This is a genomic window from Vreelandella sp. F11 (assembly GCF_042466685.1).
GTDB lineage: Bacteria > Pseudomonadota > Gammaproteobacteria > Pseudomonadales > Halomonadaceae > Vreelandella.
Window position 1 is genome coordinate 2,734,492 of sequence record NZ_CP170448.1, and the last position, 55,917, is coordinate 2,790,408.

60 protein-coding genes (1 of these 60 only partly in view) are annotated in these 55,917 nt (G+C 53.6%); 30 read left to right on the forward strand and 30 right to left on the reverse strand.

Annotation, left to right across the window (positions count from 1 at the left end; genetic code table 11):
- The 7 genes from ACFIOZ_RS12520 to pepQ all read left to right on the forward strand — a co-directional run.
- Window positions 1-1,450 carry the 3' portion of an ABC transporter substrate-binding protein gene (locus ACFIOZ_RS12520; RefSeq protein ID WP_386078116.1) on the forward strand. 131 nt of this gene lie to the left of the window's left edge, so only the last 1,450 of its 1,581 coding nucleotides appear in the window; its start codon lies off the left edge, out of view; the stop codon is at window positions 1,448-1,450.
- A gap of 204 nt (window positions 1,451-1,654) precedes the next feature.
- Window positions 1,655-2,704, forward strand: coding sequence for an ABC transporter permease (locus tag ACFIOZ_RS12525; RefSeq protein WP_386078118.1), 1,050 nt, complete (start codon window positions 1,655-1,657; stop codon window positions 2,702-2,704).
- Window positions 2,701-3,657 carry an ABC transporter permease gene (locus ACFIOZ_RS12530; protein WP_386078119.1) on the forward strand — a complete coding sequence of 319 codons (957 nt, stop codon included), beginning with the start codon at window positions 2,701-2,703 and terminating at the stop codon, window positions 3,655-3,657. The genes ACFIOZ_RS12525 and ACFIOZ_RS12530 overlap by 4 nt, the downstream gene beginning before the upstream one ends.
- 7 nt (window positions 3,658-3,664) lie before the next feature.
- Entirely contained in the window at window positions 3,665-4,681 is a 1,017-nt protein-coding gene (locus ACFIOZ_RS12535; protein ID WP_386078121.1) for an ABC transporter ATP-binding protein, read from the forward strand.
- Window positions 4,678-5,751, forward strand: a complete 1,074-nt coding sequence (locus tag ACFIOZ_RS12540; protein WP_386078123.1) for an ABC transporter ATP-binding protein — start codon at window positions 4,678-4,680, stop codon at window positions 5,749-5,751. Before ACFIOZ_RS12535 ends, ACFIOZ_RS12540 begins: the two co-directional genes overlap by 4 nt.
- A 49-nt stretch (window positions 5,752-5,800) precedes the next feature.
- Window positions 5,801-6,712, forward strand: coding sequence for a LysR family transcriptional regulator (locus ACFIOZ_RS12545; protein ID WP_386078126.1), 912 nt, complete (start codon window positions 5,801-5,803; stop codon window positions 6,710-6,712).
- Between the two features lie 44 nt (window positions 6,713-6,756).
- On the forward strand, window positions 6,757-8,085 hold the full coding sequence (pepQ, locus tag ACFIOZ_RS12550; RefSeq protein ID WP_386078128.1) for a Xaa-Pro dipeptidase: 1,329 nt from the start codon (window positions 6,757-6,759) through the stop codon (window positions 8,083-8,085).
- A 140-nt stretch (window positions 8,086-8,225) separates the two neighbouring features.
- Here the strand turns inward: pepQ and ACFIOZ_RS12555 are convergent, their stop codons facing one another.
- The 3 genes from ACFIOZ_RS12555 to ACFIOZ_RS12565 form a co-directional block, all read right to left on the reverse strand.
- Window positions 8,226-8,822 (reverse strand): OmpW/AlkL family protein, encoded by a 597-nt coding sequence (locus ACFIOZ_RS12555; protein ID WP_386078131.1) that lies wholly within the window; start codon window positions 8,820-8,822, stop codon window positions 8,226-8,228.
- A 519-nt stretch (window positions 8,823-9,341) separates the two neighbouring features.
- Window positions 9,342-10,406, reverse strand: coding sequence for a 2,3-butanediol dehydrogenase (locus tag ACFIOZ_RS12560; RefSeq protein ID WP_386078134.1), 1,065 nt, complete (start codon window positions 10,404-10,406; stop codon window positions 9,342-9,344).
- 16 nt (window positions 10,407-10,422) lie between these two features.
- On the reverse strand, window positions 10,423-12,237 hold the full coding sequence (locus tag ACFIOZ_RS12565; protein ID WP_386078137.1) for an NAD(P)/FAD-dependent oxidoreductase: 1,815 nt from the start codon (window positions 12,235-12,237) through the stop codon (window positions 10,423-10,425).
- Window positions 12,238-12,532: 295 nt separating this feature from the next.
- Here ACFIOZ_RS12565 and ACFIOZ_RS12570 point away from each other — a divergent pair, with 295 nt between their 5' ends.
- The 3 genes from ACFIOZ_RS12570 (at window position 12,533) to ACFIOZ_RS12580 (ending at window position 16,656) form a co-directional block, all read left to right on the forward strand.
- Window positions 12,533-14,515, forward strand: a complete 1,983-nt coding sequence (locus tag ACFIOZ_RS12570; RefSeq protein WP_386078140.1) for a sigma-54-dependent Fis family transcriptional regulator — start codon at window positions 12,533-12,535, stop codon at window positions 14,513-14,515.
- A 101-nt stretch (window positions 14,516-14,616) separates the two neighbouring features.
- Window positions 14,617-15,471 carry an AAA family ATPase gene (locus tag ACFIOZ_RS12575; RefSeq protein ID WP_386078142.1) on the forward strand — a complete coding sequence of 285 codons (855 nt, stop codon included), beginning with the start codon at window positions 14,617-14,619 and terminating at the stop codon, window positions 15,469-15,471.
- Window positions 15,472-15,474: 3 nt separating this feature from the next.
- On the forward strand, window positions 15,475-16,656 hold the full coding sequence (locus tag ACFIOZ_RS12580; RefSeq protein WP_386078145.1) for a vWA domain-containing protein: 1,182 nt from the start codon (window positions 15,475-15,477) through the stop codon (window positions 16,654-16,656).
- Window positions 16,657-16,661: 5 nt separating this feature from the next.
- On the opposite strand, the gene ACFIOZ_RS12585 is transcribed toward ACFIOZ_RS12580, so the two are convergent.
- Both ACFIOZ_RS12585 and ACFIOZ_RS12590 read right to left on the reverse strand, forming a co-directional pair.
- Complete coding sequence (locus tag ACFIOZ_RS12585) at window positions 16,662-17,195, reverse strand: cytochrome b (RefSeq protein ID WP_386078148.1); 534 nt, start codon at window positions 17,193-17,195, stop codon at window positions 16,662-16,664.
- A 124-nt stretch (window positions 17,196-17,319) separates the two neighbouring features.
- On the reverse strand, window positions 17,320-17,883 hold the full coding sequence (locus ACFIOZ_RS12590; protein WP_386078151.1) for a hypothetical protein: 564 nt from the start codon (window positions 17,881-17,883) through the stop codon (window positions 17,320-17,322).
- A 170-nt stretch (window positions 17,884-18,053) separates the two neighbouring features.
- On the opposite strand from ACFIOZ_RS12590, the gene ACFIOZ_RS12595 reads away from it, so the two are divergent.
- Entirely contained in the window at window positions 18,054-18,443 is a 390-nt protein-coding gene (locus tag ACFIOZ_RS12595) for a RidA family protein (protein ID WP_386078154.1), read from the forward strand.
- Between the two features lie 60 nt (window positions 18,444-18,503).
- Here the strand turns inward: ACFIOZ_RS12595 and ACFIOZ_RS12600 are convergent, their stop codons facing one another.
- The 3 genes from ACFIOZ_RS12600 to ACFIOZ_RS12610 form a co-directional block, all read right to left on the reverse strand.
- Window positions 18,504-20,447, reverse strand: coding sequence for a tripartite tricarboxylate transporter permease (locus ACFIOZ_RS12600; RefSeq protein WP_386078157.1), 1,944 nt, complete (start codon window positions 20,445-20,447; stop codon window positions 18,504-18,506).
- An 80-nt stretch (window positions 20,448-20,527) separates the two neighbouring features.
- Window positions 20,528-21,634, reverse strand: coding sequence for a tricarboxylate transporter (locus ACFIOZ_RS12605; RefSeq protein WP_386078160.1), 1,107 nt, complete (start codon window positions 21,632-21,634; stop codon window positions 20,528-20,530).
- A gap of 52 nt (window positions 21,635-21,686) precedes the next feature.
- The gene (locus ACFIOZ_RS12610) at window positions 21,687-22,811 is read right to left on the reverse strand and encodes a 4-oxalomesaconate tautomerase (RefSeq protein ID WP_386078162.1); all 1,125 of its coding nucleotides are present in this window, start codon (window positions 22,809-22,811) and stop codon (window positions 21,687-21,689) included.
- 148 nt (window positions 22,812-22,959) lie between these two features.
- On the opposite strand from ACFIOZ_RS12610, the gene ACFIOZ_RS12615 reads away from it, so the two are divergent.
- A complete protein-coding gene (locus ACFIOZ_RS12615) occupies window positions 22,960-23,865 on the forward strand; it encodes a LysR family transcriptional regulator (protein WP_215093757.1) in 906 nt (301 codons plus the stop codon).
- Here ACFIOZ_RS12615 and ACFIOZ_RS12620 read toward each other — a convergent pair.
- Window positions 23,858-25,327 (reverse strand): cobyric acid synthase, encoded by a 1,470-nt coding sequence (locus ACFIOZ_RS12620; protein WP_386078166.1) that lies wholly within the window; start codon window positions 25,325-25,327, stop codon window positions 23,858-23,860. The genes ACFIOZ_RS12615 and ACFIOZ_RS12620 overlap by 8 nt on opposite strands.
- A 240-nt stretch (window positions 25,328-25,567) precedes the next feature.
- Here ACFIOZ_RS12620 and ACFIOZ_RS12625 point away from each other — a divergent pair, with 240 nt between their 5' ends.
- The 6 genes from ACFIOZ_RS12625 to ACFIOZ_RS12650 are packed head-to-tail and all read left to right on the forward strand — an operon-like array spanning window position 25,568 to window position 31,267.
- Complete coding sequence (locus ACFIOZ_RS12625; RefSeq protein ID WP_386078168.1) at window positions 25,568-26,569, forward strand: LacI family DNA-binding transcriptional regulator; 1,002 nt, start codon at window positions 25,568-25,570, stop codon at window positions 26,567-26,569.
- Window positions 26,570-26,601: 32 nt separating this feature from the next.
- Window positions 26,602-27,618, forward strand: coding sequence for an ABC transporter substrate-binding protein (locus ACFIOZ_RS12630; protein WP_386078171.1), 1,017 nt, complete (start codon window positions 26,602-26,604; stop codon window positions 27,616-27,618).
- A 2-nt stretch (window positions 27,619-27,620) separates the two neighbouring features.
- A complete protein-coding gene (locus ACFIOZ_RS12635; RefSeq protein ID WP_386078173.1) occupies window positions 27,621-28,517 on the forward strand; it encodes an ABC transporter permease in 897 nt (298 codons plus the stop codon).
- Window positions 28,514-29,302, forward strand: coding sequence for an ABC transporter permease (locus tag ACFIOZ_RS12640; RefSeq protein ID WP_386078175.1), 789 nt, complete (start codon window positions 28,514-28,516; stop codon window positions 29,300-29,302). Before ACFIOZ_RS12635 ends, ACFIOZ_RS12640 begins: the two co-directional genes overlap by 4 nt.
- Window positions 29,303-29,325: 23 nt before the next feature.
- Window positions 29,326-30,408 (forward strand): ABC transporter ATP-binding protein, encoded by a 1,083-nt coding sequence (locus ACFIOZ_RS12645; protein ID WP_386078177.1) that lies wholly within the window; start codon window positions 29,326-29,328, stop codon window positions 30,406-30,408.
- The gene (locus tag ACFIOZ_RS12650; protein WP_386078180.1) at window positions 30,401-31,267 is read left to right on the forward strand and encodes a phosphodiesterase; all 867 of its coding nucleotides are present in this window, start codon (window positions 30,401-30,403) and stop codon (window positions 31,265-31,267) included. Before ACFIOZ_RS12645 ends, ACFIOZ_RS12650 begins: the two co-directional genes overlap by 8 nt.
- Here the strand turns inward: ACFIOZ_RS12650 and ACFIOZ_RS12655 are convergent.
- Entirely contained in the window at window positions 31,264-32,121 is an 858-nt protein-coding gene (locus ACFIOZ_RS12655) for a bifunctional transcriptional activator/DNA repair enzyme AdaA (RefSeq protein ID WP_386078183.1), read from the reverse strand. The genes ACFIOZ_RS12650 and ACFIOZ_RS12655 overlap by 4 nt on opposite strands.
- A 155-nt stretch (window positions 32,122-32,276) precedes the next feature.
- On the opposite strand from ACFIOZ_RS12655, the gene ACFIOZ_RS12660 reads away from it, so the two are divergent.
- Together ACFIOZ_RS12660 and ACFIOZ_RS12665 are read left to right on the forward strand one after the other, a co-directional pair.
- The gene (locus ACFIOZ_RS12660; RefSeq protein WP_386078186.1) at window positions 32,277-33,197 is read left to right on the forward strand and encodes a glutaminase; all 921 of its coding nucleotides are present in this window, start codon (window positions 32,277-32,279) and stop codon (window positions 33,195-33,197) included.
- A gap of 97 nt (window positions 33,198-33,294) precedes the next feature.
- A complete protein-coding gene (locus ACFIOZ_RS12665) occupies window positions 33,295-33,903 on the forward strand; it encodes a LysE family translocator (protein ID WP_386078189.1) in 609 nt (202 codons plus the stop codon).
- 27 nt (window positions 33,904-33,930) lie between these two features.
- Here the strand turns inward: ACFIOZ_RS12665 and ACFIOZ_RS12670 are convergent, their stop codons facing one another.
- Entirely contained in the window at window positions 33,931-34,725 is a 795-nt protein-coding gene (locus tag ACFIOZ_RS12670; protein ID WP_386078192.1) for a helix-turn-helix domain-containing protein, read from the reverse strand.
- 256 nt (window positions 34,726-34,981) lie between these two features.
- Here ACFIOZ_RS12670 and ACFIOZ_RS12675 point away from each other — a divergent pair, with 256 nt between their 5' ends.
- Together ACFIOZ_RS12675 and ACFIOZ_RS12680 are read left to right on the forward strand one after the other, a co-directional pair.
- Entirely contained in the window at window positions 34,982-35,800 is an 819-nt protein-coding gene (locus tag ACFIOZ_RS12675; RefSeq protein ID WP_386078195.1) for a DUF1206 domain-containing protein, read from the forward strand.
- Between the two features lie 8 nt (window positions 35,801-35,808).
- Window positions 35,809-36,411 (forward strand): YqaA family protein, encoded by a 603-nt coding sequence (locus tag ACFIOZ_RS12680; RefSeq protein ID WP_386078198.1) that lies wholly within the window; start codon window positions 35,809-35,811, stop codon window positions 36,409-36,411.
- A 24-nt stretch (window positions 36,412-36,435) separates the two neighbouring features.
- Here the strand turns inward: ACFIOZ_RS12680 and ACFIOZ_RS12685 are convergent, their stop codons facing one another.
- The 4 genes from ACFIOZ_RS12685 to ACFIOZ_RS12700 all read right to left on the reverse strand — a co-directional run bounded on the left by ACFIOZ_RS12685 (window position 36,436) and on the right by ACFIOZ_RS12700 (window position 39,603).
- A complete protein-coding gene (locus ACFIOZ_RS12685) occupies window positions 36,436-36,753 on the reverse strand; it encodes an antibiotic biosynthesis monooxygenase family protein (protein WP_386078201.1) in 318 nt (105 codons plus the stop codon).
- 35 nt (window positions 36,754-36,788) lie between these two features.
- Window positions 36,789-37,577: a slipin family protein gene (locus ACFIOZ_RS12690; RefSeq protein ID WP_386078203.1), complete on the reverse strand. Its 789-nt coding sequence runs from the start codon at window positions 37,575-37,577 to the stop codon at window positions 36,789-36,791.
- A 53-nt stretch (window positions 37,578-37,630) separates the two neighbouring features.
- A complete protein-coding gene (locus ACFIOZ_RS12695; RefSeq protein ID WP_386078206.1) occupies window positions 37,631-38,989 on the reverse strand; it encodes an NfeD family protein in 1,359 nt (452 codons plus the stop codon).
- Between the two features lie 206 nt (window positions 38,990-39,195).
- The gene (locus ACFIOZ_RS12700; protein WP_386078208.1) at window positions 39,196-39,603 is read right to left on the reverse strand and encodes a DUF4019 domain-containing protein; all 408 of its coding nucleotides are present in this window, start codon (window positions 39,601-39,603) and stop codon (window positions 39,196-39,198) included.
- Window positions 39,604-39,752: 149 nt separating this feature from the next.
- Between ACFIOZ_RS12700 and ACFIOZ_RS12705 the strand changes: the two genes are divergently transcribed.
- The 6 genes from ACFIOZ_RS12705 (at window position 39,753) to ACFIOZ_RS12730 (ending at window position 43,844) form a co-directional block, all read left to right on the forward strand.
- Window positions 39,753-40,496 carry a class I SAM-dependent DNA methyltransferase gene (locus ACFIOZ_RS12705; protein ID WP_386078211.1) on the forward strand — a complete coding sequence of 248 codons (744 nt, stop codon included), beginning with the start codon at window positions 39,753-39,755 and terminating at the stop codon, window positions 40,494-40,496.
- A gap of 157 nt (window positions 40,497-40,653) precedes the next feature.
- Window positions 40,654-41,220: an isochorismatase family protein gene (locus ACFIOZ_RS12710; protein WP_386078213.1), complete on the forward strand. Its 567-nt coding sequence runs from the start codon at window positions 40,654-40,656 to the stop codon at window positions 41,218-41,220.
- A complete protein-coding gene (locus tag ACFIOZ_RS12715; RefSeq protein ID WP_386078216.1) occupies window positions 41,213-42,220 on the forward strand; it encodes a GlxA family transcriptional regulator in 1,008 nt (335 codons plus the stop codon). Before ACFIOZ_RS12710 ends, ACFIOZ_RS12715 begins: the two co-directional genes overlap by 8 nt.
- A 45-nt stretch (window positions 42,221-42,265) precedes the next feature.
- On the forward strand, window positions 42,266-43,084 hold the full coding sequence (locus tag ACFIOZ_RS12720) for a helix-turn-helix domain-containing protein (protein WP_386078219.1): 819 nt from the start codon (window positions 42,266-42,268) through the stop codon (window positions 43,082-43,084).
- Between the two features lie 52 nt (window positions 43,085-43,136).
- The gene (locus tag ACFIOZ_RS12725) at window positions 43,137-43,592 is read left to right on the forward strand and encodes a carboxymuconolactone decarboxylase family protein (RefSeq protein WP_386078222.1); all 456 of its coding nucleotides are present in this window, start codon (window positions 43,137-43,139) and stop codon (window positions 43,590-43,592) included.
- A gap of 45 nt (window positions 43,593-43,637) precedes the next feature.
- Complete coding sequence (locus ACFIOZ_RS12730) at window positions 43,638-43,844, forward strand: YrhK family protein (RefSeq protein WP_386078224.1); 207 nt, start codon at window positions 43,638-43,640, stop codon at window positions 43,842-43,844.
- Between the two features lie 195 nt (window positions 43,845-44,039).
- Here the strand turns inward: ACFIOZ_RS12730 and ACFIOZ_RS12735 are convergent, their stop codons facing one another.
- The 12 genes from ACFIOZ_RS12735 to ACFIOZ_RS12790 form a co-directional block, all read right to left on the reverse strand.
- Window positions 44,040-44,585, reverse strand: coding sequence for a nucleotidyltransferase family protein (locus ACFIOZ_RS12735; RefSeq protein WP_386078227.1), 546 nt, complete (start codon window positions 44,583-44,585; stop codon window positions 44,040-44,042).
- An 86-nt stretch (window positions 44,586-44,671) separates the two neighbouring features.
- Complete coding sequence (locus ACFIOZ_RS12740; RefSeq protein ID WP_386078229.1) at window positions 44,672-45,067, reverse strand: GFA family protein; 396 nt, start codon at window positions 45,065-45,067, stop codon at window positions 44,672-44,674.
- A gap of 171 nt (window positions 45,068-45,238) precedes the next feature.
- The gene (locus ACFIOZ_RS12745; protein WP_386078232.1) at window positions 45,239-45,730 is read right to left on the reverse strand and encodes a DUF1456 family protein; all 492 of its coding nucleotides are present in this window, start codon (window positions 45,728-45,730) and stop codon (window positions 45,239-45,241) included.
- 96 nt (window positions 45,731-45,826) lie between these two features.
- Complete coding sequence (locus tag ACFIOZ_RS12750) at window positions 45,827-46,249, reverse strand: tetratricopeptide repeat protein (RefSeq protein ID WP_386084072.1); 423 nt, start codon at window positions 46,247-46,249, stop codon at window positions 45,827-45,829.
- 214 nt (window positions 46,250-46,463) lie between these two features.
- A complete protein-coding gene (locus tag ACFIOZ_RS12755; protein WP_386078235.1) occupies window positions 46,464-47,435 on the reverse strand; it encodes a LysR family transcriptional regulator in 972 nt (323 codons plus the stop codon).
- A gap of 127 nt (window positions 47,436-47,562) precedes the next feature.
- Complete coding sequence (locus tag ACFIOZ_RS12760) at window positions 47,563-47,790, reverse strand: hypothetical protein (RefSeq protein WP_386078238.1); 228 nt, start codon at window positions 47,788-47,790, stop codon at window positions 47,563-47,565.
- A 135-nt stretch (window positions 47,791-47,925) separates the two neighbouring features.
- On the reverse strand, window positions 47,926-48,354 hold the full coding sequence (locus ACFIOZ_RS12765; protein WP_386078241.1) for a GFA family protein: 429 nt from the start codon (window positions 48,352-48,354) through the stop codon (window positions 47,926-47,928).
- Between the two features lie 51 nt (window positions 48,355-48,405).
- A complete protein-coding gene (locus ACFIOZ_RS12770) occupies window positions 48,406-48,831 on the reverse strand; it encodes an N-acetyltransferase (protein ID WP_386078244.1) in 426 nt (141 codons plus the stop codon).
- A gap of 39 nt (window positions 48,832-48,870) precedes the next feature.
- Complete coding sequence (locus ACFIOZ_RS12775; protein WP_386078246.1) at window positions 48,871-49,407, reverse strand: NUDIX hydrolase; 537 nt, start codon at window positions 49,405-49,407, stop codon at window positions 48,871-48,873.
- A gap of 36 nt (window positions 49,408-49,443) precedes the next feature.
- Window positions 49,444-49,944: a GNAT family N-acetyltransferase gene (locus ACFIOZ_RS12780; protein WP_386078249.1), complete on the reverse strand. Its 501-nt coding sequence runs from the start codon at window positions 49,942-49,944 to the stop codon at window positions 49,444-49,446.
- 339 nt (window positions 49,945-50,283) lie between these two features.
- Window positions 50,284-50,706: a VOC family protein gene (locus ACFIOZ_RS12785; RefSeq protein WP_386078252.1), complete on the reverse strand. Its 423-nt coding sequence runs from the start codon at window positions 50,704-50,706 to the stop codon at window positions 50,284-50,286.
- Window positions 50,707-50,830: 124 nt separating this feature from the next.
- On the reverse strand, window positions 50,831-51,268 hold the full coding sequence (locus ACFIOZ_RS12790) for a VOC family protein (RefSeq protein WP_386078254.1): 438 nt from the start codon (window positions 51,266-51,268) through the stop codon (window positions 50,831-50,833).
- Window positions 51,269-51,372: 104 nt separating this feature from the next.
- Here ACFIOZ_RS12790 and soxR point away from each other — a divergent pair, with 104 nt between their 5' ends.
- Entirely contained in the window at window positions 51,373-51,855 is a 483-nt protein-coding gene (gene soxR / locus ACFIOZ_RS12795) for a redox-sensitive transcriptional activator SoxR (RefSeq protein WP_386078257.1), read from the forward strand.
- 36 nt (window positions 51,856-51,891) lie between these two features.
- Here the strand turns inward: soxR and ACFIOZ_RS12800 are convergent, their stop codons facing one another.
- Together ACFIOZ_RS12800 and ACFIOZ_RS12805 are read right to left on the reverse strand one after the other, a co-directional pair.
- The gene (locus ACFIOZ_RS12800; RefSeq protein ID WP_386078260.1) at window positions 51,892-52,299 is read right to left on the reverse strand and encodes a hypothetical protein; all 408 of its coding nucleotides are present in this window, start codon (window positions 52,297-52,299) and stop codon (window positions 51,892-51,894) included.
- 135 nt (window positions 52,300-52,434) lie between these two features.
- Window positions 52,435-52,962, reverse strand: a complete 528-nt coding sequence (locus tag ACFIOZ_RS12805; protein ID WP_386078263.1) for a L,D-transpeptidase family protein — start codon at window positions 52,960-52,962, stop codon at window positions 52,435-52,437.
- Between the two features lie 421 nt (window positions 52,963-53,383).
- On the opposite strand from ACFIOZ_RS12805, the gene ACFIOZ_RS12810 reads away from it, so the two are divergent.
- Complete coding sequence (locus ACFIOZ_RS12810; protein ID WP_386084074.1) at window positions 53,384-54,574, forward strand: DEAD/DEAH box helicase; 1,191 nt, start codon at window positions 53,384-53,386, stop codon at window positions 54,572-54,574.
- Window positions 54,575-54,641: 67 nt separating this feature from the next.
- Here the strand turns inward: ACFIOZ_RS12810 and rho are convergent, their stop codons facing one another.
- Window positions 54,642-55,598 carry a transcription termination factor Rho gene (rho, locus tag ACFIOZ_RS12815; protein ID WP_386078266.1) on the reverse strand — a complete coding sequence of 319 codons (957 nt, stop codon included), beginning with the start codon at window positions 55,596-55,598 and terminating at the stop codon, window positions 54,642-54,644.
- Between the last annotated feature and the right edge of the window lie 319 nt (window positions 55,599-55,917).

Genomic DNA, 55,917 nt, shown 5'->3' on the forward strand with positions numbered 1-55,917 from the left:
TCACGAGCAGCTCTCGGGTGGCATGTTGCGCTTCTCTCACCTTGCGTTTGATCCGCTGGTACGCTGGACAAAAGATTTCCAGTTTGAGCCGCGCTTAGCCACCGAGTGGGAGCAGGTTGACGAAACCACCATGCGCATGACCTTGCGCGAAGGCGTTACCTTCCACTCAGGCAACGAGTTCACCGCCAAAGACGTGGTATGGACCATTGAGCGCCTAAAAGAGAGCCCTGACTATCGCGCTATTTTTGAGCCGGTTGCCAGCGCCGAAGCCGTTGACGACTACACCGTTGAGATTGTCACCACCGAACCTTACCCGCTGCTTCTCAACCTGGCTACCTACATCTTCCCGATGGATAGCGAGTTCTATAGCGGTGAAACCGATGGTGGCAACGACAAAGCTGAGATCGTTAAAGCAGGCAACTCCTATGCTTCGCGTAATGTATCCGGCACCGGCCCCTTCATGGTCACTGACCGCCGCCAGGGTGTACGGGTAGATTTTGAACGCTTTGAAGATTACTGGGATACCGAAAGCGAAGGCAATGTCACTAATATCGTACTGACACCTATCGCTGAGAACGCCTCACGGGTTGCTGCCCTGCTCTCTGGCGGTGTCGACTTTATTGATGCCGTGCCACCCAATGACCTGGATCGCGTACGCGAGGCCGACGGCGTCAATCTGGTAGAGGTTGACGGTACCCGCATCATTGGCTTCCAAATGAACGAAGAGCGCGTCGAAGCCTTCCAGGATGCCCGCGTTCGTCAAGCAGTGGATTTGGCCATTAATCAGGAAGGCATTGCCGACCGTCTCATGCGTGGCTTTGCTAACCCGGCGGGACAGTTCTCACCTGAGGGTTACTCAGGCCATAACCCGGATTTAACGCCACGTTACGATATTGAACGCGCCAAGGAGCTGATGGCCGAAGCGGGCTACGAAGAGGGCTTCAGCGTTGAGATGATCGCCCCCAACAACCGTTACGTAAACGATGCCCAGATTGCCCAGGCAGTGGCCAACATGCTGGCCCAGATCAACATTGACGTTGACCTGCGCACCATGCCCTTGGCGCAGTACTGGCCTGAGTACGATACCCGCCAATCCGATATGGCGATGATCGGCTGGCACGCAGATACTGAAGACACCGCGAACTTCTTCCAGTACCTCTCTTTCTGCTTCGATGAAGAGACCGGTGCCGGCCAGTACAACTACGGCGGCTACTGCAACGAAGAGATCGACGCACTCGTCACAGAGGCCGATAGCGAAACCGACCTGGAAAAACGCAACGAAATGCTGCGCGAAGCCGAAGCCATGCTTTATGAAGACGTTGGTTATATCCCCCTGCACTGGCAGAACCTTGCCTACGCAGCCGCTGATGGGGTTGAGATTGAGCCTGTGGTCAACGCCCTTGACTTCCCTTACCTGGGTGATCTGGTGATTAATCGCAGCGACGACTAAGCATTAACATCACTGATTAAATGCTTAGCATTGACTCAAAAGAGTGATTGCAGCCTTAACAGCCAGCAAGTAAACCGCAAGGATGCTTCGCTCCCTAAGCGTTTAGGGGGCGAAGTATTTTGGCTGGCACTCCAAGGCTGAACAAACTCTGCATAACATGCCCCTACTTCCTTTGATGAACCCCTCACATAGGTGGCGTACGCCATGATTGCCTTTTTAATCAAGCGGCTGATGCACGCGGTTTTGGTGATGTTTGTCATCAGCGTGCTGGCCTTCGCCATTCAGGATAACCTGGGTGACCCCGTACAGCAGATGGTTGGCCAATCTGTGCCAGAGAGTGAACGTGCAGAAATTCGCGAGCGTTTAGGCCTCAACGACCCCTTCCTGGTGCAATATGCTCGTTTTGCTAAAAACGCCGTTCAAGGTGATTTTGGCTACTCGTACTTTTACCGCGAACCGGCGTTAGAAGTGATTGCGCGCCACTTACCCGCCACTCTGGAGCTGGTATTTGCCGCAACGCTGATTATTGTGATTTTTTCTGTCCCCATAGGGGTGTACAGCGCCATCAAACCGCGCTCACCGATTTCACGACTGTTTATGGGTATATCGATTATCGGCATCTCGATTCCGGTTTTTTTGACCGCGATCGTACTGATTCAAATCTTCGCCATCGGCGTTACCGTTACGCTGTTCCCCGAGAGCACGGGTTGGGGCGCATGGCTGAATGACTTCTTCTCCACCGAAGGCAATATGCCCTCCTTTGGCCGTGGCTATGACCTCGTTAACATAGTGGGCAACTGGGACACCAACTTGGCCACCTGGAACGGCGTACAGCACCTAGTGTTACCGGCAGTTTCTTTAGCCTCCATTATGCTACCGCTGTTTATCCGCCTGATTCGTGCCGAAATGATGGAAGTCCTGCAGTCGGAGTACGTTAAGTACGCCCGCGCTAAGGGAATCTCCATGCGCCGGGTCTATTTCGTTCACGCCCTCAAAAACACCATGCTGCCGGTAATAACCGTAGGCGGCGTACAGATCGGCACCATGGTCGCCTACACCATTTTGACCGAGACCGTTTTCCAATGGCCCGGTATGGGCTTGATGTTTTTGGATGCGATTAACCGCGCCGATATTCCGCTGATTGTGACCTACCTGATGATCGTCGGCGTGATCTTTGTCGTCACCAACACCATCGTGGATCTCATCTACGGCATGGTGAACCCCACCGTTAAACTGACTGGGAAGCCCGCATGAGTACCACAACTAATTCCACACCAGCGAGCGCCTCACCCAGCCGCTGGGAACGCCTGCGCGACTCCTATATGTGGTACAGCTTCAAGCGTGACCGCACCGCCCAGCTCTGCTTGGCAGTGTTTATCTGCATGGTCATCGCCGCCTTTGCTTCACCGCTACTGGCCCCCACGAACCCTTACGACCTCTCGCAGATCGACATTATGTCATCTGAACTGCCGCCCTTCTGGATCGACGGCGCCGATGAGCGTTACACCTTGGGCAGCGACGCCCAAGGGCGTGATCTGTGGTCGATCGTGCTGTATGGCACCCGTGTTTCGCTGCTAATCGGTTTCGGCGCAGTTATTTTGCAGGCATTGTTAGGGGTCACCTTCGGCCTAATGGCAGGCTACCTGGGCGGACGCGTTGACTCTATCTTAATGCGTCTGGCGGATATTCAACTGTCATTCTCTACGCTAATGGTCGCTATCGTGGTGGGCGCCTTGGTCAAAGCGACCATGGGCAGCGCCTTCTACAGCCAGTATGCAGTGATGATGCTGATCCTGATCATCGGCCTGGCCGAATGGCCCCAGTATGCACGTACCGTGCGCGCCTCAGTGCTGGCAGAGAAAAACAAAGAGTATGTTGACGCCGCCCGCGTAATGGGGCTGCGCAGCAAGCGAATTATGTTCCGCCACGTGCTACCTAACACCATGTCACCCATCTTCGTTATCTCTACTGTGCAGATCGCCAACGCGATTATCTCTGAAGCGGCACTATCGTTTCTAGGACTGGGAATGCCAGAGACGCACCCGTCGCTAGGTTCACTGATCAAATCGGGCTTTGACTATATTCAGTCGGGCTCCTGGTGGATCACCTTGATTCCAGGTGCCGTACTGGTGGTGCTGGTGCTGTCGATCAATCTACTCGGCGATTGGCTGCGTGATGTCATGAACCCACGACTCTACAAAGGCTGAGGACACCATGGCACTACTTGAAGTCAACAACCTTGATGTACGCTTTGCACTGCGCCAGGGTGAAGTGCACGCCCTGCGCGATATCTGTTTCAGCCTTGAGCGCGGTGAGCGTCTGGGCATTGTCGGTGAGTCCGGCGCAGGTAAATCCGTCGCGGCATTCTCGCTGCTCAACCTGATTGCCAAACCGGGCTTTATCGCCGGCGGCACGGTGACCTTTGACGGCCAGGTGCTTAACCGCATGTCTGAGCGTGGCCTGCGCAAGGTGCGCGGCAATCGCGTTTCGATGATTTTCCAAGACCCGATGATGACGCTCAACCCGGTGCTCTCCATTGGTGAACAGATGGTCGAGTGCTTAAAAGCGCACCGGCGCATCTCCTCCAAAGAGGCCCGCAGGATTGCCCTGGACAAACTCCAGCAGGTGCAAATCCCTTCACCAGAGACACGTTTGGATCAGTATCCCCACGAGCTTTCCGGCGGTATGCGCCAGCGCATTATTATCGCCATCGCCCTTCTGCTCGACCCGGACATTATCATTGCCGACGAGCCCACCACGGCGCTCGACGTGACCATTCAAGCCGAGATTATGGCGCTGCTGCTTGATCTCTGCGAGCAGCACAATGTGGGGCTTATCCTGATCACCCACGACCTGGGCGTGGTCAGCCAGGTTACGCAGCGCATGCTGGTTATGTACGCGGGACGTGTCATTGAGCAGGGCCCAACACGGGAGATTATTAACGACCCGCAGCACCCTTACACTCAGGGGTTAATCAACGCCCTGCCGCAGATGGCGACCCCCGGCGAAAAGCTCAATCAGATTCGTGGCAGCATGCCGTCGCTCTCTAACCTGCCTAGCGGCTGCGCATTTCACCCGCGCTGCGATTTTATCAATCGTGCCGATGGCCAGCCCCGCCCCGCCTGCACGCAGCAGGTGCCTGAATTTGTCGAATCCGGCAACTGCCGAGTAGCGTGTCATATGGTGGCTGAAATGCTCGAAGATCGCCGTTTGAAGGAGGAAACCTCATGAGTGCGCACGCTGAGGCTATAACGGATAGCTATCATCCTACCCCCCGACAGAACGAAGAGAGTGCAGATTCACTGCTGCAGATTCGCGATCTGAAAAAGCGCTTCTCCCTCTCTGGGGATTTCCTCGATCAGTTGCGCTTTAAAGGCGGCAAGCTGGTTCGCCACCAAGAGCATGTCCATGCCATTAATGGTGTGAATCTGGATATCAAGCGCGGTGAAGCGCTGTGCGTGGTCGGTGAGTCGGGCTGCGGAAAGTCCACGGTGGCGCGAACCGTCATGGGGCTGTTGACGCCAACAGAGGGTGAGATTCGCTACGACGGCAACCGCATCGACAACTTAAGCTCGCGCCAACTGCTGCCGTATCGCAAGCGGATGCAGATGATTTTCCAGAACCCTTATGCGTCGCTCAACCCGCGCATGACCATTCAGCAAACCCTGGAAGAGCCGCTGCGCCTGCACCACCCTGATTGGAAACGGCCGCAGATTCTCGACAAGGTAGAAGAAGTGATGCGCTCGGTGGGCATCGACCCGGATTGGGGCAAGCGCTTTGGCCACGAGTTCTCCGGTGGCCAGCGTCAGCGTATTGCCATTGCCCGCGCCCTGGCCGTTGACCCTGAGTTCATCGTTGCCGATGAGCCTATTTCCGCGCTCGACGTTTCGATTCAAGCCCAGGTGCTCAACCTGCTGATGGAAGCGCAGCAAGAGCGCAACCTGACCTATCTGTTCATTACCCACGACTTGGCAGTGGTGGAGCATTTTGGCACCCGCGTTGCGGTGATGTACTTAGGCACGGTATGTGAAATTGCCACCACGGCGACGCTGTTCGATAAGCCGCGGCATCCCTACACCCAGGCGCTGCTCTCGGCGATTCCACGCTTGAAGGATGACCGTCCGCAGCATATTCGTCTCACCGGCGAGGTACCGACCCCGGTTAACCTGCCTAGCGGCTGCGTATTTCATGGCCGCTGCCCCCATGCCAATGCGCGCTGTAAGCAAGAGATCCCCATGCTGCAAACACAGGATGACGGAACCCGTGTGGCGTGCCACGCTGTTGAGGAGGGGCGCCTATGAAGCGGGTGTCATATTCGACACAGCGAACCCAGGCGCTGAGAGGTAGAGCATGGAAATTCGCTGGCTAGAAGACTTTATCGCCCTGGCCAGGACGCGGCACTTCTCACGCGCAGCAGATGATCAAAACGTTACGCAACCCACCTTCTCCCGGCGGATTAAACTGCTTGAGGAGGAGATGGGTGTAACGCTGATTAATCGTCAAACGCTGCCGCTTTCGCTCACCCCGGCCGGGGAGGAGTTTCTGACCCTGTGCGAACAGGTGACCGAGCGCGTGCGGCTGACCCGAGATCGTGTACGCGAAATTAACGCTGGCCAGCAGCGGCGTATCATGGTGGCAGCACCACAGAGCCTGTTGCCACACTTTTTACCAGAATGGTTAACGGCGACAGGTTGGCAAGATCGTGTACAGCCCTATTTGCGTGCGACCGGCTGGGTAGCCAATGACTACTTTCAAGCCTTGGCCCGGGCCGAGTGTGACCTGGCTATCTGTTACTGGCCGATTGGGCGCTGCGATCTGGAGATCGACACCAGCGCTTGCAATTATCGTGTCATTGGCCATGAACGGCTGATTCCAGTCACTGGGTTAAATCCAGAAGGAGAACCGCGTGCTCTGTTGCCTGGGTCGCGCCACCAGCCACTGCCGTGGCTGGCCTATCCAAAACGCGGTTTGTTGGGGTCTGCAGTTAAAGCACATTTGGCCAGGCTGCCACACACTACCTATTTAACCGCGCAGAGTGAAAACCTCTACGCGGCGGGCATTAAGGAGCTGGTACTACTGGGCTACGGCATGAGTTGGCTGCCTGAACGCAACGTCGCTGCTGAGCTTGCTCAGGGCACACTGGTCAGAGCGGGCGATAGTCGCTGGGATGTACCTATGGAACTACGGCTATACCGTCATCAAAATCATCGCCACGCGGAGCTGGATAGCCTGTGGAGCGAACTGGCGCCGCCACGTGGATGAATCCGTATTTGCGAAAGCTTATTTAACAGAGGGCACAGCTTTGTATGTCAACCACCCTATTTAATTTACAAAATGAACATATAGCGCACCTACAGCGTGCCTACTCAGGCATTTTGACTGACCACGGGTTCGACAGCCTAGCCATTTACAGTGGTCATGCCAGTGAACACTTTGCCGATGACCACGCGCCCCCTTTTCAGGCTTACGGGCACTTCATGCACTGGGTAGGTTTAGCCGATGTGCAGCATAGCTGGTTGGTTATTCAGCCGGGAGAGCGTCCTCAGCTCTACCTGCATGCGCCTGCCGACTTTTGGCACCTTCCCACTCAGCTACCCGATGAGCCCTGGGTAGAGGCGTTCGATGTTCATCTTTGTAGTAGCAAAATTGGCAGTAGCAAAATCGGCAGTGACAAAACCGCCCTGCCACTTTCGGGAAATGCCGCCATCATTGGCGATATTGAGCGTCTTCCCACCAACACACTGCAGGCATTAAAAGCCGAGTACCAACCTGAACGGCTAGTACAGGCTCTTGATGAATTACGGCTGTATAAGACGCCCTATGAGATTGCCTGTATCCGTGAGGCCAACCGCTTAGCAATAGCAGGACACCAAGCCACCCAGGCCGCCTTTATTGGCGCCGCCGGTGAACTGGATATTCAGTTGGCTTACTTAGCTGCCAGCCGGCAGCGCGAGTCAAACGTCCCCTATCAGAATATTATTGGCCTAAATGAGCATGCAGGCGTTTTGCATTATCAACACTACGATCTTCAGCCGCCTAAACAGCGCTACAGCCTGCTGGTTGATGCAGGTCGACGCTTTCGCGGTTACTGCGCTGATATTACCCGCACCTATGCCGGCCCAGATGCTCCCGCTGCATTTGGCGAACTGGTCAACGCCCTGCATGGAGTGAAGGATGGATTAGTCAAAGGCGTAGCCCCTGGCGTTAACTTTTTAGCACTGCACGAGCAGATGCATCACCACCTGGGTGAAATATTGGTGGCTAACGATCTGTTTAAAGGTACCCCCGAACAGGCAGTTGTCGAAGGTGTTACGCGGGCATTCTGTCCTCATGGGCTGGGGCACTCGCTGGGCCTCCAAGTGCACGATGTGGCCGGGTTACGCCATCCAGATGGCACTCCCGCCCCTGCGCCAGAGCAGCATCCAGCGCTTCGGCTAACACGCACGCTGCGCCCTGGAATGGTCGTCACCATCGAGCCTGGGCTCTATTTTATCAATATGCTGCTCGCCCCACTGCGCAACACCGCTTTACCCATAAACTGGCGGCTTGTCGACCAACTCTCCGTCTGCGGAGGCATACGTATTGAAGATAACGTGGCGGTGACGGAAAGCGGTTTTGCTAATTTAACGCCCTAAGTACTCGCGAAACTCTGTTGCATTGCGTGCGTGCTGTTGGGTCTGCCCACAACGCACTGCGCCCGGCTCAGGGCCGGGCGCAGTGATAATTCTGAATACCTAGCCAGGCTAGGATTTATAGAGCCAGAATTTAGTAGAGCTTAGAAGCGGTAGGTGATACCGCCGCCAACGGTGACAGGCTCAATATCGACTTCACCACCAACGTTGATATCGGCATTTACGTCAGCATAGCTGGCGTAACCGTTAAGCATAATATTGTCAGTCACGGCCAGATCAACGCCCACTTGTCCGATCGCGCCGTAGCTTTCGTCAACGTTCACACCACTCGGCTCGCCAGAGAAGCGTGTGTAGTTAAGGCCAGCACCCACGTAAGGCTGAACTTTAGAATCCAGGCCGCCCATCGGGTAGTAGTTCACCAAAAGGTTTATCGGCAGGCGGTCTACGCTACCCACATCGCCTAGAGCAGATGTATTCAGATCGTGCTCAAATTTCTCAGAGCTGTTGAGCTCAACGCCAACCTTATCAGTAAACAGGTAACCAGCACCGAAGGTGAAGCCGCGAGCGCTCTGCACGTTCAGTGAATCACCATTCAGATCACCATTACCTGAACCCGTATCCGTTTGGGCAACACCGCCACGAACAAATACGTCACCAGCGTTATAAGCCAGTGCTGCCTGGCTTGCCAGAGCAAAACTAGCAGTGATAACAGCGGCAGAAATCAGTTTCATATTACTCATCAGGGTCATCCTCTATGCAGCGCGCAGTTCCATGCGCTTGGGGATTGCGGTACTTGCTATCCAACTTTCCTATACAGTGTATATTATACGAACACTGTTTCCAAATTGCTTGTAAAATATTGTTATAAGAAACCGCCCTCTGATAGTTTTTCTATTTTGTAAAGCGTGTATATGAAATTCAGGCATAAAAAAAGTCCCCCGAAGGGGACCAGGTGGAGCACGCCAGCTCACTCGGTTTACCGCTACTATGTGGTAGCGATGTAGGTGAAGAAGGGAGAGAAGCAAACTATCTAAGCCGTTGTTTCTCGATTCACTCACCCTTTGCCATATATATTGCGATCTGCGTGCCACTTTTTAAAAAAAATATATAAAACAATTATTTAATTAAATACAGTTTGATTTTTATTGACCTCTCCCGCACTGCAGCAAATAAACTGCACCAGCACTGCGCAATTTGCCGCCTTTTTGCATCATAAAGCATCATGTAAGTTCGTTGGCGCCTAGAAATCCTCAAGGTCGCTAGGGTGTCACGATGATTTTCACTTGAGCCTTATCGTTTAACAGCGCCTCAAAGCCCTCCTCCACAATGTCTGCCAATGGAATGCGCTGGGTGACCATATCTTCGGCGCGGAAGTAGCCCCGTTGCATTAGCGCCATTACCGCTGGATACACATGGCGATAGGCGATAATGCCCTTCATGGTGCGCTCTTTGATGACCAGGTCGTTGGGCTGAAAGCTGGCCTCGCCTTCCCAGATGCTCACCACTACCACTTCGCCGCCTTCGTGGGTGCTGTGCAGCGCCTGGTTGAGCACGGCGGGAATTCCGGTCACTTCAAACGCCACGTCCACGCCGCCACCGCTCAGTGATTGAATCTTTGCCACCGCATCCTCTTGCTGAGGATCAACCACAGTGGCACCTAGCGCTTCGGCTTTGGCCTTGCGAGAGGGCGCCACTTCCACTGCATAAATCTGCGCCGCCCCTGCGGCCTTAAGCGCTTCGATGGTCATCAGACCAATCGGCCCCGCGCCGAATACCGCCGCACTGTCGCCGGCTTTCAGGCAGCTTTGGCGCACCGCATGCAGCGCTACCGCCGCGGGCTCTACCAAAGCCCCTTGCTCGTAGCTAAGCTCATCAGGCAGCTTATGCACCATATGTTCACCCATCACGGTGAACTCCGAGAAGCCGCCGCCACCGCCGGATAGGCCATGGAAGCCCAGCAGCGGTGTAAGGTTATAGCGCTCCATTTGGTAGGCGCCGTCTTTATTGGGCGAGAGAATCGGTTCAATGGCCACACGGTCACCCACTTTCACTCGCGTTACCTTATCGCCGACCTCGACCACTTCCCCGGCAAATTCGTGGCCCATTATGATCGGCGCCTGTTCGCCGCTAATGGGGTGGGGCTTGCCCACCGGTATAAAAATGGGCCCGGCGGCATACTCGTGCAGATCACTGCCGCAGATGCCACAGGCGGCGACTTTTACCTTCACCGCATGGGGGTCGTTGATAGTGGGCGCCGGCACCTGCTCGATGCGGAGATCCTTCGCTGCGTACCAGACCGCTGCTTGCATGCTTGATTGATTCATGGGTTGCCCTTCCTTGTTACGACGTATGGTGAACTGGCTGCAGACCGTAGACAGGCGTTTCCAGCCCCTCCATGCGTGCTTTTAACTGGAGCGCCAAATAGTGCGAGTAGTGCCGCGACTGGTGCAGGTTGCCGCCGTGGAACCACAGCGCCTCTTGCTGGGTGGGTTTCCACATATTGCGCAGCTCGCCCTCCCAAGGGCCGGGGTCTTTGGTGGTGTCGGAGCCCAAGCCCCAGCACTTACCAACTTTATCGGCCACTTCTTGAGAGATAAGCCGCGCCGCCCAACCGTTCATCGAACCATAGCCAGTGGCGTAGACGATCAAGTCAGCTTCAAGCTCGCTGCCATCGGTAAGCGTGATGGAGTGGGGATTGATGCGCTCAATGCCTACGCCGCTGCGCAGCTTGATATCGCCACTGGCGACCAGATCACAGGCGCCCACATCGATGTAGTACCCCGAGCCCCGGCGCAGGTACTTTAAGAACAACCCTGAGTCATCGTCACCGAAGTCGAGCAGAAAACCTGCATCTTCAAGCTTCTGATAGAACTTGGCGTCGCGCTGTTTGATCGCCTCAAACGCCGGGCGCTGAAAATCCGGCAGCACCTTGTAGGGGATCGAAGCAAAAATCAGATCAGCCTTGTCGTGGGTTAAGCCATTGGCCACCGCCTCTTCGGAGTAGAGCGGCCCCAGCACCTCCTCCATCAGCGAATCCGACTTAACGATATGGGTAGATGAACGCTGCAGCATGGTCACATCGGCATCGTGCTCCCATAGCGCGGCGGCAATATCGTGGGCGGAATTATTCGAACCTACAATCACACACTTCTTGCCAGCATAAGCATCCGGCCCTGGGTGCTGGCTAGAATGCTGCTGCTCGCCTGCAAAGCTTTCCGCCCCAGGAAATGTCGGCACATTGGGCATACCCGACATCCCGGTGGCCATCACCAGTTGCTTGGGCCTCAAAGTGATCGCTTCGCCGTTACGCTTGACGTTCACCACCCACTCGCCTGCAGCTTCGTCATAGCGTGCATTCTGACACTCAGTGGAACTCCAATAATTGAGCTCCATCACTTTTGTGTACATCTCCAGCCAATCACCCACTTTGTCTTTGGGGGCAAACACCGGCCAGTTTTCAGGGAAAGGAATATAGGGTAGGTGGTCGTACCACACCGGGTCGTGCAGGCAGAGCGACTTATAGCGATTGCGCCAGGAGTCCCCTGCACGCTCATTGCGCTCGATAATAATGGTCGGCACGCCCATCTGCTTTAGCCGCGCGCCCAAACCAATACCGCCCTGGCCGCCGCCTATAACAACGCAATACGGCTGCTGCGTGTAGCCAAGCTCCGCTTCTTCGCGCTCCCGTGACTCTAACCAGGTTTCACGCTGCTTATTGGCGCCGTGCTCAGCGCCTTTAGGACGGTGATGATTACGCGGCTCCGGGAAGTCGTGCAGTGACTGCATCGTGGTTAGCAGCGTCCAGCATTTACCCTCTTTAAGGCGTAAATAGCCTTTGCCGCTGGCGACCGCTGTCTCAAAGGTGAACCACGCCTCAGCAACATCGCCATTCTGGGTCGCTTCACCTTCTAGCTGCCAGTTCGAAGGACGTACGTTCTCCAAAGTGGCATTGAGCATGGCTTGAATAGCGTCTTTGCCCTCGCAGGTCTTTAAATTCCAGGTGAAGGTAAGGAAGTCGCGCCAGTAGCACTCTTCATTAAACAGCGCGAGCACACCCTGAATATCCTGGGTTTGCAGCGCATGATCAAAATTACTCAGCCAGCCTTGAACAGTAGCTGTGGCGGTTTGCTGGGCTTGTGTATGTGTCTCTGACATAGCGAGTACTCCATGCAGGTTTGGTTTGTTATTGTTGATTGCCTTGTGACACACAACCCTAAGCACCCGCTATGCCAATCACTTAAAATCAAACTCAAGATTTTGAAAAATATAGATAAAAAATAAAAAAACCGTTAGCAATTGGGCGTTATGTAGAGCGTACACCTGTCACACCGTTTACACTCTGGCGTTACAGGTGTAACACACGACTAACGGCGTAATGGCACGTCGTTGACACCCACGCCAGAGCGCATAGGCTGGAAGGACAATAACAAGCCCCAGGGTGAACCACGCCATGCCCACTCAATCGCCTCTACCTGCACGGCTGCAATCCGTTCAGCGCCAGCATATCGAACATGTTTTCCAGCTCGGCGAAGGCTTGGATGTTCCGCAGCTACCGGCACAAGCGACCATTCGGCGCTCCTGGCTGCGCTGCCTAAACGAGTACCAGCTCGACCCCACCCGGCCTCGCCCTGCCCGCGTAGTACCCCAGCAGACCCTGATTGAGCACCGGGAATCTGTCGATGAACTTTTGCACGTAGCACGCGCAGGGGTTGACCAGCTCTATCAGCAAATCGCCCAGCTAGGCTATGTGCTGCTACTCACCGACCACCGCGGCATTACCGTCGAGTTTCGCGGCGACCCTAACCAAGACCAGCAGTTGCGCAGAGCGGGCCTCTACCTAGGGGCCGATTGGGACGAACGCTTTGCGGGTACCTGTGCCGTAGGCACTTGCCTGTACGACCGCCAGGCGATTATCTGCCACCGCCAGGAGCACTTCGACGCCTCGCATATTTCGCTCACCTGCACCGCCGCGCCCATCACCGACCCGCAAGGCAATGTGATGGCCGTGCTGGACATCTCCGCACTGCAATCGCCTACCCAGCATGAGAGCCAAAATTTTAGTCTCTCGCTGGTGACGCTCTACGCGCGCATGATTGAGGATGCCTATTTTCTGCAGCGCTACCGCGACTGCCTGATAGTGCGCCTGGATACCTCGCGAGAGTTTGTGCATGTGAACGGGCGTGGCCTGATTGCCATTGAAGAGAACGGGCAAGTGATTGCCGCTAACGCAGTAGGCCGTGACTTAATCGCCGAGCACCAGCGCCGCTGGCCGCCCTGGTCGCTAAACCCTACGCCCATGTTAGGAGAATTATTCGAGTGTGATATCGCCGATGTGCTTAGCATCAACAGCGCCACCGACGACCAACTACGCGCTTTTCGTGCCAGAGTCGACAACACCATTTACTTTATTAGCCTACTGGAACCGCGCCGCCCTCGACCTGCTCAGCAAACGCATTCGCTTCCCTCCAGCCTGCCGGAGCCATTGGCACGTTTGGGCGCTGACGACCCCGCCATGCGTAAAGTCCAGAAGCTGGCCGAACGGCTGCGCAACGAAGCCGGCGTTAATGTGCTGATAAGCGGTGAAACCGGCACCGGCAAAGAAGTGGTTGCCCGAGCACTGCATGACAGCGGCCACCGCACCAAAGGACCGTTTATCGCGGTTAACTGTGCCGCCATTCCCGAAGCGCTGATCGAAAGCGAGCTGTTTGGCTACGAGCCAGGCGCCTTTACAGGAGGCCGCGCCAAAGGCATGCGTGGGCTAATTCCCCAGGCCCACGGCGGCACGCTGTTTCTGGATGAAATCGGCGATATGCCACTGGCGCTGCAAACCCGCTTGCTGCGCGTGCTAGCAGAACGGGAAGTTATGCCGCTAGGGGCCAATAGGCCTGTGAAGGTCGATATTTGGGTAATCACCGCCACCCATCGTGATATCGATACGATGATCGAGCAGGGGGCGTTCCGCGAAGATCTCTACTACCGCCTTAACGGGGCCCAACTGCGCCTGCCTGCGCTGCGTGAACGGGCCGATAAGCTCTACGTGATTCGTCAGGTGTTTAACGACGTGGTCAGCGAACGCGGCGGTCGCCATTCGTCCAGGCTAAGGGCCGATGCCATCAGCGCCCTGCTCGCCTACGCCTGGCCCGGCAATATTCGCCAGCTTAAAAATGCGCTGGCGTTTGCCCTGGCTACCTCGGAAAGCGACGAAATTACCGTTCACGATCTGCCCGAACAGTGCCTTAGCCAACGCATTACCCAGCAGAGCCCCCACAAGCCTGTGGATGCTCATGGCGACACCGACCACACATTGCTGGAAATGCTTAAGGCACAGCACTGGAATATAAGCGCCGTGGCTCGCGCGCTGGGGGTTTCTCGACCCACGATCTACCGGCAAATGCAGCGCCAGGGCATTGTGCCGCCGAATTGGCAGGGGTAAAAAAGATGCGATAGAGAAGGCTGTTGGCCTTGAAGGCGACCCTCACGTACACTTGTTTGAATCCTTTTATACACACGCTTTCGACAAGCCGAGGCTCTCCCATGGCGTTTGAATCCACTTCTTCCTATATCGCAACCGATGCGCTCAAGCAGGCGGTGAACGCTGCAGTAGTGCTTGAGCGGCCGCTGTTGATCAAGGGCGAGCCGGGCACCGGCAAGACTCTGCTGGCTGAAGAGTTAGCCGAGTCTCTCGATACCCAACTGATTACCTGGCATATCAAATCCAGCACCAAGGCAGCCCAGGGTCTATACGAGTACGATGCTGTCAGCCGTCTGCGTGACTCCCAATTGGGCGTTGAAGGGGTCGAGAACGTCGCCAACTACATCAAGCCCGGCAAGCTGTGGGAAGCGTTTACCGCCAATCAGCGCGTGGTGCTGCTCATTGACGAGATCGACAAAGCCGATATCGAATTTCCCAACGACCTGCTCCAAGAACTGGATCGCATGGAGTTCCACGTTTACGAAACCGGCGAGACCATCCGCGCCGAGCAGCGTCCGATCATCGTCATCACCTCGAACAACGAAAAAGAGCTACCGGATGCGTTCCTGCGCCGCTGCTTCTTCCATTACATCGAATTCCCTGACCGCGAGACCATGCAGGCGATTGTCGATGTGCATTTCCCGGATATCGCCCCCAAGCTGGTCAGCGAAGCTTTAGAGGTATTTTTCGAGCTACGTAAAGCGCCAGGCCTGAAGAAAAAACCGTCTACGTCTGAACTAGTCGACTGGCTCAAGCTACTGATGGCTGACAATATTGCTCAAGAAGCGCTCTACAACCGCGACCCGGCCAAAGCGTTGCCGCCCATGGCAGGTGCACTGGTTAAAAACGAGCAGGATACCCAACTGCTGGAACGCCTGGCGTTTATGATCCGCCGCCAGAAAGGCACAGGCCGCTAAGCCATGTTTATCGGTCTGTTTGAGACGTTAAAGCGCGCCGGCGTACCGGTGTCACTTCGCGAGCTGCTGGATCTTCACGCCGTGGTAGAGCGCGGCGTTGTATTCGCCGATATGGAAGCCTTCTACCAAGTGGCCCGCACGGTGATGGTCAAAGATGAGCGCCACTTTGACCGTTTTGACCGTGCCTTCGCCGCTTGGTTTAAAGGCCTTGAGGATATGGATGCCGCCATTGAGGCGCTAATCCCTGACGACTGGCTGCGCCGGGAATTTGAAAAGCAGCTCACAGACGAAGAGAAAGCCAAAATCGAATCCCTTGGCGGCCTCGAAGAGCTCATTGAGACGTTTAAAAAACGTCTGGAAGAGCAGAAAGAGCGCCACGCAGGCGGCAATAAATGGATTGGTACCGGCGGCACCAGCCCCTTTGGCGCCTATGGCTACAACCCGGAAGGTATTCGTATCGGCCAGGATGGCTCCCGCCACCGCCGGGCCACCAAGGTATGGGACGAGCGGCGTTTTCGTGACTACGACGACTCGCTGGAGCTGGGCACGCGTAATATCAAAATGGCGCTGCGCCGCCTGCGCAAGTTTGCCCGCCAGGGGGCGTTAGATGAGTTTGACGTGGATAGCACCATCCGCGAAACCGCCAAGGACGCCGGGCTACTCAATGTGCAGATGCGCCCAGAGCGCCATAACGCGGTGAAGGTGCTGCTGTTTTTGGATGTGGGCGGCTCTATGGATGACCATATTCGCGTCTGCGAAGAGCTCTTCTCGGCGGCCCGCTCCGAGTTCAAGCACCTGGAGCATTACTACTTTCACAACTGTCTTTACGAAGGCGTTTGGCGGAATAACATGCGCCGGGGTAACGAGCGGATACCGACCATGGACGTGCTGCACACCTATGGCGCGGATTACCAGGTGGTGATTGTCGGCGATGCGGCTATGTCGCCTTATGAAGTAAGCCACCCAGGGGGCAGCGTAGAGCACTTCAACGACGAAGCGGGCGGCGTCTGGCTTAAGCGTTTATGCGAAACGTTTCCCCGCCTGGCGTGGCTTAACCCGATGCCGCCCCGAGCATGGGAGTACACCTACTCGACAACGCTGATTCGCGAGATCATTGAAGATCGCATGTATCCCATGACCATGGAGGGCCTGGAAACCGCCATGCGTGAGCTAGCGAAGAAGTAGGCGACTTATCTAGCCATACGCGTTAGCACATCATGATGCGTTAGCTTTCGATGCAAAATGGCCATCAAGATGTGCCCTGCGATCAGCGCCAGCAGCGTCCAACCCAGCTCACCGTGGAGCAAACCGCCGAGATCTGTCATCCAGGTGATTTCTTCGCCTTCAAAACCTGACATCAGCGTAATACCCAAGACCTCAAGCGAGCGGCCAGAACCAAACTGACGAATCAGTGCAATGGTCGGTACGGCGATCATCAAGCCGTAGAGCGCAAGATGGCCAAGCGTTGCCATTACGCTGACTGAGGGTGGGCGGCGTGACACGTTGACCAACGCCCACAACGCTCTCAATACTACGAGCGTTAGCAGCAGCACCCCCATCGTGTAATGGGTACCCCAGAAGAACTCTTCGAAGGGCGTGTCTGGAAACAGCCAATGCGCCGTGGCACTGGTGAACTGCCAAACAAACAGTAACGCCATCCCCCAGTGCAAAAAGCGGCTAATTGCACCGTATCGCTGGCTATTATCCATTATCGGTAGCGCCATGGGTTTCCCCCTTCTTTTGATAAGCTAGTGATGACGCTTATTTTATCGGGAAAACACGTCAATAACATGGCAACAACGTGCAACTTAGTTGCACAAACCGCAACGCAGCGTTTTCTTAGGACACTTAAAGAGACTGCGGAAAATCGTTTAAGCCCTTCAAAAATGCCTGTTTAGCCTCTTCAAAGGTTTTCGGATCGTGTTTAAAGCGACGTAGGATCAGTGCTTCATCCAACACCAGGGTGGGCGTCAGCTCGCCAACGCTTTTGGCGGGGTGGCGTGCGCCTAGGCCTATGCGCTTTCCACCCGCCCCACCAAACCAGCGCTTGATGCCACTTTTTTGATAGAACGCTTCTTGTTCGGCGGTATCCACTTCGACACGTAGCGGTGCCTTTAAGCTAAGCTCACTGATCAAACGCTGCTGGGCATCCGCCTGATCAAAGGCGCAGGCGTGAGTCACCGTCATGCCCTCGCCCTCCTCGTCCAGCACTAGCAGCGCCAGCGCTTGAGGTTTACCCTGTCCATCAACAGCAGCAAACAGCCGCGCTGCTTCTTGCGGAAAAAACACACTGCAGGTGCCAGTGAACACAACCAGCGGCGTAAGGCCAGCCTCTTGCCCGTAAACCTCAGCGCATAATCGCGCCAGACAGGCGTTGCGCTGGGCTTCTGCGTTAACGTGTACGACCTTCATTTGAATCATCCTCACCGTCTAAAAACCCGCAAGCCTAGAGCAAACATCACCGTTTTGACAGTGGCTTGTGCCTAGCAACGCCTCCATTCATTTTTACTGATACTGAACACTACGGTGAACAACCTGTCGAAGTGAAGTGTAAGCGTGAACATCACCTAGAAGGAGCTAGCATGCCCACCTTTATGAACGACCCTACCATGCCCACACCCAGCTTCCCCGGTAGTCACATGGTAGTTGATGATCACTACATCTTTATCTCTGGGCTAACCGTTGCAGATCTCTCTAACGGTCATGCTGCCCGAGGCGACGTTATAGAAGAAACCCGCCTTGTGATGCGCGCCTTAGCACGCATGCTTGAAATGGAAGGCGGCAGTCTGGCAGATATCGTCCGGGTGGATATCCACCTCACGGATCTACACGCCATTCAAGATATGGACAGTGTTTACGCGGAGTACTTTGAACCTGGAAGCTACCCTGCCCGCACCTGTACCGAGTCGCCTAATATTTGCGGCGGCTGTAGTGTTGAAATTACCGTAATGGCGAAACGCACAAATCATTAATTTCTTTAAACACAAAAAGCCATCAACGTGGCTTTTTGTGTTTTTTTGGAGGCCGTCAATTTATAACCCAGTTAACATCCCTGTGGGATAGGTAAGCGTTAACAGGTTAGCCATCCCCATTAAGAAGAGTGTCACGCCAGCCGCTAACCCCACGGCACCAACGGGCTTCATACGCGCCACCACCAGTAAGAACCCAAGACAAAATACGGCGGCGGTAAACAGGAAGCCAAACACCATCACACCACCAATCAAGGCGAAGAATCCAGCCACCCAAAAGAACTGCTGGCTTAATGTCTGAATTTGCCACTTCATCGGCTTGATGACCGTTCTGATAATTTCCAGTACGCACGCCGCCACGATAATGGCAATCGCCAGCCTCGGCATGATGCCCCCTAGCATGGAAAGATCAGCAAACGCCCACCACATATATCCAGCCACCGCTACCAGGCTGCTCAGCAATGCCACATCGATCACACCCAGCGAAAGCGGCGCCACCTCTTCTTGAAGCGCATGTTTAGCAGAGTTTTCGGTTGGGCGGCGCTTTTGCAGGTAGCTGTGTAAAGGGGGGACAATCAGTGATGCCGCAATCAGTGCACCAATGATCAGTACCCCTGGCCGCATAAAGGCTTCTGCACCTTGAAACTGAGCGGCTTGATAGAAGTAGGCTTCTGCACCGGGAGCTAGCACAAAGCCAATCAAAAAGGCGGGGCGAGACCAGTTTGCCTGCTTAAACAGCACGCCAATCGCGCCAATAATGCCGAGTGCAAACAGATCACCCAGTGAACGTGACGCTTGATAGGCTGCGAAGAGGATCAAGATGGTAATCAGCGGCGCTAAAATCACGAATTGCACCCGGGTCAAGCTGGCCACGGGCCTAGCGAGTCCCAAACAAAGAGCAGCGCCCAAAATATTCGCCAGCGCTAATGACCAAATAATGGTGTACGTCAGATCGAGATTCGTCTCTAACATACTGACACCGGGCTGAAGACCAAGCAGAAGCAAACCACCTAAAAACACCGCCGCCGTGCCCGAACCGGGAATACCAAACAGTAAAGTAGGCACCATCGCCCCGCAGGCACAGGCGTTGTTAGCAGACTCCGGCGCAATCACGCCGCGAATATCGCCTTTGCCAAACTGCGATTTATCCTTGGCGCTCTGTACCGCGTGGCCGTAGGTGAGCCAATCCACCACTGAGCCCGCCAAGCCAGGAATAGTCCCCATCAAGCTGCCAATCCCAGCGCAGCGGGCCACTAATCCAGGCCTCCTGGCCACATCCTTTACCCCCTCTTTCCAGCCTTTGCCCAATTGGCAGGGCTGCTCAGCAATCGCGCCGCGCTTCACCAATAGATCAATGATTTCAGGCAGTGCGAAAATACCTAAACCGACCACCACTAACGGCAAACCGTCATAGAGGTAGTCAAGTTCAAACGGCAGCCGAAACTCTCCAGTAGCTGGCGCCATGCCGATGGTGCCGACCAGTAATCCAATGCCGCAGGCAGCAATGCCTTTAAAAACATCCTTGCCAGAAAGCACCGCCACCATGGATAGCCCCAGCAGTGTCAACATAAATAGCTCTGACGATGAAAATGACAGCACAACAGGCCGGGCGATGAGAATAAAGGCCGTGAGCACCACCGCACCAATCAGGCCGCCTATCATTGACGACAGAAATGCGCTAGAAAGCGCTCGTGCAGCCTGCCCTTTCTTAGCCAGTGCAAATCCATCCACCACGGTGGCCTGGGAAGCACTAGAGCCTGGGATGCCAAGCAGTACAGAGGCAAACGTATCGCCAGTGGGGATCACCGCCACTAACCCCATCAGCATACCCAGGGCGACGGAAGGCTCCATACCATAGAGGAAAGGCAGCAGAAGCGACATACCGGCAATGCCGCCAAGCCCAGGGATGATGCCCACAATCAGCCCAATCAGGACACCGATAACCATGTACAGCATATGGGGAACAGTAAACAACTGCCCCAAACTGGAAAATAAGACTTCTATCATTGTCATGGCTCTTATGTTATTTAGTGTAAGGGAGCCCAAAAGCACCGCTTAAGCAGTGCTTTTTTGTGTTAACTGGCGTGTTAAATACGGGCACCGTGCTGCTCTAGCAGCCACTCGACCAGCCACTGCCGCGTGGCATCATCAAGTGACATGGCCTCCTGGAGATGCTGCTCGACGACCTCACCCACCACTGGCGTGTAGGGGCCAAGCTGTGCCATTGCTGCATCTTTAAACGCTTCTGTATCCACAAAACGCTGTGCCGCTTCGCGATACTCCTGAATAAGATCAGTTGGCGCGTCGCTAGGCAGCAGGATCAATTTTTGCAGTGTGAACCCTGAGGCAAAGAATTTACGATACGCCTCGGCGGCGGGGCCGCTAGGCGATTCGCCATGCAAGGTTTCGTAAACTTCATTGAAGGTTGGCAAATCAGGGAAGGCAGGGTCACGCACGATCTCGCCGCTGTCATTGAGCACGCCCAGAGAAAATAGCGGCACCGCTCGACCACTCTTCACCAGAGGCTCCACGCTGCTGAAATAGGCAGAGGTGGTTTGGAAGTCGATATCTGCCTCGCCGCGCTCAAAGGCTAACCGCCCTTCTCCACGGCTACGCATGCCAGAGACGGCCTGTACATCAGCACCCAGCAGATCAAGCGCAATCAATACCGGCAGTTCTAACCCCGTATGGCTTTGCACGGCAAATTTAACGCGCTGGTTGGTCACCGCGTTCAGCACCTCCTCTGCGCTATCACCCAGACTAGGCTGGGCATACACCACGCCGCCGGTGGGGGTCGCTAAAATCGGTGTCCAATCGTCGTAGCTATAACGTACACGCCGATCTTGCAGCATGGCGGGGTACTGGGTGGAAGCAGAAGTGCCTATCCATTGGCTGCCATCTGAGTCCGCACGCATAGCGAATAGGTTACTGCCATTAATGGAGCCACCGCCGGGCACGTTATCGATGACCAACGTAGGATTACCTTGAATATGGTCACTCATCCAGGTAGAGAAGAAGCGTGCCCACACATCGGTTCCACCGCCTACACCAAACGGAATAGTCCAGTGGATAGTGTCGGGCACGCTCACATCGTTAGCTTGGGCATTCACGCTGATAGCGCCCAGCGTGGAACAAGCAACGACAAGTAACGCTTTTTTGAAAGTGTTAAGCGGTGTGTACTTCGAGGTAGTCATGGCGATACTCCTGTTATTGATTATTGTCGGTTGTTAATAGTGGCCGCGTGATTCAATCAATGGTTTCGACGGCGTGATTACCTACTTCCTTTGAAGGGCTCGCATAAAAAATTTGCCCGCTCATAATTTTGCGAGCAGTTCGAATAAGCGATACGCGCGCCAGGTCAAACGCATTCTGCTGGCGATACTCTGCCGTCAGCTCAATAGAGCCAGAAGGATGTTCCAGGACAATCTGAGATAGCAGCTGACCAGCGGAAAGCTTCTGAGTGCTCGTGGCCATTTGATTGGCAACGGAACCGGGTAAATTAATCGCGGCGGCAACGGCCATCGCCCCGGTGACGGCAATGGCTTTGTGGCAGCGATGGGGCACAAAATAGCGAACATTGAGCGTATGCGATGCTGCCTCAGCTGCTGAAATCAGCACGACTTTGGGCAGAACGCTCTGACTAACATCACCCATTCCCATCCGTAGCCCCGCTCCGCGGCGCAGGGTTTCTAAGCGGGTTAACAACGGCGCATTACCATCCAATTCGGCAGGCGACTCATAGCCCGTTAGCCCGACCGATTCGGCACGCAGTAGCATAATGGGGGTGGCCGCATCGATACAGCTCACCTCGACGTCTTCAATCTCTTCACATACTTGTCCGGTGGGTAACAGCTGGCCTGTTTTACTGCCCATGATGTTTAAAAAACTGAGCTGGATGCCCGCAGCACTTCCCGGAACGCCGCTAATGGTGACACTCCCTTCGTACTGCACCTGCTTACCCGGTGTAGGGACATGGCATTCGATCAGCCGCTGGGTGTTTAAGTTATGGACGTTCACCACGGTGGTACCGTCTAGCGGTTCTACCAGCCCCGTCTCTATGGCATATGGCCCGACGGCAGAGAGCATATTGCCGCAGTTGGGGTTAAAGTCGACACGCTTATTCACTACATCCACTTGAGCAAACAGATAGTCAACATCGGCGCCAGGGTGCGATGAGCGCTCGACAATAGCCACTTTACTGGTGAGCGGGTCGCCGCCCCCGATACCATCAATCTGTAGCGCGTGCCCAGAGCCCATCAAGCTAAGCAGGATGTCGGCCTGCTGTGATTGGTCACTGGGCAGGTCTTTCATGCGAATAAAGGGGCCTCGAGAGGTGCCGCCCCGCATAATCACACATGGAATACTGTTCATATTGTTCCGCCATAGTTCGCGATGACTGTATGGACGGAGAATGTCAGCCAATCTTTAATGTCTCAAATGCAAATATAGATTGCTATAAATACGATTTTTGCATTAATGTGTTTTGGTTATTAATCCACTTTTTTTGCGCAACAATCCCATGCTGCATAGACTCGAATTTCTTGACCTTCATGCGTTCATTTTAGTCGCTGAATTAGGCACCTTTCATGAGGCGGCACAGCGCCTGCATTTGTCGCAGCCAGCTCTCACTCGGCGCATACAAAAACTCGAAGAACTTCTTGAAGTTGAACTACTTGAGAGAACCACTAGGCGTACCCGACTGACACCTATTGGGGCAGATTTTTTGCCCCGGGCCAGGCGCATGCTTGAGGAGTACGAGTCGTCTATTTTGGGAATTCGGGAGCTGGTCACGCACCAAAAAGGCACCGTGACCATTGCTTGCTTGCCGACGGCGGCATTCTACTTTTTGCCTAGTGTCATTCGTGTGTTCAGCGAAGCTTGGCCGGGTATTCGCATCCGAATTCTGGATGTCAGTGCTAACGAAGGGCTGGAAAAAGTTATCAATGGCGAGGCTGACTTCGGTATCAACATGATCAGCGCGCAAAGCTCGGAGGTGCGATTTACCCCACTGCTGCGAGACCCCTTTGTATTGGCACTGCGCTCGGATCATCCGCTTGCCAGCAAAAAGCAGATTGAGTGGAGCGATCTAGAAGATGTGCGACTCATCACTGTAAGCCGCGATAGTGGAAACCGTACTTTGTTAGATAATGCGCTTTCTGCTGAGGGCATCCACTTAAACAGTTTTTACGAGGTTCAACACTTGTCGACCTCTTTGGGTTTAGTGGAGTCAGGCTTAGGGGTGGCTATTTTGCCGCGCATGACCATGCCTGGGCCTGATCACGACACACTGTGCTCAAGAGATCTGCCTGAGCCGCGCATTCAGCGCTCCATTGGTCTTGTACGCAGCAATACACACAGCCTCTCCAGTACCGCACAGTTATTTATTGATTTATTGCTTGAGCACTGGGTCAAAGAAACTATTTAACGGCTTTCATCACGCCAGCATCAATCAGCGCAATAACCGCTTCAATATCAATGTGCTCTTCCAGCATATCGGCCAAACGATCGAGCTCACGCTCGCGGTGAGCTTGATAATCACTCTGCTCCCCATTTACGAGGCCCAGCTGTTTTAATAGCGATTGACAGGCCTCGGGGTGGTCAAATAAGCCATGCAGGTAAGTGCCCAAGATATGGCCATCATCACTGACGGCGCCTTCTAATCGACCCTCTAAATCAAATAGCGGCGAACTAAGTGCTACCCCATCGCTTACGCCGTTATGGATCTCATAGCCGGTCACGGTTGCCCCATCCGCTACTGTTACGCCACGCACATTACGCAGTTGCTTGCCTGCTACCATACGTGTGGTCAGTGGTAATAGCCCCAAGCCCGCCACTTTTCCGGGTTTCCCCTCCAACCCCTCAGCGTCATCTACCCATTCGCCCAGCATTTGAAAACCGCCGCAAATACCCAATACCTTGCCGCCGTAGCGTAGGTGGCGCTGAATGGCGTTATCCCAGCCCTGGCGTTTTAGCCACTCAAGGTCGCTGGCAGTACTTTTACTACCGGGCAGAATGATCACATCGGCGGCGGGTATTGGCTGATCTGGCCCCACAAAGGTCAAGGATACCTGGGGGTGAAGACGCAAGGGATCAAAGTCGGTGTGATTACTAATGCGCGGCAGCGCTGGCACTATCACGTTAAGCGTCTGCCCCGCCTTTTTAGCCTGGGTTAGACCAATACTGTCTTCAGCATCGAGTACCAGCCCCTGCAAATAGGGCAGCGTGCCCAGTACTGGTTTACCGGTGCGCGCTTCCAACCACTCAAGCCCTGGGTTGAGTAGCGCCATATCTCCCCGAAAGCGGTTGATAATAAAGCCCTGGGTGCGCGCCTGCTCGCCCTCACTCAATAGCGCCAGCGTACCTACCAACTGGGCAAACACACCGCCTCGATCAATATCACCCACCAGTATCACCGGGCAGTTCGCCGCCTCGGCAAAGCCCATATTGGCGATATCACCCTCGCGCAGATTGATCTCAGCAGGACTTCCCGCACCTTCGGCAATAATCACGTCATAACGGCTTTCCAACGCCTGCCAAGCCGCCATCACACTATCTTTCGCGGTGCGTTTATAGGCGTGGTAATCCAGCGCATCCATATGTCCATGTACCTTGCCGCGCAAAATTACCTGAGCGCCGCGGTCGGTTTCCGGCTTGAGCAGTACCGGGTTCATATCACTGTGCGGGGCTAAATAGCACGCCTGCGCCTGTAACGCCGTCGAGCGGCCAATTTCACCGCCATCCTCGGTCACGGCGCTATTCAGTGCCATGTTCTGGGGCTTAAACGGTGCCACTGATATGCCACGCCTTGCCAACGCACGGCACAGCGCAGCGACCACGGTGCTTTTGCCCGCATCCGAGGTGGTGCCCTGAATCATCAGTGTGGCCATAAAGAGGTCTCGCCCAGGGGGATAAGAGCGAGACTGTAGCGGCCCCCATAAATCAGCGCAATGTGATCAAGCAAAACAGACACCCTTTTCGATCGCTTTCGCGCTTCATGGTGGTTAATCGCCTTGTCATCATAATCACTCTAAAAATACATATCCCCGCCATTTAGCCGTCACATACCCACTCTAGGCTGATACCTAACAAATGAGATCGATCTCATTTCATCAATAACAGGTATTCGCATGGCAGATTTACGCAGCGTGGCCAAACTCGCCGGCGTCTCTCGAGCAACGGCAGCACGGGCTTTTTCAAGCCCCGATTTGGTACGCCCAGCTACCCGAGAACGCGTTTTTAACGCTGCCCAGCAGTTGGCGTTTAGGCCTAACAAGGTCGCACAGCAGCTACGCTCCCAAGCCACACAAATGATTGGCGTGATGGTGCCCAGCCTCGACAACCCGGTGTTTGCCGAGCAGCTACAAGCCATGGAAGTGGCTGCCCGTGCGGCTGGCTACTCATTGATCGTTACCACCAGTGAATACTCCCCCAGCCGCGAGGGTGACATTGTCGAGGAGATGCTGCGACAGCGCGTCGACGGTTTGGTGCTTACCGTGGCGGAAGCGGATAACAGCGCTGTGCTGGATAAGCTGCGCTTGGAAGCCACCCCCTGCTTACTGGTCTACAACCCGCCTGGGAGCAGTGGTTTTCCCTCGGTGGGTGTCGATAACCGTGCCGCTAGCGCCGATGCCACTCGCCACTTGATCGCCCTGGGCCATAAGCGAATTGGCATGGTCGCTGGCCCGCTGCTGCAGTCAGACCGCGCTCAGCAGCGTTTTGACGGTTACTGCCACGCGATGGGCGAAGCGGGGCTAACTCCGCGCCCACTGGTTGAAATGGCCCGCCATACTCAAGCTGACCTAGCCAGCCTGACGCCTGAGTTGCATGGGCCAGACGCTCTCAGCGCAGTGATTTGCACCAATGACCTGCTCGCCATCAGCCTGATGGGCGAACTTCAACGCGCCGGATTTAGCGTGCCTGATGATCTTTCCGTGATGGGCTTTGATGGTATTGCCTTGGGCAAGCACCTCTACCCGTCGCTATGCACCATTGAGCAGCCTCGCGCCGAGATCGGGCGCAGTGCTGTTCACACCCTGTTAGCCATGATTCGGGGAGAGCGCTGCGCGCCCGCCCCACTGCCCCACGCACTGCGTAAGGGCGAAAGTGTCGGAGCCCCGACATCCCGTTAGTCCACGTTCGGTACGTTAGAGAGGAGCACAGCATGAACCTGAAGTGTCTTTACCAAGCAGTATTGGCCACGGCAGTAATCAGCACATCGGGAAGTGTTTTGGCGCAATCAAGCGACAACGCGATCTGCTACAACTGCCCGCCAGAGTGGGCTGACTGGGGTACGCAGCTGCGTTTGATTGAGCAGGAGACCGGCATTCGCGTGCCACAAGACAACAAAAACTCCGGCCAGTCATTAGCGCAACTGGTCGCCGAAGCGGATAGCCCGGTAGCCGATGTCGTTTACTACGGGGTGACCTTCGGCATTCAGGCCATGGAAGAGGATGTGGTAACGCCCTATCAGCCTGCCCACTGGGAGGAGATCCCCGAAGGCCTGAAAGACCCCGAAGGCAACTGGTTTGCCATTCACTCCGGCACCCTCGGTTTTATGGTCAACGTCGATGCCCTGGATGGCGCCCCGGTGCCCACCTCCTGGGAAGACCTGCTCAAGCCCGAGTATCGCGGCATGGTAGGCTACCTTGACCCCGCCAGCGCCTTTGTCGGCTACGTCGGTGCCGTGGCGGTCAACCAAGCCATGGGGGGCGATCTAAACGACTTCACCCCTGCAATCGACTACTTCAACCAGCTCGCCGAAAACGCCCCCATCGTGCCCAAGCAGACCAGTTATGCACGGGTGCTTTCCGGCGAGATCCCGATTCTGCTCGATTACGACTTCAACGCTTACCGGGCTCGCCACAGCGATGGTGCCAACGTGGAGTTCGTGATTCCCGAGGAAGGCAGCGTGGTGGTGCCTTACGTTATGAGCCTGGTAAAAGATGGCCCTAACCCCGAGAACGGCCAGCAGGTACTTGATTTTGTGCTCTCTGATCAAGGCCAAGCGGTATGGGCAGACGCTTACCTGCGCCCGGTGCGCGCAAGTGCTATCTCCGCAGAGGCACGTGAAGTATTCCTTCCCGATAGCGATTACGCCCGCGCCGAAGCACTCGACTATAACGCCATGGCGGCTGCCCAGCGAAGCTTCTCCGAGCGGTATCTTTCGGAGGTGCGTTAATCATGACAGCGGCAGCCAAGCAGCCCTCCGGGGCTGCTTCTTACCTCAGTCGATCGCCTGCGATGGCAGGGCCAGCCCAGCGTAAACGCCTGATCGTGCTGTTCACCCTACTGCCTGCGCTGGTCATTTTCTGCGCCTTTTGGTTACTGCCTTTTTCGCGTCTGATCATGATGGGTGCAGAGGCTGATCCAAGCAGCGGTATTAGTGCTTACCTGACCATACTTACCCATCGTCAGTACTTAATCAGTCTAGCAACCACCGTGGGTCTCTCGCTGGTAGTGTCACTGGTAGCGGTGGCCATTGCCGGTGTTGCCGGTTTTTTTCTCGCCCGGCAGCGTTTTTTTGGCAAGTCCATACTCGTGGCTATCCTCACCTTTCCGCTGGCCTTTCCAGGCGTAGTGGTGGGCTTTCTGGTCATTATGCTGGGCGGCCGCCAGGGTGCCCTGGCGCAAACCAGTCTATGGCTATTTGGCGAGCGCTGGATGTTCGCCTACTCGCTGGCCGGGCTCTTTATTGGCTACCTCTACTTCTCCATTCCTCGTGTGATCACCACGGTAATGGCCGCCTGTGACAACCTGGATCAAAGCCTTGAAGAAGCCGCCCGCTCGTTAGGGGCTAACACCTGGCAGGTCACCAAAGACGTTATCGTGCCCGGCATTGCGCCCGCACTGCTCTCAACCGGTGCCATCTGCTTTGCGACCAGCATGGGCGCCTTTGGAACGGCGTTTACCCTGGGCACGCGGCTAAGCATCCTGCCACTCAATATCTACGGCGAATTTACCAACTATGCTAACTTCGCCATGGCGGCTGCGCTTTCGGTGGTACTGGGTGTGATCACCTGGATGGCGTTAAGCCTTGCCCGCAGGCTGGCAGGCGGCAATCTGGGAGCTGCCGCATGAAATCGCGCCTACGCTTTGTTCTGCAACTCAGTTTCACCCTGCTGGTGTGCTTATTTATGATCGTGCCCGTGGCCATGTCGGTGATGGCGGGACTAACCGAGAATTACTTTGTCGGCCTTGAAAGCGGGCTGACCCTGCGCTGGGTCGATGAAGTGTGGCACCTCTACGCCGATACCATCTGGCTCTCCATTAAACTGGCGCTCGCCTGCCTACTGATCACTATTCTGATCGGCGTCCCCGCCGCCTACGGTCTACTGCGCAGCCGCCGCCGCTGGGCCAATGCTATTGAAGAGCTGCTGCTGTTACCAGTTGCTGTGCCTGGGCTGGCCACCGCACTTGCCCTACTACTTGCCTATGGCAGCTATCGGGAATTTCGCGGTAGTTGGCTGTTTATTCTTGTCGGCCACGTGCTGTTTACCTTGCCCTTTATGGTGCGCGCGGTGCTCTCCGTGATGCAAACCGCCAAGCTTCCGCAACTTGAAGAAGCCGCCGCCAGCCTGGGCGCCAGCTTCCGGCAACGCTTTTTCGGGGTCATCATCCCCAATTGCATGAGCGGCATTCTGGCGGGCGCGCTGATGGTCATCACCTTATCCATTGGTGAATTCAACATCACCTGGATGCTGCATACCCCCTTGACCAAAACGCTGCCGGTTGGGCTAGCCGACAGCTACGCCTCGATGCGCCTTGAAGTGGGCTCGGCTTACACGCTGATATTTCTAGTGATGGTGGTGCCCTTGCTGGTGGCAATTCAGTGGGCAGGTCGACTCACCGAGCAGCGCCGCTAAGTTCTATTATTTGAGAATCCGTTATGAGTTCATCTGTCAGCATTACCCTAAACCAATGCAGCCGCACCTTCGCTGGCGGCAACACGGCGCTACAGCCGCTGGATCTGCAGGTTCACCCCGGCGAAACTCTGGTACTGCTAGGCCCTTCCGGCTGCGGCAAAACCACCACTCTGCGTATTATCAGCGGTCTGGAAAGCCCCGACAAAGGTGGGCAAGTGCTGTTTGGCGAGCGCGATGTCACTGCCCTGCCGATTGAGAAGCGCGACGTGGGAATGGTGTTTCAAAACTATGCGCTTTTTCCCAACATGAATGTCGCCGACAACATTGCCTACGGCCTTAAAATACAGCGTTTAACAAGGGGAGAAATTACCCAAAGACTTGACGAAGTCATGAACATGGTCGACTTGCAAGGCTTTGGCGATCGGCGTATCGACGCCCTCTCTGGCGGGCAAAAGCAGCGCGTCGCCCTCGCCCGCGCAATCGCCGTGCGCCCCAAGGTACTGCTGTTTGACGAGCCTTTGGCAGCTCTTGACGCCAAACTGCGCGACCGCTTGCGCATCGAGATTGGCCAGTTGCTGCGCGAGCTTGGCACCACCGCCGTGTACGTCACCCACGATCAAGACGAGGCAATGGCCCTGGGTGACCGCATTGCGGTAATGCAAGCCGGACGTATTGCCCAGTTAGGCACACCTCAAGAGATTTACCACCATCCAGCCAATGCTTTTGTGGCCGATTTTATTGGCGCGGTTAACTGCCTGGACGTAATCGGCAGCCGAGAAGAGGGAAGGTTGATGGTACATGGCGGTGAGCTCTCTGCCTCTCACTTGCAGGGCGTACCCACCATCTACTGCAGGCCAGAAGATATTCAGGTAGTGCCGCTTGACCAAGCCGATGTAAGAGGCACGGTAGTGCAAAGCATTTTCCTGGGCCAAACCCAGCGCCTGATGGTCGATACTGGCGAAGCCTCACCACTCCAGATTGAGGCACCCTCCCGCCAGCGCTGGCCAAACGGTACCGCGATTGGTTTGGCACTCCCCTCCCGCATGCTTTTTCACCCAGACAAGCCCACTGCCCCTGTTAATGCCAAGGAGATGGCCAATGGCTGATCAAGGTTTAAACATTCAGCAAGCCCCTCACGCCCAGCAATGCCTTATCGCCCAGATTAGCGACCCGCATATCAAGGTGGGCGGAAAACTTTCTTACCGTCAGGTGGATACCGCCAATGCGCTGCGCCAAGCGATCAGCAAGCTCAATCAGCTAGCGCCGCGGCCCGACCTGGTGCTGATTAGCGGTGACCTGGTTGATTTTGGGCACCCCGACGAGTACGCCACCTTTAAGCAAATCCTGGCTGACCTGACGCTGCCTGTGTACTTGATCCCTGGCAATCACGATGACCGCCAGCACTTGCGCGCCGCCTTTCCGGAACACCGCTACCTGTTTCAACACAGCGACTACTTGCAGTGGGTGGTGGATGATTACCCGGTGCGCTTAGTGGGGCTCGACTCATCGGTGCCGGACAGACCCCACGGGGAGCTATGTGATGAGAGCCTGCAGTGGCTGGATAAAACGCTGGCGGAGCAGCCCGATAAACCGACGCTAGTCTTGGTGCACCACCACCCTTTTGTGAGTGGCATCAGCCATATGGATCGCCAGCCGCTTATGCGACCAGAGGCGCTAGCCAACGTTATTGGCAAACATACCCAGGTCGAGCGCGTGCTCTGCGGGCATCTGCACCGCTCGATACAAACCCGCTTTGCCAACACTCTGGCGATCAGCTGTCCCGGGGTTTCCCACCAGGTCAGCCTGGATCTCACCCCAGACGGCCCCGCCCACTTCCAGCTTGAGCCCCCTGGTTACCTGTTGCACCAGTGGTCGGCGGCTAATGGCGTGGTGACTCACCAAGGGTTTATAGACCCCTACCCCGGCCCTTTCCCGTTTTATGATGCCAGTGGGTTAATTGATTAAGATGCGGCCATGGGAGAGAGCGATTCGTTGTCAACCTTTGCCAACTCCCAGGCTTGCACCATCTGCTTTTTCTCTAACCCCCAGCGATAACCACCGAGGGCACCGCTTTGTTGAATCACCCGGTGGCAGGGAATCCATAGCGCGATGGGGTTAGCGCCCACCGCATTGCCCACCGCCCGCGACGACTTGGGGGTGCCCAATGCCTGTGCAATGTGCGAATAGCTGGCCAGTTGGCCTTCGGGAATGGTCAGCAGTGCCCGCCATACGGCGATTTGAAAGTTGGTGCCGGTCACATGCAGCGACAAAGCGGCAGAAGCATCGCCTGACCTGTTGAACAGCCCCGCCACTGCAAAGCGCGTGGCGTCAGGATCGTGATGAAGCGTGGAAAGTGGCCACTCTTTGGCAAGCCGTGCCAGTAACTCCTCAGAATTCGTCGCATCGACAAAACCCATGCGGCAGATACCCCGGGGGGTTACCGCCACAAACATGCTACCTAGAGGCGTTTCATGAACCCCATAGGCGATCTCCACGCCTTCACCCTGTCGCTTATACTCCCCCGGCGTGACAGCCTCTAGCTGCACGAAGTGATCGTAAAGCCGTGAACCGCCGCTAAGCCCCAGCGTATGGGCAATATCCAGCAGTGAGGTCGATGCCTGAATCAGTTGCTTACTGCGCTCTAACGTCAGCGCTTGCAAAAAGCGTTTGGGGCTGATACCCGCGTAACGACAAAATAGCCGCTGGAAATGAAAGGCGCTTAAATGAACCTGCGCGGCCACCGTTTCCAGGTTGGGTTGCTCCGCTGCGTGGGCCACCATATAAGCCATAGTTTTTTCGATACGCGCATAGTCGTTCATTGTGTTGTCTCTGTGCCTTCGTACTTATTTAACCATCAGCCTAAGTGCTCACAAGCGAGTTGCCGACCCGAATCTTGCTAATGGCGATAGCAGACAGCTCCAGACTTTTCCGCTAGGGTAATGCCCCGCCTCCACTGACGGTACACGATACGCCCATGCAAGACTTGATCAATGACATTGCGGCCACCATGGCGAATGCCGAACAGCGTGGCAAGGTCGCCGACTATATCCCCGAGCTTGGCCACATTGACCCGCAGCAGTTTGCCATTTCCCTGGCCACCGTGGATGGCAACGTGTACTCAGCAGGCTGTGCAACCACGCCCTTCTCCATCCAGAGTATCTCCAAGGTGTTTACGCTGACCATAGCACTGGGGCAAGTGGGTGATTCGCTGTGGCAGAAAGTGGGCCGCGAACCTTCGGGTGATCCGTTCAACTCCATCGTTCAGCTAGAGCATGAAAGCGGCAAGCCGCGTAACCCGTTTATCAATGCCGGAGCCATTGCTGTAGTCGATGCCATCATGATGGGCCACGAACCCAAAGAGACCCTGGGCGAGATTCTCAGCTTTGTGCGCTATATCGCCGATGACGACAGCATTTATTTCGACCACAAAGTGGCCGCCTCGGAGATGGCCCACCGCGACCGCAACGCCTCACTGGCACATTTCATGAAAGCCTTTGGGCATCTACGCCATGATGTCGATAAAGTGCTGGGCACCTATTTCCACCAGTGCGCCATTGCCATGAGCTGCGAGCAGCTTGCTCACGCCGGGCTTTTTTTGGCTTCCGATGGCATCAATAAACCCAGCGGCATTCGTGTGGTAGCGCCCCAGCGGGCCCGCCGGATCAACTCATTAATGATGATGTGTGGGCACTACGATGCCTCGGGGGAGTTCGCCTTCCGGGTCGGACTCCCCGGCAAAAGCGGCGTGGGTGGCGGTATTCTGGCAATTGCGCCAGGCCATGGCGCTATTGCCGTTTGGTCGCCGGGGTTGGACGCCTACGGCAATAGTTTACTGGGTACCCAGGCGCTTGAAATGTTTGTGCAGCGCACCGGCTGGTCGGTGTTTGGGCATTAAAAGCGAAGATTGAAAGGCCGTAGCTTAAGTAGCCACATCAATTTTGTTCAATACCACCTGCGGTCTTCATTGCAAACTTCTTGCACTACCAAGGAGGATGACAATGAGCGCTACCCTACTGCTGCCAACACTTCTGCCCATGTCTGCATTTGCACTGGCCGCGTCCATTTCGCCAGGGCCGGTCAACATTGTTTGCTTGAGTAGCGGCACGCATTACCCCATCGCTAGAGGGCTTATTTTTGTCACCGGCGCCACGTTGGGGTTTGTGGTGCTGTTTTTAGCCATCGGCATTGGGCTTTACTCACTGCTGAGTGTGGCGCCGCTGTTGGAAGCGCTTTTACGCTGGGCAGGCATTGTTTTTTTAATCTACCTTAGCTATCAACTGTTTCAGCACGATGGTCGGGTGCAGGAACGAGGTGCCGATAACGCGCCGGGGTTTTGGACAGGCGCTATGATGCAGTGGCTTAACCCCAAAGCATGGCTGGCGTCTGCCGCTGGCATTGGCGCTTACACCAGCGGTAACGAGCCTTACCTGCTATGGCTATTCGCCGCCCTCTATCTGCCTATTTGCTGGCTATCGCTCTCCGCTTGGGTCGTGGCAGGCGCTTTTCTCAAACGCTATGTTCATCGCCCCATCATCCTGCTAACGATTAACCGCCTATTGGCTATTTGCCTGGCCGCTAGCGCACTGTTTCTGTTGTTTTAAGTGCGCTTGTTGTTTTGAGTACGTGTGTTATTTGAGGAGCGGGTAGCGATACTGGTTGGGTGTTGCGGCCACCAGCCGCTTAAACGTTCGCTGAAAGTGGGGCTGGTCATTAAAGCCAGCGCTCAAAGCTGCCTCAACAATCGGCTGCCCTTGCTTTAGCGCCTGCTGGCCCCGCTGGATGCGCTGGTTAATCAGGTAAGCATGGGGCGTTAGCCCGAAATGCTGTTTGAAGGCGCGAATCAGATGCCCAGCGCTATAGCCCGAAAGCTCACATAAGCGTTCAAGTGAGATATCCGCGGCACAATTAGCACGCAAATAGGCCGCAACGTGATCTAGCACACTGGGCGCCGAGGGCAATGCCGCGGGGGGCTCTTGAGCAAGCACTTGCATCATGGTAGACAAGTACTCAAGTAGCGCCGTCTGCTTATCGTCAATACTGCATTGTTCATCCAGCAAGCAAGCCGCCATATTGCAGTAACCGGCATAAAGCGCTGGTTGAGTTACAACGGCGGTGGCAATGTCTTGCCAGTTAGGCGCATCCAGCAGGCCCAATTGATAGCGCAACTCACTCAGCCACGCGGTATCGACGTAGAGCATTAGGTACGCCCAGGGCTGATTCTCTATGGGGTTACAGGCATGCACCCAGTGGGGGTTCATCATAACAATGTCACCCGCACTAATCTGATACGTCGCGTCACGATAGCCAAAGGTGCTTCGACCCGAGGTCACAGCTCCTAGCGACCAATGTGTATGGCTGTGCGGTGCATAGCAGACCTGTCGCGCATCACTAATCTTGCGCAGTTCCACATAGGGCATGCTCATATCTCGCCAGAAGATAGGTGACGACCCCGTACTTGAAGACAGTGCATTTGAAGACAGTGCACTTGAAGAGTCTGTAAGTGGTGGATATACACTCATGCTCTGCCCTCAGTATTAACGTAGTGAAAACGGCAATTAGCCCTGTTACTTGGCTTAGCCTGGACAATAGCACAGCACAAGCTCAGTATGGGCCGCTGATAAGCACTATATGAACTAGATTGCATAGGATATGCAACGCCAAATACGTCAGGAGGACACCATGGCCGACAGTATGAAAAACCCCGATCACCGTGATGCGATTACCCTTTTCGCCCGCATGGGTTACGCCTCTCGCGGTATTGTGTATGTATTAGTGGGGGGCCTTGCTGCGCTGGCTGCCTTCGGGCAAGGCGGCCAGACAGAAGGTAGCCGGGGCGCTTTAGAGCGCGTACTCACCGCCCCCTTTGGTAACGTGCTGCTTGGCCTCATAGCCGTTGGCTTGGTGGGTTATGCCATGTGGCGGACTATCCAAGCGGTCAAAGACACTGACCATCATGGCAATGACGCCAAAGGCTTGGCAATTCGTACGGGCTTATTGGCGAGCGCCATTACCCACACGCTGTTGGCATTTTTTGCCGCAACGCTCATCTTTCAATTTGCGGGCTCTTCTGGTGATTCCGGTGGCGGTTCCCAAGGTGTGGCGGGGTGGCTGATGCAGCAGCCTTTCGGGCGCTGGCTGGTAGGCGGGGTTGGCCTCATCATGATTGGCGTAGGCATTGCCCATGCGCTTAAAGGCTACAAAGCCAAATTTGACAAACACTTCGCTATGCCATCACAAACGCAACAATGGGCCTATCCTATCTGCCGTTTCGGCTTAGTGATTCGTGGTCTGGTATTTGTGCTTGTGGGTAGCTTTTTCATCATCGCCGCTTATCAAATCAATCCCAATGAAGCAGGCGGAATGGGAGAAGTGTTTAGCACCCTGCGGAGCCAGCCCTTCGGTCAGTGGTTGCTTGCGTTTGTTGCTTTAGGGCTATTCGCATTCGGTCTCTATAGTGTGCTAGCGGCTATTTACCGCCGCATTAATCCCGAGATGTAATCCCCATCATGGCCCTAACATCAAAGCGAACTAAACAGTGGTTCGAGCGCATTAACGGCTCCAAGAACATGCTGTGGCTACTCGGAACTCTCTCTTTTCTGGAGACCATTGTTCTGCCCATTCCCATCGAGCTGGTATTGATACCGCTAATGGCCGTTAACAAGCAGCGTATCTGGGCAATTGCCACGGCCACCACGCTGGGCTGCTTAGTGGCGTCACTCATCGGCTATGGCGTGGGCATGGTGCTTTACCAATCCGTTGGCACCTGGTTTATCGAATTTATGGGTATGGAGCAGAGCTATCAGGCATTCCAGAGCTTCTTCGACCAGTACGGTTTTGCTGCGATTCTGGCCATAGGCATATTGCCTATCCCTTTTCAGGTGGCGATGATTACTGCCGGGCTGTCTGGCTACCCCATACTGCTTTTCGCCCTGGCGGCGCTCATCGCCCGCGGCTTACGCTATTTCGGTCTGGCTTGGCTGGTTCACCGCTTTGGTCATGACGTGCTGGTGTTGTGGAAACGCCATGCATTGGTAACCAGTTTGGTAGCAGGGGTCGCTGTACTGGCGGTAGCACTGGGGCTGCAGGCACTGGCAGGGCTGTTAGTGTAAGCAACTGCACCGGGAACTCATTGCTTAAATAGCGTAATCCCTCTCGACCTTGGCAATACGCGTTTTGAAGTGCTGGTACCACTGTTGGTGGCCCAACCGCTGCGCCTCTTGATGCTCAGCATGGGCTTTCCAGGCTTTAATAGATGCCAAATCTGCCCAGTAGGAAACCGTCACCCCCACTTCATTCCTGGCGGACTCCACGCCCAAAAAACCCGGCTGCTGGGCTGCAAGCTCAACCATTTTTGCCGCCATCTCGTCATAGCCATCATCGACCTCTGTGCGCAGAGAGGTAAAAATAACCGCGTAGTAAGGGGGTTCGGGGGTGTCGGCAATCAGCGGCATTGGTTATCCAGGTTGGTTAAAAGCTTTCGCCAGTGTCACTCGTCAGGTTTATCGGCGTTTTGCGCCGGCGAGACATGCTTAGCCTTCATATCCCTAAAGGCCTCCATGATATCCATCGGTAATGGGAAAACAATCGTCGAAGCGTTCTTGTTGCTCATATCACTCATGGTTTGCAGATAGCGGAGCTGCAGTGCAGCCGAGTTTTCCTGCATTACGTTAGCGGCCTCGACCAGCTTTTTGGAAGCCTGAAGCTCCCCTTCTGCGTGAATCACCTTAGCGCGGCGCTCACGTTCCGCCTCGGCCTGGCGGGCGATGGCGCGGATCATGCTCTCATCCAAGTCTACATGCTTGATTTCAACATTGGCGACCTTGATACCCCACGCTTCGGTTTGGGTATCGATAATTTCCTGAATATCGTCGTTGAGCTTATCGCGCTCGGAAAGCATCTCATCCAAATCATGCTTACCCAACACAGAACGCAAAGTGGTCTGGGCCAGTTGACTCGTCGCCTGGGTAAAATTCTCGACTTGAATGATCGCCTTTTCTGGATCGACGACGCGGAAATAAAGCACCGCATTCACTTTAACGGTGACGTTATCCTGAGAGATCACGTCCTGTTCCGGTACATCCATGGTGATCACACGTAGATCAACCACCTCCATCTTCTGAATGGCGGGAATCACAATGACTAACCCAGGCCCTTTCACTGTCTGGTAACGACCAAGAAAGAACACTACGCCGCGTTTATATTCTGGCAGTATGCGGATAGAGGCAGCAATCAACATCACCACCAGCACGATAGGCACTAAGTACGAAATAATCATTGGACACCTCATTTAGCAGTGGGTCGGTTATGTAAGAAAGTGGGCGGCGAGCATTACCGGGTCTTCACATATACCGTCAAGCCTTCAATACCCATCACCACAAGCTTTTCACCTCGTTTGACTGGCGCATCGCTCACTGCGTTCCAGCGCTCGCCATGCAGCCTTACATGGCCGCTGGCCTCAAAATCCTCTAGCGCAACCGCGTCTGCGCCGATTAACTGCTCCGCGCCAGTGTGTGCCGGACGACGGCGCAGCGTTGCAAAGCGTGTTAACGTCCATAGCATTAGCCCCCCAGACACCAATGCCACACCCCCGATGAGCGGTAGCGAAATGGCAAGATGCTCCGCGTCCATCAGCATTACCGACCCAAGTACAAAAGCAATGATGCCGCCAACCCCCAGCACACCGAAGCTAGGCATAAAAGCCTCGCCCACCATCAACGCCAACCCAACCACCATCAGCGCAAGCCCGGCGTAGTTAATCGGCAGCACCTGAAATGCAAACAGGGCGAGCAGCAGGCAAATCACGCCAATGGTGCCGGGGAACAGGCTGCCGGGACTGGCCAGCTCGAAAACCAGCCCGTAAAAGCCGATGATCATCAAGAAAAAGGCTATGTTGGGATTTGTGATCAGCGATAGCACCTGGGTGCGCCAATCAGGATCGAAGCGCTCAATGGTGAGTCCGGCGGTATCGAGGGTGGCTTCGCCGCTTTCCATGACCACACTCATGCCGTCCATCTGCTCAAGTAGATCGGTGAGGTCGCGTGCCACCACATCAATGACGCTCTGTTCCAGCGCCTCACTGGCAGTGAGGTTGGCCGCATTGCGAACAGCCTCTTCAGCCCAATCGGCATCGCGATTATGGCGTTCCGCCAAGCTGCGGATAAAGCTCACCGCATCTTCCATCACCTTGCGTTCCATGGCGCTGCCCTCGCCATTCGACTCCTCAGCCGAATTATCTTCTTCGCCGTCATCGCTGCCGGGCAACCCGCCGCCCATTTGTACCGGCGTGGCCGAGCCGAGATTGGTAGAGGGCGCCATGGCAGCCACGTGGCTGCCATAAAGTAGATAAGTGCCCGCGCTTGCCGCTCGCGCACCGCTGGGGGAAACGTACATCACCACGGGGATATCAGCATTGAGCATCTCGCGAATCATGTCGCGGGTGGTGTCGACTAACCCGCCTGGGGTATCGAGCTCGACGATCACCACCTCACTACCCTGCTCGCGAGCCTTATCCAGCCCCCGCGAAAAGTAGTCCTTGGTCGCTGGGCCTATGGCGCCTTCAATGTTAAGCACCAGAGCACTGGGAGCCGCACTTTGCGCCATGGCCTGCCACGTAAACGACATGGCAGCCATTAGCAAACCGGCCACCATTAACCAGAGCCAGTGCGATTTAAGAGAAAGGGATTGCATTACCCGCTCCTCGTGTTCAACGCCTTAACGTGCCGTATGGCGCCTAACCATAGCTACATACACAAGGCTATCTACTCAACGTAGCACCCACATCGAGCTTCGTCATGAACAACGTGATGGCAGGGTTCAAGGATAAATAAAGGCCTGAACCAAGGTGGCGATTCTGAAAGCCAGCGATGATGATTACACTATTTTCGAGCAGTCGGTTAATTCAGATAATAACCGCTAACTTTCCACGCTCCCTCCTCAAAATGAGGGGTGATGGTTTCGGTAATCTGCGGCCTGTTTTCAAATTGTGTTTGAAATGTCAAAACCGCGTAGTCGCCTCTTGGCGCCCCTGGCATAGAGGTTTGGCGGACGACGCTTACTCGTCGGCGCGACTGGACAGCGCCAAAATCACGCCGCGCGGCACCAATCGTCCGCTCCAACATATGTGGAGAAAGCGGCTTTTTTAGTAGTGGAGATGACGCTTCCCAGGCCTGCTCATACTGCCCACTATCAATGGCTTCTAGCCACGCCAACGCCGCCGCCTCTGCATCATCTTTATGAGAGAGGGCTTGCGTGGATAGCATCAGGAGCAAGGGGACGAATAGTAAGGACAGCATTTTCGGCATGGCGGGTACTCTTGGCATCTAGGATCGAGCAGATAAGTCTCGATGATCTTAGATATATATCGGTCATCGCCAGGGGTTCTTTAGGGTCACGAGCGGTATTTCGTTTACTATGCGCCCCTACCCTCTTTAGCTCCCACCATTAGGCGAACATGTCCTTCAACGCACTCTATACCGACCTCTCTGGCTACTACGATTTAATGTGTGTAGATATCGACTACCCAGCGCAAAGCAACGCCATTCATAGGCTGCAGCAGATTTTCGGTAACGGCGAAACTGCACACTTGGATTTAGCCTGTGGTACCGGCCCCCACGTGCGCCATTTCATTGATTTCGGCTATGCCAGTGGCGGGCTGGATATCAACCAACCGATGCTGGATATCGCTGCCATACGGTGCCCGGAAGCCCAGTTCACCTTGCAAAACATGGGCAGCTTCGAAGTGAGCGCGTCCCTCGACCTAATTACCTGCTTTTTATACTCAATCCACTACAACGCTGGTATTGAAGGGTTAAAAATGTGCATTGCCAGTGTGCACCGCGCACTCAATTCTGGCGGTATTTTCTGTTTTAACGCTGTCGATAAAGAGAAAATTGATAACGCTCTATTCGTTAAACATAGTGCCAAACAGGGAAGTGATTTATTCACGTTCCGCTCGGGATGGCACTATAGCGGGCAGGGTGAAAAACAGTCTCTCAGGCTTAGTATTGAAAAGACGGACGCTGATGGAACGCAGGTGTGGAACGATGAGCACCCTATGGTGGCGGTCAGCTTTGTAGAGTTAGTGACGCTTTTAGAACCTGACTTCGAGGTTCATCTGTTTGAGCACAACTATGAAAAAATCATTCCATGGGATAACACCTCAGGAAACGCTATTTTTGTCTGTGTGAAGAAATAAACCCTGCTTGTATCTGCGAATCACCCTGCCGTGCTGTACGTACGAGCACATTGGCCATACATGGCCGAAATTGCCCCCTTTGTGACCGGCCAACGCATCGTTGGCTGAATGTGGAAAAGCTAATCTGTAGCCTCACTTCAACACAATGAGATTAGCCATGACCCAGCCTAACACCGCCTTGCTATTAATTGACGTTCAAGCCTCCTTTCCCGCCCGCGACTACTGGGTAGAATCGCTGGCTCAGGCATGGCGTCCCAAGCAGCGCGCAGTGCTTCACGCCGCCCAGGCAAACAAAATTCCGGTCATCCGCATTCTGCATGAAGAGCCTGGCAGCCAAGGAGCTTTTGACCCCAAGAATGGCCTGATTCGTCCGCTTGATGGCTTTAACGATGAAGTAGCGGTGACCTATCATAAACGTGTCCATAATGCCTTCACTGACACCTCGCTTGAGGCCTGGTTAAGGGAGCGTGACATCGAACGGCTGGCCATTAGCGGTATTCGTACCGAGCAGTGCTGCGAAACCACCGCACGCGTGGCGTCAGATTTAGGTTTTAGCGTCGACTTTATCAGCGATGCTACCCTAACGTTCCCCATGACGCGCCAGGGTGTCACCTGGTCAGCGGATGATATTAAGGCGCGCACCGAACTGGTACTTGAAGGCCGTTTTGCGCGTATTATCAATACACAAGACATGGTCAACGAATGGCAAAGCACGCGTGAGTGAAGAGCAACCACATAGCCAACCGCCATCCCCAAAAGCCACCACTTTGCGGGTGGCGGTACTGATGATGCCCGGCCAGGTGCCGCTTGATTTGATTGGCCCACTACAGGTTTTACAGTGTGCAGACCGGCTCTCGATAGATGTTCAGGTACGCTATATCGGCCCCAAGTCGGCCATGCAGTGGTTAGGGCCGCTCACCCTTAGCGGCATCGACTCACTACCTGAACAGCTTCACCGTCAAGATTTACTGCTGATTCCGGGGCAGTACCGCAATAGCCTTGAGCCATTGGCGCAACAAGAATGCATCGCTTGGCTTAAGGCGAATGCCCACTGTGCGGATACGCTAATGACCGTTTGCTCCGGCACGCTGTTACTGGCGGACGCTGGCTTGTTAGAGGGGCGACGCTGTACCACCCACCACACGCTAATCGAGCAGTTGCAGTCCAAAGCCCCACAAGCAAAGGTACAAAGTGATTGTATCTTTACCGAGGACGGGCGCTATTTAACCAGCGCGGGGATCTCAACCGGGATCGATACCATGCTCTACTGGCTGACCCGTGCTTGCGGCCATTCACTGGCCTTGGCGGTAGCGCGGGAAATGGTGCTGTATCTTCGCCGCAGCGGCCAGGAGCCTCAGCTGGGTGCCTGGCTTGAGGGCCGCAATCATGTGGATGAACGACTGCATCGCGTTCAAGATGCCATCTGCGCCGCGCCCTCTCAAAGGTGGCCTATCGAAACGCTGGCAGCTCAGGCCGCCATGAGCGAGCGCCATTTCCGGCGCCAGTTCAAAAGCCTCACCGGCATGCTGGTGGGCGACTATATTATGGGGTTACGCCTGCAGCGAGCCAAAGCGTTAATGACCGAAACGAGCTGGACGCTAGCGCGCATCGCCGAAGCCTCCGGCTTTGGTGATGAACGCCAGCTAAGGCGCAATTGGGCTCGCCAGGAGAAAACGCCGCCTAGCGTGTGGCGGCGGGCCAATTCCCAAAAACTGCTTGATTGAGGCAATAAGAGCTACTATTGGTAAAACCTATCGCTGACTGACGCCATGACTGACCTCATTCTGCCAAGCAACACTGACTATCTAAACTTCCGGCATCGCCTGCCTGATAGGCGATTAACGCCTTGGGTTCAATGCCTTTGGTCAATGGGAGCTCCAGGTCACCCCACAGAACCCAGAACCGAAAAGTTCTACCCCGATGCTGGGGCTAGTCTTAGCATTAAGCTCTCCAGCTCCCGCCCCGTCATCACGCTCTGTTTCAACAGGCGCACGTTAATAGAGACACTCGACACGACCACACCCTGTTTGGGCATTCGCTTTAAAGCGGCAGGCGCCCACAGCTTGCTGGGCTTACTACCCGAAGCATTCGCAGATACCTACCAACGCTTGGATCACGAGCTCGAAGAACTAAGTTTGCAAAAATTACGGTTGCAAGGATTAATGCCCGTGGTAGAACGCCTCTACCAGTTGGACTCACAACAGGGCTTACGACTGCTGGAAGCATGGCTGTTAGACCGTCTACAGAGCCAGCCACCTGCCAATAGCCGTATCACTTCGCTTGCTCAAGCCATTGGAGAGCTACAGCTCCCACCCCAACAGTTAGGCGCCACGCTAGGGTTTACGCGACGCACCCTGGAGCGCAAATTAAAACGCGAGGTGGGCGTTACCCCAGGGCAATTAGTCGCCTATGCCCGGCTAAACCGGGCCCGCCATGGACTGCTTGCAACCACACTGCCTCTAGCGGAAATAGCCCTGCACTGCGGCTACTATGACCAAGCTCACTTCACCCACGCCTTCCAATCACTTGCCTATGAAACACCCGCCGCCTATCGCAAACGCAAACTGTCGCAAATTTACAAGGCGTAAAAAAACCTCGTCGTTAAGCTGAGCTCTCAACTTACTCATCGAGGTCACCCACATGTCTACTCGTATGTCTCAACAGTCAGTGTATCGCCTTGTACCACGCCTAGCTCAGCACCTGACCGCCTTAGGCAGTGTTGCTTCAGACTCAACGGTTAATCGCTCGATCATTCACTTAGTCAACCTGCGTGTTTCGCAAATTAATCACTGCTGCTTTTGTCAGCACATGCATTCGCAAGAAGCCAGAGACGATGGCGAGCACCAGGTGCGCCTGGACGTGTTGCCTGCTTGGCGTGAAGCCCCCTGCTTCAGCACACAAGAGCGCGCCGCGCTCGCCTGGGCAGAAGCACTAACCCATGTCAGCCAGCAAGCGGTGAGTGACAGCGACTATCAAAGCGCACTAGATGCGTTCGGCGAGCAGGGGCTAATTGATCTCACTGCCATTATTGTCCAAATCAACAGCTGGAATCGGATATCGGTGGGCTTTCAGTTTTCACCCGACATCACTCTTTAAGCCCGGTGAAGCAATTGAAATTAATATTGCAGATAAGGAAATAAAATGACCAGTGATACAACGCAGCGTCAACAACTACCCAACCTACTCGGTCTCTTATCAAGCTTATTTTTCTTCTTTGGCAGTCTTTTATTTCTTCCCGCTTTTGTGAGCTATGCCACCGTCGGCGTATGGTGTTTTGTCATGGGCTCGCTGATCATGTTTATTATTTACGTAATAAGCATGAAAAGTACGGGTGAGAAGCGTGCTTAATTAATTCAACACTGCACGTTGATATAGCCGCTGGGTTTTAGCTACCTAGCGGCTTACTGGTTGTAATGCCTTTCAACATTGGCTGAGACCTTCGCTGCTGTGATGTTAACGGGAAGAGTTATCGCCCACCATACCTGATAACTAATTATCAACGGAGCCAAGAATTTATATACCCTAAAAAACATTTACTTCATATTAGGTATTTACGACCAGTCTAGGCCAGGTTTTCAGCCACCGCTTGCTATATATGCGGGTCTCAAAATCTGCTCGCTTTGGCCTTTTGGGATTTAATGTGATGGTATAGTCAAACAGTGGCTTAACACCAAAGGGAGCTACAATAATGACTTCCCCATCAGCAGCCATTGAAGCACCTACGGCAGTCTCTACTTCAACCCAGAAACTCATGGCATCTTCAGTTGAAGTATACGGACAGTCCATATTCCGCTCGTGCATTCTTGCCTGGTTCTTCACCGACCACGGGAGCTTCGAAGCTGCTCTTAACTCGCCTTCAATTTCCCGATCACGAGAATCGTTCATATCTTGTTGATCGAAGTAAATTAAATCAATGTCGTTTAGCGGCGTACTCGATGAAAAGTCATGTAGCTTGTCCCACACTAAATTTCTAACGAATCCAGCGGCGAGGCACCAACCCGGCAGTTTCTGAGCAGCCGCTATAGTAAGCGCCTCCATCCGCGCCGAATCATTCGTCAGCCAATGTTTGACCACCGCTTCATGATCCATCTAAATACCTAACTCATGCGTTTATTTATAGCTACGAAGCCACGAAAAACCGACCAAACAAAATGCTAAGCCTTCTTTATCCCCTGTTATTGATCAGATTCATGGTTGATACCATCACTAACCGGCAAATCATCCAAGTCGAAGGGATTAATACCTTCCAAACACCCGACATTGAATCCATACACATCAGGGTTCGAGCGCGTTTGGTGATGGGTGTAGATACCGCAGTTCGAGCAGAAGTAGTGCTTTGCGACGCCCGAATTGAACTGGTATAGCTTTAAATGCTCAGCGCCGAGGAGAACGCGAAGGCCGCTCAACGGCACATAGGCCATAACAGCACCTTTGCGCCTGCAAATAGAGCAGTTACACCGTTTCGGGTCGATAAGCCCTTCAGGCAAATCAAGCTCGAGCTCCACTATGCCGCAGTGACACGTCGCCCTGTGCTTAGGTTGAATTTTAACCTCGCCCACTTGCTTGATCACAAACCTTCTCCCCTGTGCCGATCCTCGCTGGGCTTTATCGGCCTCAACGTTTGATAAAAGCAGCTACCAGCAGTGGGAGCAGCTCAATGAAAAGATCAAGTGTGGCGAAGAAGCTGAAAATTCAACGATGGCTCCAATTCTTTTGATCTCGCTGAAGCCAAAGTTATGAACTCAGGACTCAGTGCTTGTGCTAGAAGCATCCTGATTTGGCCGCAATTGAAGCTGGATACCGAGCAAAAAATTGCGCAGCACCTGATCTTTGCACTCGCGATAATTCTTATGGCTCGGCTTGCGGAAAAAAGCACTTAATTCATGGTTACTTAGGTTGAAGCCAGCCAGTTCAAACGCTGCCAGAATATCGTCAGCCTTTAGATTCAGCGCGATGCGCAGCTTCTGGAACACCATGTTGTTGTTCAGCTGCGATTCTGGCACGGGCTGCGGGCCTTCACGCTTGCCACGCTTAAAGCTAATAAAGCCGTTCAAAAACGCTGCCAACTCTCTGTTCTTCATCGTCACAAAGGCGTCGTCATCATCCTTTTTCAGCCAGGCAGTGACCTGCTCTTGAGCCACACTTACCTCTGCCAAGGCGAAGATATCCACAATGGTGCTGTCTTTTAAGTCGAAGGTGTAACGTATGCGGCGAAAAATATCGTTATTGGTCAAAATAGTATCCCTAGTCTTAGGCAAACCCAGCACAATTAGATTTCATGTGCATCTGCGTCTATCGTGAATAGTCGGAAAATCAGCAACCTAACAAGCCTAGCCTGCCGTCAGCTTCTCAAGCAGTTCATCAATTTCTTCTTTAAGCTCGCCATCTTCAATCTTGTTGGCAGTGATTTGGGCATTTTTAAGATTGCTGATCGCCGCGTCGGTCTGGCCTAGCTCAACTTGCAGCTTTGCCATAGAGAACGCTATCGATGACATATGGTCTGTGGAATTAATCGCGACGGCTTTCTCAAAGGCTTTTTCGTAGACAGCCAGCGCCTCATCTAGCTCTTCAGTAAAATCAGCCAGGGTTTCCCACTGCTCTGGGTGATCTTTATCGCTGTTTTCGTTCTCGGTGCAGATCGCTTCCAACTGCGCATAGAGCGCATCGAAAGCCTCTCTATCCTCTTTATCGGCAGCCTTCATGAGTTTTTCAGCGAGTTCGTAAACCGCCTTGTATATTTTGGTGTTAATCATCAATAACAGCCTTTTATCTACTGAAAATAAACCATGAAAATTAATAAATAAGTCAGTACATTTATTTATTTGGCGATATACGATTTTAAGGTAGATCTCGAAGTCTGCTTGAAGCAGCTTCCCAATCAAGACCATGCCATTATAGCCCAGCATGATGCCCTTTCGGATGGTCATTTTTCCGCTTTTGTCCGCAGTGAAATGCCTGATGAGAAGATTATGACTCAGGCAGGCGCAATAGTAGCCCGGCCAGTCGCTGCTTCTGTGCTTGGATCGCTTCTGTTAGAAAATCCTTTAGAGCATGAATCTTCACCACGCCTCTCAGGTCAGGGTGCATCAAAAACCACAGACCATATTCAAGCTCAGGGATAGGGTCGCTAAGTTGGATAATGTCCGGATCTTCATCCGCCAAGTAACATGGCAGCACAGCCAACCCCATGCGAGAGCGAACAGCGCTAAATATGTTAACCAAGGTATCAACACGGTAGACACAGGCCGCTTTTAGTTCATGCGTCTCCATCCACCGGTCTAGTGCTGAATCCTGTAGCCGAGGCCCGGCGCCAATCCAAGGCTGCTTTGCAAGGGTATCAGTGGATGCCCCTGGAGATAAACCAAGACTGCGATGTCCGTAGATAGCTTGACCAATCGTGGCCAGCTGTCGCCCAATCAGGTTCTCAGGCGGAAGATTGGAGGGGCGGATAGCAACGTCGGCCTCCCTACGCGTCAGGTTGAACAATTGATTAGAAACGGCAACGTCCAGCACGATGGCTGGATACTCAACGCGAAATTGCGTAAACAGGGGCGCTAGCAATCCCATCAGCAACGAGTCCGTTGTGGTGGCATAAATTTCCCCACTCGGTTCCAAATCCCGCCCGGCAACTTTACGTTCGGCGGCAAGAGCGGCCTCATCCATAATCTTAGCCGTCTCGGCCAGCTGCTCTCCTGCCAGCGTGGGCTGGTAACCAGTACGGCTTCTTTCAAAAAGCGTAACCCCCAAGCGTTGCTCAACTTCTCCCAGCCGCCGGAAAACAGTTGCATGACTGACCGCCAGGGCACGCGATGCCCCAGAAAGAGAGCCTGCGTTCGCAATGGCAAGGATAATTTCAAAGTCGTTCCATGCCAGATGACTACGTGTTTTCTGGGTAGCGGTAGAGGCTCCCTCACGCGCCCTCACTGTTCGTTTTTGCAAAGTCTTTACTCATATTTATGGAATATCTTGCATAATGAAACAATACTAGCATGTCCCTAACGCACCGAAATAACCAGAGCGCCCTGATACCCAGGGCGGCGTTATGGAAGTCATAGACATGATGAATTCAAAAGAAGAGCAATACGTTAATGGCGTCAATTCGTTCACTCGCCAGAATAACGAAGACGCGGGAAAAAAGATCATCGGCGATCCGGTGGGCATCCCAATTAGGTACCAAGATGGGCTGGGGGGCATCGACACTGAACAAGTGCGGCGAGATCAGCGGCAAGCGAAGCGAGAGTTTATCCGGGCTATTCTCAAATACCTGCGACGCCAGCACTGAAAATAGCAGCACCCCCGACTCATTATGGCGAGCGCCCCATCCATTTAGGATCAGTTCATAGCCAATTCTTGGCGATCCGATCACCCACTAATTATCTGAAGTTGATGCCCCAGTGTTACCAGGTCGCTTACTCACAACAGACTAAACTCATTCCCGCTGCAATGCCTGTTTAAGCGACTCCAGACTATCGGGGCCACCGGCCAGCCGAACGCAGCTATTGGATTCTTGCGCCCACAAGGCGGATGAAGAAAAATGGAGATGCACAGCCACTTGAGCAACCGCCATCTCATCCAGCAAACCGGCTGGAACCCATATTAAATCGGTGTCTCTCAACCTGTTGGGCACCGGGCTACCGCAGCCTGAACAGAAGTCACTCCGATAGCCGGTTGGCTTTTGAAAAGAGCAGATGTTCGACTGACCTGAAATCCAGTGAAAGCACTTGCCTTCCACAAAAGTGGCAGCGTTAGCGTTAGACCCAGTCGCTTTGCGACACAAGGAGCAGTGACACTGGTAGAGGTTTGGTAACTCACCCTCAATTTCAAACATCACCGCTCCACAGAGACACTCACCTTTCATCGAACACTCCTGAGTATACAATACCAAGCCAAACCCGCTGATTCGCCGCTGTTAACCGTAATACTCCATAACCAACTCTGGATGACCAGTTCGTTCATCAATCTGCTCCCCCAATGAAATAAATCCATGCTTCTTATAAAAATGGATACTTGGATCGTTCTCACGGTAGACCGTCAATTGCAAACACTCCCTTCTGCTCTTAGCATCATCAATCAGCGCTGTGCCCACGCCCTTACCCTGCAAGCTTGGCGCCACAAAAACAGCAGCCAAGGTATTTTCATACAGGCTATAAAACCCAGCTATTTGAGCCCCAGACTCAAATACAAAGGTCTCCGAGGCGGGGAGATAGACATCACGCATTTCGCTAACTTTCGACTTCCAAAATGCTGATTCGATAAAGGCATGTGCTTTGATCGATGCTGAAAGCCAGATATCCAAAATCTGATCCATATCCGCTTCCCGATATTGGCGAATCATCAAGATATTCCTTACTGATGGTCAACTGAGCCAAAGGCACTATTGAGAATCGTTTGATAAGTATTTTCTCTCCAGTACAGAGCGAAGCAAATCAGGAATCCAATCAGGTTTGAAGAGAGAGGCTTCGTTTTCGAGTAGCTCGTCCAAGCTCCACCATTTCCACGTTTGAATCGTACTCTTTTCCTCATCAGTCCACTTTGCAGCAAATACCTCTCTGTTGGCAGGCCATTTAACCAAGAAGTACTGCTCAAGCCAACGTGCTGGCACCGACCGTGCAACGGCATAAACGTCATCTCGTTCTGTTAACATTTCATCAACGTCCTGTATTAAGCCTGTTTCCTCATATAACTCGCGTTTCGCAGCCTCGACGTAGCTTTCACATGGCTTCAGTTCACCGCCAACGGTTGCCCAAAATGGCGCCTGATGCTCATCTTTATATAAAAACAGTAGCAAGCGCCCATTTTCATCAATAATCATTAAGCGCGATGATTTTCTTGTCTCCACTTTTAGCACTCCATTCCTTCTTTCAATATTCATCAGATCTAGGAAGAGACATACTAAAGCTAAGTCATCCAAGTCTATGGCGACTCCCCACTGTTAAAAACTTCTTAATCACCAAGGTTCGCTTTGTAAAACTACCTCTCCAACTGGGGCCAAGTCACCACGATGCATAAACTCGAAGGTAGAAAGCACTTTCTCACCTTGCTGCAGAAAATAAACGGCACCAGAATGCCGCTGATAACCATGTCTTGCGTAATAAGAAACTAGCCGAGACGGGCAAAAAAGAGTAAATACTTCAGCTCCAAAATGGTTGCTCGCCTGATGATGAACTTCGTTAAACAGTAGAGCTGGAATGCCTTGCCCCTGATATTCTGGCCTCACAACAACCTCGCCAATACCAATCACTAAACGAGGCACAGCATCGATGAGGACTTCAAAGCTATCAAAGCCAATGTGGCCAATAGGGTTCTTCTCCTCCGAGTAGACGATGCTATGCCAGGAAACAGGCGACCACTCTTTACCACGCCCTTCCTCAGGAAAAACCTGCACCTTCCATTGGGTTAAGTAGCGCCACTCGCCTTCCAATATCCCTTTTTTGGTTTCAATTCTCACTGAAAGCTCCTGTGGTTTTACTGCTAACGCATTATATTATATTATTCTAATTAAGAGTAAATCTACCCCCTTCATCTAATAAGCAGTCTACCGAATGAGCGGCAAGCCCAGCCTACGCACCCAGCTGTCTTGTTGGCCCAAGCCTGCTTTGACCACAGTTCACCGGTGACAACGGCGTCAAGGTTATCAGCCACATGAGCAAAATGGGGCAGCCCAATTCTGTGGCCCTTCAGATCACGGTTCTCCCCTTCGCCATGATCGCTTAGCGCCATGCACAGGTGAACTTGGGTGCTAGCTACTAACAGAGGATTCGGCTACGAGGGTGGGTAGTGTGGCTCCCTAAGTGTCCGATCTTTCAACCGTTAAACCGATTTCCTGTCCATACGAAATTTCTAAGACATGGCCATCTGGATCATTTATAAAGGCCCAATAGCATACCGGATAGCCGCTATCCGTCGCCTCCCGGGACAATATGCCTTCGCGCCTAGCTTGGTCACATAAATCATCTACTTCACGCTTGCTTTTACAACCAACACCCAGGTGGGCAAAAGGCCCTAATATAGGAACCGGATTACTGTTTTGTACTAGCACTAATACAAATGGGCGTGATTTATCCGACAACCAAACGACCCGCTTATCAATTTCCTTATCTGTTCGCTCATGAATGACAGACATGTGGGCGTAGCGCTGATAAAAATCAATACTCTGATCTAAGTTACTTGCTGATAATGCGATGTGAGTAAAGCCGACATCTATTTTCATTGTCAAACCCCAAATTTTTAGTTTTACAAAAGAGGCTTCCTGGCTCGTTATTGCTTAAATACCTCTACTCATCAAGAGCATGCTGTGCTGACTTGATTACCAACCCTGCAGTTACCTATCTCCCCTACGTTGCTGTTTGCTGATTATCACGGTTTAAATTCCGTTCAGCCGGTATATCACTCAGATACTCGACAAACTCCACTTCAAACCCGGCCGGATCGACAAAGTAGACATTTTTACGAAACGGCTCTGTTGCTCCGGGTTTGGCAACGGCAAAACCCGCGTTATTTAACCTGGCCACAACAGCGTCAAGGTTATCGGTTACATAAGCAAAATGGGCAAGCCCAACGCTATGGCCTTTCAGATCACGGTTCTCCCCTTCGCCGTGATCGCTTAACGCCAAGTAATGTTCATCATCACCAAAGTGCACCCACTTGCGTGGCTTGCCATACCACTCGCCATGGCCTTCATCCCGCACCCGCCAGTGAGGGAATACGGCGCGGTAAAAATCCAGCATGGCATCCATATCAGCTACCACCAGATTAACGTGTTCCAAGTACATAAGAGTCTCCTTGCGTTAAGTGAAATGGCAGGATAAAACCTCAACTTCACTTGAGGTAAAGTGTTTTTTGGGAAAAAATGGCAAAAAAGATTCAGGGGTGAGTGATGGCAGAGGCTATTTGGAGTGTTGGCAAGGTCGCTAAGCGTTGCGGTATTAAGGTCAGTACCCTGCACTTTTACGAGCAGCAAGGTCTGATCCACAGCTGGCGTAATGCGGGCAATCAGCGGCGCTACAAGCCAGAGGTGCTGAGGCGGATTTCAGTGATCAAAGCCGCGCAGAAAGTTGGCGTTAGCCTGGAAGAGATTAAGCAGGCCTTTGAATCGCTGCCCAATAACCGCACCCCGACGGTTGAGGACTGGCAACAGCTTTCAAAAAACTGGCAGCAGATGCTTGATGGTCGTATTGCTTACCTGCAAAAGCTGCGTAATAACCTGGCGGGCTGTATAGGCTGTGGCTGCCTGAGCATGACCAGTTGCCCACTCTATAACCCCGACGATAAACTGGCTGAATCAGGTAGCGGCCCGGTGCTTCTGGATCAGGCAGAACAGAAAGCGAGAGCCCAACAAGCACCACACGCCAGCGCCTAGTCCTTAACAGTCGCCCTCAAGAACAGCTATCAAGCCTTAATCGACAAGAATGAACCACTTGGGCTTGATACGCCCAAAATCACGACGGGTGTTGGTTTTCAAGGCTTTCTTGGAATCCAGCACTACCGTATCCGCTTCATTTCTAACAAACACCACCCAATGCCAGAAAGGCCTACCCTGCTCCATTCGCCACTTGATGGCCAATAGCGCCTTATCTGGCAGGCTTTCCCAAGTGTCGAATGGCGTCTCTGTGGATGCAGCCGTGATACCCAGTGCACGTAAGAGCTTACGGACATACTCGGTGTCTGACCAAAGCGCGGTGTCTTCGGCATAGATACCCAAGGCGTTTGCTGTCTCTTTGGCCTGAGCATAGGTAATGCCCGCAAGCGCCGCGCATGCCGCAATACCGCAGCCGGATATTTCTTCTTGAATGACAGGATTCATTTGGTTGCCAGAGCTCCGTTTGACCACTACTTTAACTGCCTTCATCCGCATATACCCAGCTGCCTTTATAACCGACATATACGGTAGGTTTTGCTGAATCAATCCTACATTTTAGTCGCGCTGTCATCGGCGCGGTTATGGCTCAATGCGAATTGGAGTTCCGTTTGGCACCGCGTGCCAAATCTCTTCCATCTCGACATTAGTAACCGCGATGCAGCCATCGGTCCAGTCCCAACGTTGGACTAGGAGACCCAACCAGCCAAATCCGTTCCTCTGGCCGTGGATCATGATCATCCCCCCAGGCGAAACGTCACGCGCCTCCGCCTGCGCGCGATCATCCTCGTTTGGGTATGAGACATGAAGAGACAGATAAGCCATGCTGTTAGGGTTTCTCCAGTCGAGTACATAGTCGCCTTCCGGTGTCCGTTGATCACCTTCTTCCTGTTTATGTTCGGCCGGGTTACCCCCGAGTGCAATCCCGTACTCACGGTATGGCTCCCCATCCCTTAATAGATAAAGTTTCCGCTCTTCCTTGACCACCAATACCGACTCTGCCTGTGGAAGTTCTTCAGCAAACAATGCTGGCAAGCGGGAATCTGCAAAGTAGACACCCACCCCAAGCGCCAGAACAAGGAACAGGATTGCTAGAAGTCTATATCGCACTTTAACCGCCTTTTGTATAACGTCGTGCGTATTCGCACGAACTTATGGGTGTCGCAGGGGCCACAGGCCCCGAATGCCGCATCTCGTTAGATTCGTACTAATGATGCCCGTCCATCATTAGTACTTTGACTGTCTTCCACTGAACCGCTTCGTTCGCAATAGTGATACGCTGCACTTGTGCTGCTTAGTGAACCGAAAGCTCTTCAAGGCTTAGATGAGTTTAGGCTGCTCGGCGATAGCTAAACCACAGAAATTCCCTATTTATATTGAATTAAATACATTATTTTACTTCTTAACAATGATTCGCCATTCTGCACCATGAAGCTAATTGCACAATTCGAGAAACGAACGGCTGCTTTTACTTTATACTGCCTCATCTTTTATTTTCGACACACCTTACGACCATCTGTCAGGGCACCTTATGCCATTTGCAAAACTAGGCTTATCCACTCCTCTTGTTCAAGCGATCACCGAACTGGGTTACAAAACGCCAACGCCCATCCAGGAACAAGCGATTCCTGCCATTCTTTCGGGTAACGACTTAATCGCCACCGCACAAACAGGCACAGGCAAAACCGCTGCCTTTGTACTGCCTCTGCTAGAACGCTTCAGTACAGCGGGAACGTTACGCGGCAAACGCATACTTGCGCTGATTCTCGTGCCGACCCGTGAGCTAGCGGTTCAGGTCGAAGCCAATGTGGCTCAATACGCTAAACACACGCAGCTAACCTCTATGGCGATGTATGGTGGCGTGGATACCGAGGCTCAAAAAGAGCGCCTAATCAAAGGGGTGGATATTCTGGTCGCCACGCCGGGCAGATTGCTTGATTTGGCTCATCAGCGTGCGCTGCACTTTGATGAACTTAAAGTCATGGTACTGGACGAAGCGGACAGAATGGTCGACATGGGTTTTGGCGACGATATCAAGAAAATCATAGATCGCCTGCCTGAAGACCGTCAGAACCTACTGTTTTCGGCCACAATGACAGACGACGTACGCGCCCTCGCCTACGATTTTTCAGATAGCAAGATGACCGATCTGGCGGCTGAAATATCCATTTCTCCTAACGTCCGCGCCGCCGCTAATGTCCAACAATGGCTAATCACCGTCGACAAAGACACGAAATCCGCCTTGTTGAGCCACTTGATCAACGAACAAAAGTGGGATCAGGCGCTTATTTTTACCGAGAAAAAACACAATGCAGCCAAGCTTGTTGCTCAACTGGAAAAACGCGGCATCACAGCGGATTCCATTCATGGCGATAGAAGCCAAGCAATGCGTGAAAAGATTCTGGATCAGTTCAAATCTGGCGAGCTAAAGTACTTGGTCGCCACGGGGGTTGCCGCTCGTGGTTTGGATATTGGTGAACTGAGTCGTGTGGTGAATTACGACTTGCCTTTTAAACCAGAAGAGTACATCCACCGCATTGGCCGAACCGGCCGCGCGGGTGCCTCTGGTGAAGCCATCTCTTTGGTAGACATGAGTGACTTTAAAAATCTTTGTGCCATTGAAAGACGATTAAAAAGCATTATTGAGCGCAAAGAGATTGCAGGCTTCCCGGTTCGAAAAGCAGTACCCGAGTCAAACTTGAACTTTAAAAAACAAAAGTAATCGTTAATACTTACCAAAGAAGCTCACCTCTTAAAAATCAAAGGTGAGCTTATTTATGATAGACATTTCACGAGGCTGGTAAAAACGTATCTAACAGCTCGGCATTCGTTGGGTATTTATCCAATAACTCAAGTAACTTCTGTGCGCTTTCTACTGGCTTTAGCGTTGTCAAACCTCTACGCAGTGTCCTTACTTTTTCAATATCTTTTGCATCAATCAACAGCTCTTCTCGACGGGTACTGCTTTTGGCAATATCTATCGCAGGGAAGATTCGTTGATTGGCCACATCCCGGGATAACACCAGTTCCATATTGCCCGTGCCCTTGAACTCCTCGAAAATCACCTGATCCATACGGCTTCCCGTATCCACCAGCACGGTGGCCAGAATGGTGAGCGATCCGCCGTTTTCGATCTTTCTCGCGGCGCCAAACAGTTTTCGAGGTATTTCCATCGCGCGGGAATCCAGCCCACCCGACATAGTGCGACCATTGCCCCGCTGCTCGGCATTATGAACGCGCGAGAGTCTGGTGAGCGAATCGATCACAATCATCACATTATGCCCCTCGCCTGCTTGCTTACGCGCCGTTTCAAGAAGCTTATCTGCCATATTTACATGGTGTGTGTAGCTTTCGTCTGAAGACGATGCATGTACTTCTGCCGACACACTGCGCTTAAAATCGGTCACTTCTTCCGGGCGCTCATCAATCAGCAAGGCATACAGCTTTATGTCAGGATGCGCTTCTGCCACGGCCTGACAGATATGTTTTAACATCGTCGTTTTGCCAGAGCCCGGCGGCGCCACAATCAACCCACGCTGCCCCATCCCAATGGGCGTAATCAAGTCCATCGCCCGCACGGTGCGCTGATTAGAACCAGGTTCTAAATAAATGCGTGGGGAAGGATGAATAGCGACGCCATTTAAAAAACGTTTTTCGGGATCATCAGGGAATTGATCTTTAATTTCGTCAGAGGGCTTGGCATCTATCTCTCTTTTCGCCTTCAAACCTAGTGTTTTTCTCGTCATAATATCGATGGATCGCCTTGAATAACTTGAATTAATAGAATACTGAATCTATGAAATAGCTGCATCATAGACAGCCGATTGGTCGCATTGTTGCGATACTTGGCATGGATAACAGTTAAGTCTAATTTGTGCCCAATCAGATGATTAGTCGTTGATCTCCACCATGGCGTTCTGATCGTGGTTATAGGGTTTGAAGCGCAGCATGGTGAACACTCCTCATCTATTTTCTTTGATCCTACCAAAGCGTAGCTGTCTACAGAGTTTTTTCTACAGTCTCAACGCTCAAATCAGGTGTACACAAAAGATACTTGGAATTTTA

Coding starts and splice junctions, on each gene's coding strand:
- ACFIOZ_RS12525 (WP_386078118.1), top strand. CDS start 1,655: ATGATTGCCTTTTTAATCAAGCGGCTGATGCACGCGGTTTTGGTGATG.
- ACFIOZ_RS12530 (WP_386078119.1), top strand. CDS start 2,701: ATGAGTACCACAACTAATTCCACACCAGCGAGCGCCTCACCCAGCCGC.
- ACFIOZ_RS12535 (WP_386078121.1), top strand. CDS start 3,665: ATGGCACTACTTGAAGTCAACAACCTTGATGTACGCTTTGCACTGCGC.
- ACFIOZ_RS12540 (WP_386078123.1), top strand. CDS start 4,678: ATGAGTGCGCACGCTGAGGCTATAACGGATAGCTATCATCCTACCCCC.
- ACFIOZ_RS12545 (WP_386078126.1), top strand. CDS start 5,801: ATGGAAATTCGCTGGCTAGAAGACTTTATCGCCCTGGCCAGGACGCGG.
- pepQ (WP_386078128.1), top strand. CDS start 6,757: ATGTCAACCACCCTATTTAATTTACAAAATGAACATATAGCGCACCTA.
- ACFIOZ_RS12555 (WP_386078131.1), bottom strand. CDS start 8,822: ATGAGTAATATGAAACTGATTTCTGCCGCTGTTATCACTGCTAGTTTT.
- ACFIOZ_RS12560 (WP_386078134.1), bottom strand. CDS start 10,406: ATGAATCAATCAAGCATGCAAGCAGCGGTCTGGTACGCAGCGAAGGAT.
- ACFIOZ_RS12565 (WP_386078137.1), bottom strand. CDS start 12,237: ATGTCAGAGACACATACACAAGCCCAGCAAACCGCCACAGCTACTGTT.
- ACFIOZ_RS12570 (WP_386078140.1), top strand. CDS start 12,533: ATGCCCACTCAATCGCCTCTACCTGCACGGCTGCAATCCGTTCAGCGC.
- ACFIOZ_RS12575 (WP_386078142.1), top strand. CDS start 14,617: ATGGCGTTTGAATCCACTTCTTCCTATATCGCAACCGATGCGCTCAAG.
- ACFIOZ_RS12580 (WP_386078145.1), top strand. CDS start 15,475: ATGTTTATCGGTCTGTTTGAGACGTTAAAGCGCGCCGGCGTACCGGTG.
- ACFIOZ_RS12585 (WP_386078148.1), bottom strand. CDS start 17,195: ATGGCGCTACCGATAATGGATAATAGCCAGCGATACGGTGCAATTAGC.
- ACFIOZ_RS12590 (WP_386078151.1), bottom strand. CDS start 17,883: ATGAAGGTCGTACACGTTAACGCAGAAGCCCAGCGCAACGCCTGTCTG.
- ACFIOZ_RS12595 (WP_386078154.1), top strand. CDS start 18,054: ATGCCCACCTTTATGAACGACCCTACCATGCCCACACCCAGCTTCCCC.
- ACFIOZ_RS12600 (WP_386078157.1), bottom strand. CDS start 20,447: ATGATAGAAGTCTTATTTTCCAGTTTGGGGCAGTTGTTTACTGTTCCC.
- ACFIOZ_RS12605 (WP_386078160.1), bottom strand. CDS start 21,634: ATGACTACCTCGAAGTACACACCGCTTAACACTTTCAAAAAAGCGTTA.
- ACFIOZ_RS12610 (WP_386078162.1), bottom strand. CDS start 22,811: ATGAACAGTATTCCATGTGTGATTATGCGGGGCGGCACCTCTCGAGGC.
- ACFIOZ_RS12615 (WP_215093757.1), top strand. CDS start 22,960: ATGCTGCATAGACTCGAATTTCTTGACCTTCATGCGTTCATTTTAGTC.
- ACFIOZ_RS12620 (WP_386078166.1), bottom strand. CDS start 25,327: ATGGCCACACTGATGATTCAGGGCACCACCTCGGATGCGGGCAAAAGC.
- ACFIOZ_RS12625 (WP_386078168.1), top strand. CDS start 25,568: ATGGCAGATTTACGCAGCGTGGCCAAACTCGCCGGCGTCTCTCGAGCA.
- ACFIOZ_RS12630 (WP_386078171.1), top strand. CDS start 26,602: ATGAACCTGAAGTGTCTTTACCAAGCAGTATTGGCCACGGCAGTAATC.
- ACFIOZ_RS12635 (WP_386078173.1), top strand. CDS start 27,621: ATGACAGCGGCAGCCAAGCAGCCCTCCGGGGCTGCTTCTTACCTCAGT.
- ACFIOZ_RS12640 (WP_386078175.1), top strand. CDS start 28,514: ATGAAATCGCGCCTACGCTTTGTTCTGCAACTCAGTTTCACCCTGCTG.
- ACFIOZ_RS12645 (WP_386078177.1), top strand. CDS start 29,326: ATGAGTTCATCTGTCAGCATTACCCTAAACCAATGCAGCCGCACCTTC.
- ACFIOZ_RS12650 (WP_386078180.1), top strand. CDS start 30,401: ATGGCTGATCAAGGTTTAAACATTCAGCAAGCCCCTCACGCCCAGCAA.
- ACFIOZ_RS12655 (WP_386078183.1), bottom strand. CDS start 32,121: ATGAACGACTATGCGCGTATCGAAAAAACTATGGCTTATATGGTGGCC.
- ACFIOZ_RS12660 (WP_386078186.1), top strand. CDS start 32,277: ATGCAAGACTTGATCAATGACATTGCGGCCACCATGGCGAATGCCGAA.
- ACFIOZ_RS12665 (WP_386078189.1), top strand. CDS start 33,295: ATGACAATGAGCGCTACCCTACTGCTGCCAACACTTCTGCCCATGTCT.
- ACFIOZ_RS12670 (WP_386078192.1), bottom strand. CDS start 34,725: ATGAGCATGCCCTATGTGGAACTGCGCAAGATTAGTGATGCGCGACAG.
- ACFIOZ_RS12675 (WP_386078195.1), top strand. CDS start 34,982: ATGGCCGACAGTATGAAAAACCCCGATCACCGTGATGCGATTACCCTT.
- ACFIOZ_RS12680 (WP_386078198.1), top strand. CDS start 35,809: ATGGCCCTAACATCAAAGCGAACTAAACAGTGGTTCGAGCGCATTAAC.
- ACFIOZ_RS12685 (WP_386078201.1), bottom strand. CDS start 36,753: ATGCCGCTGATTGCCGACACCCCCGAACCCCCTTACTACGCGGTTATT.
- ACFIOZ_RS12690 (WP_386078203.1), bottom strand. CDS start 37,577: ATGATTATTTCGTACTTAGTGCCTATCGTGCTGGTGGTGATGTTGATT.
- ACFIOZ_RS12695 (WP_386078206.1), bottom strand. CDS start 38,989: ATGCAATCCCTTTCTCTTAAATCGCACTGGCTCTGGTTAATGGTGGCC.
- ACFIOZ_RS12700 (WP_386078208.1), bottom strand. CDS start 39,603: ATGCCGAAAATGCTGTCCTTACTATTCGTCCCCTTGCTCCTGATGCTA.
- ACFIOZ_RS12705 (WP_386078211.1), top strand. CDS start 39,753: ATGTCCTTCAACGCACTCTATACCGACCTCTCTGGCTACTACGATTTA.
- ACFIOZ_RS12710 (WP_386078213.1), top strand. CDS start 40,654: ATGACCCAGCCTAACACCGCCTTGCTATTAATTGACGTTCAAGCCTCC.
- ACFIOZ_RS12720 (WP_386078219.1), top strand. CDS start 42,266: ATGACTGACCTCATTCTGCCAAGCAACACTGACTATCTAAACTTCCGG.
- ACFIOZ_RS12725 (WP_386078222.1), top strand. CDS start 43,137: ATGTCTACTCGTATGTCTCAACAGTCAGTGTATCGCCTTGTACCACGC.
- ACFIOZ_RS12730 (WP_386078224.1), top strand. CDS start 43,638: ATGACCAGTGATACAACGCAGCGTCAACAACTACCCAACCTACTCGGT.
- ACFIOZ_RS12735 (WP_386078227.1), bottom strand. CDS start 44,585: ATGGATCATGAAGCGGTGGTCAAACATTGGCTGACGAATGATTCGGCG.
- ACFIOZ_RS12750 (WP_386084072.1), bottom strand. CDS start 46,249: ATGATTAACACCAAAATATACAAGGCGGTTTACGAACTCGCTGAAAAA.
- ACFIOZ_RS12765 (WP_386078241.1), bottom strand. CDS start 48,354: ATGAAAGGTGAGTGTCTCTGTGGAGCGGTGATGTTTGAAATTGAGGGT.
- ACFIOZ_RS12770 (WP_386078244.1), bottom strand. CDS start 48,831: ATGATTCGCCAATATCGGGAAGCGGATATGGATCAGATTTTGGATATC.
- ACFIOZ_RS12785 (WP_386078252.1), bottom strand. CDS start 50,706: ATGAAAATAGATGTCGGCTTTACTCACATCGCATTATCAGCAAGTAAC.
- ACFIOZ_RS12790 (WP_386078254.1), bottom strand. CDS start 51,268: ATGTACTTGGAACACGTTAATCTGGTGGTAGCTGATATGGATGCCATG.
- soxR (WP_386078257.1), top strand. CDS start 51,373: ATGGCAGAGGCTATTTGGAGTGTTGGCAAGGTCGCTAAGCGTTGCGGT.
- ACFIOZ_RS12800 (WP_386078260.1), bottom strand. CDS start 52,299: ATGAATCCTGTCATTCAAGAAGAAATATCCGGCTGCGGTATTGCGGCA.
- ACFIOZ_RS12810 (WP_386084074.1), top strand. CDS start 53,384: ATGCCATTTGCAAAACTAGGCTTATCCACTCCTCTTGTTCAAGCGATC.
- rho (WP_386078266.1), bottom strand. CDS start 55,598: ATGACGAGAAAAACACTAGGTTTGAAGGCGAAAAGAGAGATAGATGCC.